Source organism: Paraburkholderia sp. BL21I4N1, from assembly GCF_002973525.1.
In the GTDB taxonomy this organism is placed as follows: domain Bacteria; phylum Pseudomonadota; class Gammaproteobacteria; order Burkholderiales; family Burkholderiaceae; genus Paraburkholderia.
On record NZ_PVEN01000018.1, the window covers coordinates 115,344 to 164,155 of the forward strand.

At 64.0% G+C, this 48,812-nt stretch carries 43 protein-coding genes (1 of these 43 only partly in view); 35 read left to right on the forward strand and 8 right to left on the reverse strand.

Annotated features, from left to right (window positions below; translation table 11 throughout):
- Both B0G83_RS31800 and B0G83_RS31805 read left to right on the forward strand, forming a co-directional pair.
- On the forward strand, positions 1-379 hold the 3' portion of the coding sequence (locus tag B0G83_RS31800; protein WP_105511301.1) for a hypothetical protein. It extends 125 nt beyond the left edge of the window; 379 of the gene's 504 nt are visible here — the last part of the coding sequence; the start codon falls outside the window, past its left edge; it ends in the stop codon at positions 377-379.
- 136 nt (positions 380-515) lie between these two features.
- The gene (locus tag B0G83_RS31805) at positions 516-1,313 is read left to right on the forward strand and encodes an endonuclease/exonuclease/phosphatase family protein (RefSeq protein WP_035553991.1); all 798 of its coding nucleotides are present in this window, start codon (positions 516-518) and stop codon (positions 1,311-1,313) included.
- Positions 1,314-1,320: 7 nt separating this feature from the next.
- Here the strand turns inward: B0G83_RS31805 and B0G83_RS31810 are convergent, their stop codons facing one another.
- Complete coding sequence (locus tag B0G83_RS31810; RefSeq protein WP_105511341.1) at positions 1,321-2,316, reverse strand: aldose 1-epimerase; 996 nt, start codon at positions 2,314-2,316, stop codon at positions 1,321-1,323.
- A gap of 338 nt (positions 2,317-2,654) precedes the next feature.
- Here B0G83_RS31810 and B0G83_RS31815 point away from each other — a divergent pair, with 338 nt between their 5' ends.
- The 17 genes from B0G83_RS31815 to B0G83_RS31900 all read left to right on the forward strand — a co-directional run bounded on the left by B0G83_RS31815 (position 2,655) and on the right by B0G83_RS31900 (position 23,555).
- A complete protein-coding gene (locus B0G83_RS31815; RefSeq protein WP_105511302.1) occupies positions 2,655-3,707 on the forward strand; it encodes a LacI family DNA-binding transcriptional regulator in 1,053 nt (350 codons plus the stop codon).
- Between the two features lie 117 nt (positions 3,708-3,824).
- Positions 3,825-4,844 carry an ABC transporter substrate-binding protein gene (locus tag B0G83_RS31820; protein ID WP_035553996.1) on the forward strand — a complete coding sequence of 340 codons (1,020 nt, stop codon included), beginning with the start codon at positions 3,825-3,827 and terminating at the stop codon, positions 4,842-4,844.
- A 363-nt stretch (positions 4,845-5,207) separates the two neighbouring features.
- Complete coding sequence (locus B0G83_RS31825; RefSeq protein WP_258168405.1) at positions 5,208-6,782, forward strand: sugar ABC transporter ATP-binding protein; 1,575 nt, start codon at positions 5,208-5,210, stop codon at positions 6,780-6,782.
- Positions 6,783-6,897: 115 nt separating this feature from the next.
- On the forward strand, positions 6,898-7,809 hold the full coding sequence (locus tag B0G83_RS31830) for an ABC transporter permease (protein WP_374954958.1): 912 nt from the start codon (positions 6,898-6,900) through the stop codon (positions 7,807-7,809).
- Between the two features lie 34 nt (positions 7,810-7,843).
- On the forward strand, positions 7,844-8,803 hold the full coding sequence (locus B0G83_RS31835) for an ABC transporter permease (RefSeq protein WP_105511343.1): 960 nt from the start codon (positions 7,844-7,846) through the stop codon (positions 8,801-8,803).
- Between the two features lie 573 nt (positions 8,804-9,376).
- Positions 9,377-10,147 carry a ferredoxin--NADP reductase gene (locus B0G83_RS31845; RefSeq protein WP_035554005.1) on the forward strand — a complete coding sequence of 257 codons (771 nt, stop codon included), beginning with the start codon at positions 9,377-9,379 and terminating at the stop codon, positions 10,145-10,147.
- Between the two features lie 456 nt (positions 10,148-10,603).
- Positions 10,604-11,494 (forward strand): sensor histidine kinase, encoded by an 891-nt coding sequence (locus tag B0G83_RS31850; RefSeq protein ID WP_105511304.1) that lies wholly within the window; start codon positions 10,604-10,606, stop codon positions 11,492-11,494.
- A gap of 10 nt (positions 11,495-11,504) precedes the next feature.
- On the forward strand, positions 11,505-12,161 hold the full coding sequence (gene rqpR, locus B0G83_RS31855; protein ID WP_105511305.1) for a response regulator transcription factor RqpR: 657 nt from the start codon (positions 11,505-11,507) through the stop codon (positions 12,159-12,161).
- A gap of 306 nt (positions 12,162-12,467) precedes the next feature.
- On the forward strand, positions 12,468-13,859 hold the full coding sequence (locus B0G83_RS31860) for an amino acid permease (RefSeq protein ID WP_105511306.1): 1,392 nt from the start codon (positions 12,468-12,470) through the stop codon (positions 13,857-13,859).
- 1,206 nt (positions 13,860-15,065) lie between these two features.
- Entirely contained in the window at positions 15,066-15,698 is a 633-nt protein-coding gene (locus B0G83_RS31865) for a hypothetical protein (protein ID WP_105511307.1), read from the forward strand.
- 281 nt (positions 15,699-15,979) lie between these two features.
- Positions 15,980-16,528 carry a (2Fe-2S)-binding protein gene (locus B0G83_RS31870; RefSeq protein WP_105511308.1) on the forward strand — a complete coding sequence of 183 codons (549 nt, stop codon included), beginning with the start codon at positions 15,980-15,982 and terminating at the stop codon, positions 16,526-16,528.
- A 10-nt stretch (positions 16,529-16,538) separates the two neighbouring features.
- Positions 16,539-18,920 (forward strand): xanthine dehydrogenase family protein molybdopterin-binding subunit, encoded by a 2,382-nt coding sequence (locus B0G83_RS31875; protein ID WP_105511309.1) that lies wholly within the window; start codon positions 16,539-16,541, stop codon positions 18,918-18,920.
- A gap of 33 nt (positions 18,921-18,953) precedes the next feature.
- Positions 18,954-19,751, forward strand: coding sequence for a xanthine dehydrogenase family protein subunit M (locus tag B0G83_RS31880; RefSeq protein ID WP_105511310.1), 798 nt, complete (start codon positions 18,954-18,956; stop codon positions 19,749-19,751).
- Positions 19,752-19,838: 87 nt separating this feature from the next.
- Complete coding sequence (locus tag B0G83_RS31885; protein WP_105511311.1) at positions 19,839-20,726, forward strand: MoxR family ATPase; 888 nt, start codon at positions 19,839-19,841, stop codon at positions 20,724-20,726.
- A 5-nt stretch (positions 20,727-20,731) separates the two neighbouring features.
- Positions 20,732-21,964 (forward strand): VWA domain-containing protein, encoded by a 1,233-nt coding sequence (locus tag B0G83_RS31890; protein WP_105511312.1) that lies wholly within the window; start codon positions 20,732-20,734, stop codon positions 21,962-21,964.
- Complete coding sequence (locus B0G83_RS31895; protein WP_105511313.1) at positions 21,955-22,560, forward strand: CoxG family protein; 606 nt, start codon at positions 21,955-21,957, stop codon at positions 22,558-22,560. The genes B0G83_RS31890 and B0G83_RS31895 overlap by 10 nt, the downstream gene beginning before the upstream one ends.
- Positions 22,533-23,555: an XdhC family protein gene (locus B0G83_RS31900; RefSeq protein ID WP_105511314.1), complete on the forward strand. Its 1,023-nt coding sequence runs from the start codon at positions 22,533-22,535 to the stop codon at positions 23,553-23,555. The genes B0G83_RS31895 and B0G83_RS31900 overlap by 28 nt, the downstream gene beginning before the upstream one ends.
- Positions 23,556-23,685: 130 nt before the next feature.
- Here the strand turns inward: B0G83_RS31900 and B0G83_RS31905 are convergent, their stop codons facing one another.
- Positions 23,686-24,426, reverse strand: a complete 741-nt coding sequence (locus B0G83_RS31905) for a PepSY-associated TM helix domain-containing protein (protein WP_105511315.1) — start codon at positions 24,424-24,426, stop codon at positions 23,686-23,688.
- A 332-nt stretch (positions 24,427-24,758) separates the two neighbouring features.
- Between B0G83_RS31905 and B0G83_RS31910 the strand changes: the two genes are divergently transcribed.
- Positions 24,759-26,666: a DUF3857 and transglutaminase domain-containing protein gene (locus B0G83_RS31910; RefSeq protein ID WP_105511316.1), complete on the forward strand. Its 1,908-nt coding sequence runs from the start codon at positions 24,759-24,761 to the stop codon at positions 26,664-26,666.
- A 39-nt stretch (positions 26,667-26,705) separates the two neighbouring features.
- Here B0G83_RS31910 and B0G83_RS31915 read toward each other — a convergent pair whose 3' ends face one another.
- Together B0G83_RS31915 and B0G83_RS31920 are read right to left on the reverse strand one after the other, a co-directional pair.
- Positions 26,706-27,734, reverse strand: a complete 1,029-nt coding sequence (locus tag B0G83_RS31915; RefSeq protein ID WP_105511317.1) for a serine/threonine protein kinase — start codon at positions 27,732-27,734, stop codon at positions 26,706-26,708.
- Between the two features lie 133 nt (positions 27,735-27,867).
- Complete coding sequence (locus B0G83_RS31920; RefSeq protein ID WP_074762717.1) at positions 27,868-28,080, reverse strand: hypothetical protein; 213 nt, start codon at positions 28,078-28,080, stop codon at positions 27,868-27,870.
- A gap of 290 nt (positions 28,081-28,370) precedes the next feature.
- Here B0G83_RS31920 and B0G83_RS38790 point away from each other — a divergent pair, with 290 nt between their 5' ends.
- The 6 genes from B0G83_RS38790 to B0G83_RS31945 all read left to right on the forward strand — a co-directional run bounded on the left by B0G83_RS38790 (position 28,371) and on the right by B0G83_RS31945 (position 36,463).
- A complete protein-coding gene (locus tag B0G83_RS38790; protein WP_181157146.1) occupies positions 28,371-28,508 on the forward strand; it encodes a hypothetical protein in 138 nt (45 codons plus the stop codon).
- A 2-nt stretch (positions 28,509-28,510) separates the two neighbouring features.
- Positions 28,511-31,693 (forward strand): efflux RND transporter permease subunit, encoded by a 3,183-nt coding sequence (locus B0G83_RS31925; RefSeq protein ID WP_105511318.1) that lies wholly within the window; start codon positions 28,511-28,513, stop codon positions 31,691-31,693.
- An 82-nt stretch (positions 31,694-31,775) separates the two neighbouring features.
- Positions 31,776-33,083, forward strand: coding sequence for an efflux RND transporter periplasmic adaptor subunit (locus tag B0G83_RS31930; RefSeq protein WP_105511319.1), 1,308 nt, complete (start codon positions 31,776-31,778; stop codon positions 33,081-33,083).
- Entirely contained in the window at positions 33,080-34,618 is a 1,539-nt protein-coding gene (locus B0G83_RS31935) for an efflux transporter outer membrane subunit (RefSeq protein ID WP_105511320.1), read from the forward strand. Before B0G83_RS31930 ends, B0G83_RS31935 begins: the two co-directional genes overlap by 4 nt.
- A gap of 83 nt (positions 34,619-34,701) precedes the next feature.
- Positions 34,702-35,997, forward strand: a complete 1,296-nt coding sequence (locus B0G83_RS31940; protein WP_105511321.1) for an MFS transporter — start codon at positions 34,702-34,704, stop codon at positions 35,995-35,997.
- Between the two features lie 280 nt (positions 35,998-36,277).
- Positions 36,278-36,463, forward strand: coding sequence for a hypothetical protein (locus B0G83_RS31945; RefSeq protein WP_105511344.1), 186 nt, complete (start codon positions 36,278-36,280; stop codon positions 36,461-36,463).
- 87 nt (positions 36,464-36,550) lie between these two features.
- Here the strand turns inward: B0G83_RS31945 and mgrA are convergent, their stop codons facing one another.
- Positions 36,551-37,594, reverse strand: coding sequence for an L-glyceraldehyde 3-phosphate reductase (gene mgrA, locus B0G83_RS31950; protein WP_105511322.1), 1,044 nt, complete (start codon positions 37,592-37,594; stop codon positions 36,551-36,553).
- A gap of 235 nt (positions 37,595-37,829) precedes the next feature.
- On the opposite strand from mgrA, the gene B0G83_RS31955 reads away from it, so the two are divergent.
- The gene (locus B0G83_RS31955) at positions 37,830-38,036 is read left to right on the forward strand and encodes a DUF3185 family protein (RefSeq protein ID WP_035554055.1); all 207 of its coding nucleotides are present in this window, start codon (positions 37,830-37,832) and stop codon (positions 38,034-38,036) included.
- Between the two features lie 2 nt (positions 38,037-38,038).
- Here B0G83_RS31955 and B0G83_RS31960 read toward each other — a convergent pair whose 3' ends face one another.
- Positions 38,039-38,800: a phytanoyl-CoA dioxygenase family protein gene (locus B0G83_RS31960; RefSeq protein WP_105511323.1), complete on the reverse strand. Its 762-nt coding sequence runs from the start codon at positions 38,798-38,800 to the stop codon at positions 38,039-38,041.
- 618 nt (positions 38,801-39,418) lie between these two features.
- Here B0G83_RS31960 and B0G83_RS31965 point away from each other — a divergent pair.
- The gene (locus tag B0G83_RS31965) at positions 39,419-39,787 is read left to right on the forward strand and encodes a hypothetical protein (protein ID WP_105511324.1); all 369 of its coding nucleotides are present in this window, start codon (positions 39,419-39,421) and stop codon (positions 39,785-39,787) included.
- A 100-nt stretch (positions 39,788-39,887) separates the two neighbouring features.
- Here B0G83_RS31965 and metK read toward each other — a convergent pair whose 3' ends face one another.
- Positions 39,888-41,078, reverse strand: a complete 1,191-nt coding sequence (gene metK / locus B0G83_RS31970) for a methionine adenosyltransferase (RefSeq protein WP_105511325.1) — start codon at positions 41,076-41,078, stop codon at positions 39,888-39,890.
- A gap of 277 nt (positions 41,079-41,355) precedes the next feature.
- Here metK and B0G83_RS31975 point away from each other — a divergent pair, with 277 nt between their 5' ends.
- The 6 genes from B0G83_RS31975 to B0G83_RS32000 all read left to right on the forward strand — a co-directional run bounded on the left by B0G83_RS31975 (position 41,356) and on the right by B0G83_RS32000 (position 47,562).
- Complete coding sequence (locus B0G83_RS31975) at positions 41,356-42,240, forward strand: lipid A biosynthesis lauroyl acyltransferase (RefSeq protein ID WP_105511326.1); 885 nt, start codon at positions 41,356-41,358, stop codon at positions 42,238-42,240.
- Positions 42,241-42,274: 34 nt separating this feature from the next.
- On the forward strand, positions 42,275-43,186 hold the full coding sequence (gene dapF / locus B0G83_RS31980) for a diaminopimelate epimerase (RefSeq protein WP_105511327.1): 912 nt from the start codon (positions 42,275-42,277) through the stop codon (positions 43,184-43,186).
- A 59-nt stretch (positions 43,187-43,245) separates the two neighbouring features.
- The gene (locus B0G83_RS31985) at positions 43,246-43,977 is read left to right on the forward strand and encodes a DUF484 family protein (RefSeq protein WP_105511328.1); all 732 of its coding nucleotides are present in this window, start codon (positions 43,246-43,248) and stop codon (positions 43,975-43,977) included.
- Positions 43,978-44,040: 63 nt separating this feature from the next.
- Complete coding sequence (gene xerC, locus B0G83_RS31990) at positions 44,041-44,964, forward strand: tyrosine recombinase XerC (RefSeq protein WP_105511329.1); 924 nt, start codon at positions 44,041-44,043, stop codon at positions 44,962-44,964.
- 91 nt (positions 44,965-45,055) lie between these two features.
- Positions 45,056-46,258: a class I SAM-dependent rRNA methyltransferase gene (locus B0G83_RS31995; RefSeq protein ID WP_105511330.1), complete on the forward strand. Its 1,203-nt coding sequence runs from the start codon at positions 45,056-45,058 to the stop codon at positions 46,256-46,258.
- Positions 46,259-46,461: 203 nt separating this feature from the next.
- Positions 46,462-47,562, forward strand: coding sequence for a GTP-binding protein (locus B0G83_RS32000; RefSeq protein ID WP_105511331.1), 1,101 nt, complete (start codon positions 46,462-46,464; stop codon positions 47,560-47,562).
- Between the two features lie 96 nt (positions 47,563-47,658).
- Here the strand turns inward: B0G83_RS32000 and B0G83_RS38325 are convergent, their stop codons facing one another.
- Positions 47,659-48,138: a hypothetical protein gene (locus tag B0G83_RS38325; RefSeq protein WP_146120325.1), complete on the reverse strand. Its 480-nt coding sequence runs from the start codon at positions 48,136-48,138 to the stop codon at positions 47,659-47,661.
- Between the two features lie 73 nt (positions 48,139-48,211).
- Between B0G83_RS38325 and dksA the strand changes: the two genes are divergently transcribed.
- Entirely contained in the window at positions 48,212-48,631 is a 420-nt protein-coding gene (dksA, locus tag B0G83_RS32005; protein WP_012431412.1) for an RNA polymerase-binding protein DksA, read from the forward strand.
- Positions 48,632-48,812: the final 181 nt, after the last annotated feature.

Here is a 48,812-nt window from a genome sequence, read left to right on the forward strand (position 1 = left end):
CTCGTTCGACGGCACCACCACGGTCGGCCAGGCGCGCACGGATACGCATCACAAGGTGGTGCAACATAACGTCGGCTGTAAAGATCAGCCCGGCGGCAGTCTCGATCTGACGCGCACGCTGACCGTCTCGCCGCTGCAGGCGGACGCGAACGAGGTCACGCTGTCGATCGAAGCGCAGGAAACCTTCGAGGAAGACGGCGCGCAACAAACCGACACCGGCTGCAAGCTACCGCCGCAACCGCGTCAGGTGAGCGCGAGCCACCCGGGACTGAAGGTGCCGGCGGGCCAGTGGGCGAGTTGGACGATCGTCGACAAGAATCCGAACCTGGTCTATCGCGTGAAGGCCGGTCTCGCGAATACGGCGACCAGTGCGAACTAGCCAGGTCTGCGCGAATGAGCGCCCAAATAACTACGCGACCACCCGAACCTATCGACACGAGCCACGCGCGAGCAAGCCGCTGGCGACACGGGCCTCGTCACTGAAGCCCTCAAACAGAACACGTGGATAACGCGGCATGCGAAACCCCGAAGAATTGATCCGCGAGAGCATTGCGCCGAAGGACTTCATTGCGGTGAGCTGGAACCTGCACAAGGGCCGCACACCGCTCGGCTTTCAGGCGTGGCAGGCCATGCAGCGCTGGGTGCAATCCACTCACGCGGACGCGTATTTTTTACAGGAAGCGATGGCGCGGCGCATGCCCTCGCCTGTGCTGGCGAGCAGTTTCGGCGCGCCGGTTGCCGATCCGTTGAACGATGTCTGGCATTGCCAGGCCACCGAAATCGCGCGCGCGCTGGAGCTGGAAATCGCGCTCGGACCGAACGTGTTCAAGCCGTCGTGGCGGCACGGCAATGCGATTCTCTCGCCGCATCCGCTCGACCTTGGCGGCCGCTGGGACATCTCCGCGCATCGCTTCGAAAAGCGCGGTTTGCTGGTGGCGCGGGCCACCTTCGGCGGTCATTCGGTCACGCTGTTGTGTGCGCATCTCGCGCTGACACGCTCGGCGCGTTTGCGGCAGATGAACTGGATCGCGCACTGGATCGCGAAGGAAGCGCCGGAAGGCCCGCTGGTGCTGGCGGGTGATTTCAACGATTGGCGTAACGATTCGGTGCCGCTGTTCGGCGAGCACGGTTTGCAGGAAGTGGCGACGTTGCTCGGCGAATCGGGGCGCACGTTCCCGGCGTTTTCACCGGCGCTCGCGCTCGACAAGATGTTCGTGCGCGGCATGAAGCCGATCGAATGGATCCAGCCGACGCAGGAAACGGCGTGGTTGTCGGACCATTTGCCGTATATGGCGCGCTTGCGGGTGGAGTGAGGCGCGGTTATCCGCGCTGCGGCGTCCACTTCACCGTTGCGGCCAACTCCTCGCCCGCCTGCAATACACAGCCCCCCACCTGCTCGCGCGAGCCGACCGCGTTGAAACAGTCCGTGGTATTCGTCACCGGTTCCACGCACAACTGCGGATCGTTGGCCGGTGCGTACACCACCATGTGGTCGAACGGCGCGTCGGCGGTCATGGTCAATTGACGGTGTTCGTCAGGCCACGCGACCGTCGCCGCACGCGACCAGTTCGCGAAGTTATTGTCGAGATCGAACGCATCCGGCGACAGGCCTTCACGCAAGGCATCCACTGCGGGATGCGGACCGAGATGCGTCGGCAGTACGTCGGCGTCGGCGTGCCACATGGCGCGCACGTCCGCATGCACGCGAGTCGCCGCGGTGCGCGGATAGTACGGATGATGCCCCATGCCGAACGGCATCGGCCGGTCGGCCAGATTCCGCGCGGACAACGTGATGACAAGCGCCCCGCCGCTCAGCGCAATGCGTTGCTGCGCGCGATAGCGAAACGGCCAGTCGCCGGGAATCCGCGCATCCGGTTCGTGTTCGAAGTGCAAGTCCACCGAGCTTGCGGTGCGCGCGCCGACTCGCCACTTACGCCGCCACGCGTTCCCGTGCAGCGCATGCGCGAACCGCGGGTCGTTGCCGGCGAGGTCGATCGTGACGCCGTCGAACTCGAAGCGCGCGTCGCGAATCCGGTTGCAATAGGGAAACAGCGGAAAGCTCGCCATCCGCAGCGGATCGCGTTCAGCGAACGCCGCCGACGTCGCCGGCCGCAGCCAATGCAATGGACCGTCGGACGTGACTTCGTAGAACGCGGCGAGCGCGCCGCCCACTGCGGGCGCGAGCACCGCGCGCAGTGCCCCGGCCTGCAACGTCACCAGCGTGGGCGCAATGGCCGGGTCGTCGAGCCACGCAAGCTCGTCAAGCGCCGCCGTCTTCGCGAGCGGCCGGTTCGGGTTCAGGGAAACGTCGCGCATGATCAAAAAAGGCGGGGCCTCGGACGAAGGCCGGCAGCAACGCGCATCGCGTGTCTCCTGTAGCGTGCCGCGCACTGCGCGCGGCCGGCGGACCATGAAAGCCCGCGCGACCGAGAATCGCACGCCAAAGCCCATCGGTCAATATTATTAGTAATAAATTAAGCAAAAACACCGACCTGCAGCAGGCTTCGCCATTCCCAAATGGCGGGTTAGCGCGCGTTGCCGTGCGCATATTATTAGTGGTACCGTCAGCACCACGATGCCTCGGCATGCTCCTGCTTTAGCGCCGCTCCAGCGCGGCCCGCACAATGAAAAAATCGACTCAACGCCGCCCCACCATGACCGACATCGCCAAGCTCACCGGCGTGTCGCAATCCACTGTCTCGCTGGTACTGAACAACGCCACCGGCGCGAAGTTTTCCGACGCCACCCGCACCAAGGTGCTGAAGGCCGCGCACGATCTCGGCTACCGCTTGTCGCTGCGCGAGGCGGTGCCGGCCTCGGCCGACGACCGCAATCTGATCGTCTACCTCGCCGACGAGATTTCCACCAGCCCGCACCCGGTCGTCAACGTCGACGGCGCGCGCGACGCGGCCTACGCGGCCGGCAAGATGCTGGCGGTCTATTCGACGCACGGCAACGCCGACATCGAAAAGCAGGTGCTCGACACGACGCTGTCGAACCCGCATGTGTTCGGTGTGATTTACGCAACCGTCTACACCCGCAAGGTGACGCTGCCGGCCACGCTGTCGCAGGTGCCGACCGTGCTGCTGAACTGTTACACGAGCGAAGGCGGCGTTTCTTCGGTGGTGCCGGCCGAAGTCGCCGGCGGCCATCTGGCAACCGACTATCTGCTGCAGGCCGGGCACCGGCGCATCGGCTATATCAACGGCGAACCGTGGCAGGACGCGTCGAAAGACCGGCTCAAAGGCTATCGCACCGCGCTCGCCACCGCCGACCTGCCGTACGCCCCGGAACTGGTGCGCGACGGCGACTGGAGCTCGGGCGTCGGCTTCGAACTGACGCTCTCGCTGATGCGCGAAGCCAATCCGCCCACCGCGATCTTCTGCGCCAACGACCTGACCGCGCTCGGCGCGATCGAAGCGTTGAAGCAACTCGGCCTACGCGTGCCCGAAGACGTCTCGGTGCTCGGCTACGACGATCAGGAAATCGCCCGCCACACGCATCCGCCGCTCTCCACCGTCGTGCTGCCGAACTACGAGTTAGGCCGCTGGGCGGTCGAAACCCTGCTGCAGGAAGAACAGAACCGTGCTGCCGGCGCGCCGGTGCGGCACCGCATGGTGAAGCTGGACGGACCGCTGGTCGAACGTGCGTCGGTCAGGGTAATTACCGAGGCAAAAAAGCCGGCAATTAATATTATTAGTGATTGACCGATAATAATTCTGAGTGGAATAATCGGCACGTCCGGTTGTGACGGAACAGCGTCGGCGGGCAGGAGAAACACAAAAAGCAAATACAACCTACCTCACCAGGTACTGGAGGAAGACATGGCGTCGCTCAACACGCAGTCGCGCGCTCACGTGCGCAAGCAACAGATTCGTCCGCTGGCGGGTTCGCTGCTGGCTCTGGCAATCGGTTTCGGCGTCGCCACCGCGCACGCCGACGACGCGTTGCCGAAGCTGCCCACCAAAACTCCGCTGAAAGTCGGCTTCGCGCAAACCGAAAGCAACAATCCGTGGCGTCTCGCGGAAACCAAGAGCTTCAAGGACATCGCGGCGAAGTGCGGCTGGCAGATGGTCATGACCGACGCCAACGGCTCCAACTCCAAACAGGTCTCCGACATTCAAAGCATGATCGCGCAGCACGTCGATCTGCTGGTGTTCCCGCCGCGCGAAGAGAAGCCGCTTGCACCGATCGTGCTGCAGGCTAAAAAGGCCGGCATTCCGGTGATCCTGGTCGACCGCGACGTCGATCAATCGGTCGCCAAGGCGGGCCGCGACTACATCACGTTCATCGGTTCCGACTTCATCGATCAGGGCCATCGCGCCGCTGACTGGCTCGTCAAGGCGACCGGCGGCAAGGCGAAGATCATCGAACTCGAAGGCACCACCGGCGCCTCCGCCGCGAACGATCGCAAGAAGGGCTTCGACGAAGTCATCGCGAAGAACCCGGGCATGACCATCATCGCCTCGCAAAGCGGCGACTTCGCGCGCGACAAGGGTCGCCAGGTGATGGAAACGCTGTTGCAGGCGCATCCGGACGTCACTGCGGTCTACGCACATAACGACGAAATGGCGCTCGGCGCGATCGCCGCGATCAAGGCGGCCGGCAAGCAGCCGGGCAAGGATATCCAGATCGTCACGATCGACGGCACCAAGGGCGGCATGGATGCGATCGCCGCCGGCGAACTCGGCGCGAGCGTGCAGTCGAGCCCGTTCTTCGGCCCGCTCGCCTGCGACGTCGCTCAGCGTTACGCGAAGGGTGAAAAAGTCCCGACGTGGGTGAAGGTGTCCGACCGTTTCTACGACAAGAGCAACGTGCAGCAGAACATGCAGTACGGCTATTGATTGAGGGTTGACCGCGAGGCCTCTTGTAGCGTGGGAGGCTTCGTTCGAACAAGCGTTGCAGTAAGACGTCATCCGCCTTTAAAACCGTCTCCTCGGCGGGCGGATGACGGGAAGGGTTCGAAGCGACGCGCCCGTGTCCGCACGGACCGTCGCTTCGCTTTTATGCGGCGTACCATGGTTTCGCGAGGTCGCTACAACGCGCTGCCGCTCGCGCCGCGCGTCGACGGCCGTGCCGTCCACGCGGATCGCCGCAGACCGTGCAGCAGACCAGGCACTCGCAGCACATGCATCAGGAGGACACCCGTGACGCCATCCGCCACGCAGACGCCAGACTCTCCCCTCACCGTTTCGCCGCTGCTCGAGATGCGGGACATCGGCATCAGCTTCGGTGGCGTGGCCGCGTTGCGCGGCGCTAATCTGAGCGTCGCCGCCGGTGAAGTGCACGCGCTGATCGGCCAGAACGGCGCCGGCAAATCGACCATGATCAAGATCCTGACCGGCGCCTATCGGCGCGGCTCGGGCAGCGTGCGCTTCGAAGGCCGCGAGGTCGATTTCCGCACGCCGAAACTGGCGCGCGAAGCCGGCATCAGCACGATCTATCAGGAAATCAATCTGGTGCCGTTCCGCTCGGTGGCGGAAAACATTTTTCTCGGCCGCGAGCCGCGCCGGTTTGGTCTGATCGATTGGCGCGCGGTGCAGCAACGCGCCGCCGCGCTGCTCGAATCGTTCGGCTTGCAGATCGACGTGAAGAAACCCGTAGCCAGCTATTCGACCGCGATCCAGCAGATGGTGGCGCTGGCGCGCGCGGTCTCGGCGGACGCCAGAATGGTCATCATGGACGAGTCCACGTCGTCGCTCGACGAACGCGAAGTGGAATTGCTGTTCACCGTGGTGCGCAAGCTGCGCGACGACGGCCGCGCGGTGATTTTCGTGTCGCACCGGCTCGACGAACTGTATGCGCTGTGCGACCGCGTCACCGTGATGCGCGACGGCCAGACGGTCGCGCAAAGCACCATGGCCGACATGGACAAACTGCAACTCGTCACGACGATGCTCGGCCGCACGCTCGCCGCCGTCGTGCAGGACGACACCTCGGCCCGCGAAGCGAATCTCGCGCGCCGCGGCAAGCAGGCGCTGGCCGCCCTCAATCTGAGCGCGCCGCCGAAAGTGAGCAACGTCTCGCTACAGGTGCATGCGGGCGAAGCGGTCGGCCTCGCGGGTCTGCTCGGCTCGGGCCGCACCGAAACCATGCGGCTGATGTTCGGCGCCGATCCGCTGGAACAAGGCTCGCTGTCGCTCGATGGCGAAACCGTCACGCTGAAATCGCCGCAAGACGCGATCGCGCGCGGGCTCGCGTACCTTACCGAAGATCGCAAGGCCGAAGGCATCGTCCCCGAACTGTCGGTGCGCGACAACCTCACGCTGGTCTGTCTGCGCACGCTGACCCGGAACGGCATTGTCGACGTGAAGAAGCAGCAGGCGATCGTCGACCGTTTCATCGCGTCGCTCGGCATCAAACTGCGCTCCGCCGATCAGCCGATCCGCGAACTGTCCGGCGGCAATCAGCAGAAGGTGCTGCTTGCGCGCTGGCTCGCCGCCGAGCCGTCGCTGCTGCTGCTCGACGAACCGACGCGCGGCATCGACGTCGGCGCCAAAGCCGACGTCGCCAAGATCGTGCGCGAGCTGCGCGACGCGGGACTCGGCGTGCTGCTGTCGGCCTCGGAATTGGAGGAACTGACCGCCGTCGCCGATCGCGCGGTGGTGATCCGCGACGGCCGCACCGTCGCCGAACTGAACGGCGCCGACATGAGCGAAACCGCGATCATGGACGCCATCGCCTACGGCAGCGAAGGCCATTCGCAACTGGCCGACGCCGCGCAAACGGCGAACGCCGCCCATATTGAAGACGCGTTGGAGGGCGACCGTCATGGCGCTTAAGTTGCACACTGAATCGCTGCAAACCGAACCGCGTCACGGCGAAAGCGCCGCGCAAATCAGCGCCGCGCCGCGCGTCAAACCGGCCAGCACCGTGCAGAAATGGCGCCGCCTCGCGATGCAGCGCGAAGTCATCGTGCTGCTCGCCATGGTGCTGTTCAATCTGATCTTCACGCCGCACTTCTGGTCGCTGCAAACCTTCAACGTCAACATGACCCAGGTCGTGACGATCGTGATTGTCGGTATCGGCATGACGCTGGTGGTGGCGACGGGCGGCATCGATCTGTCGGTGGGCGCGTCGATGGCGATTTCCGGCGCACTCGCGCCGATGCTGTTCCTGAACATCGCCGGACCCGTCGGCATTGCACTCGCGTTCGTGCTGCCGGTGCTGGCCGCCGCGCTGTGCGGCGTCTTCAACGGCTGGCTCGTGACGAGGCTCGCCGTGCAGCCGATTGTCGCGACGCTAGTGCTGTTCATCGCCGGACGCGGCATTGCGCAGGTCGTCACCGACGGCAGCCTGCAAGCGTTCAACACCCCCGCATTCCAGTGGATCGCGCTCGGCAAGGTGGCCGGCGTGCCGTTCCAGGTGCTGCTGATGCTGGCGCTGGTCGCCGTGTTCGTGTGGGTGGTGCGTAAGACGCTGTTCGGCCAGTATCTGCTGATCACCGGCGGCAACGAAAAGGCCGCCTATCTATGCGGCGTGCCGACCGCCACCGTCAAGCTGATCGCCTACACGCTGTGCGCGGCGCTCGCCGGCCTGGCGGGGCTGATCTCGATCTCGGTGAACTCTTCTTCCGACGCGAACGTGGTCGGGCTCGGCGTCGAACTCGATGCGATCGCGGCCGTGGCCGTGGGCGGCACGGCGCTGACGGGCGGCAAGGCGTATATCGGCGGCACGCTGATCGGCGCGCTCATCATCCAGTTGCTGCGCTACACGCTGCTCGCGCACGGCATTCCCGATGCGGCGGCGCTGGTGGTGAAGGCCGGCATCATCGTCGCGGCGGTGTATGTGCAGCGGCGTTCGCGCTGAACCGCAAGACAAGGACACTCCCGGACTCGATGCGATGAAAAAGAATCTCCCTATCCTGCTCGCGCTGGTCGGCCTAGTCGTCTTCGGCCTCGTGCGCTACGACCATTTCGGCTCGGCCTACAACATCACGTCTTTCTGGCGCTACAACTCGATGTTCGCGCTGATCTCGGTCGGCATGGCGTTCGTCATCATCACGGGCGGCATCGATCTGTCGGTCGGCACGGTGGCGGCGTTGGCAAGCGTGGTCGCCGCGCTGACCAGCGTGTACGGCAGTTGGGTCGCGGTGCTGGCGGGTTGCGCCGCCGGACTCGCCGTCGGCGTGCTGAACGGGCTAATCATCACGCGCCTGAAGATCCTGCCGTTTATCGTGACGCTCGCCACCAGCCTCGGCGCGCACGGCGTAGCGCTGCTGCTCGGCAAGAACGATGCGGTGTCGATCGCCGCCGATTCGAACTTCGGCAACTTCGGTCAAGGCGATCTGTTCGGGCTGCCGATTCCGGGACTCGTCGCGGTGGCCGCCGCGCTGGCCGGCTGGTTGGCGCTGCGCAGCACGCGCTTCGGACGGCATTCGCTCGCCGTGGGCGGCAGCGAGGAAGCGGCGCGGCTGATGGGTCTGAATGTCGACCGCACGCTGATCATGGCCTACGCGGTGAGCGGCTTGCTGGCCGGTATGGCCGGCGTGATCCTCGCGGCGCAGTTCGGTGCGGGACAACCGAACGAAGGCGTCGGCTGGGAGCTGTTCGCGATTTCGGCCGTGGTGCTCGGCGGCACCTTGCTGAGCGGCGGCGAGGGCTCGATCGCAATGACGATTGCCGGCGTGCTGCTGCTCGGTCTGGTGTTCAATCTGCTGAACTTCGAGAACGGGCTGGGCTTCATCAGCTTGTCGGCGTACTGGCAGTCGGTGATTCGCGGCGTGTTCCTGCTGCTGGTGATCGTGCTGCAGGCGCGGGTGCTGAAGCAGCGCGGGAAGAAGCGCGCGGTCGCGCCGGCGTGACCAACCGCCGGAACGCGGTCGACGTTGCCAGACTTGACTTCCGGAACGCCAATGCGGCTTTCAGGCTACGCCTGTGTACCAATAAAATCCGCTTCGGGTCTCATTAACGGAAGACCGCCGCGCTCGCGCCAAGCCGGTCGCGGCTCCCCATCTCGCCTCGCCGCGCCGGCGCTTTTGCCAGTTTTATCAGCAGGGTCAATGCTGCAGCGCCCGGCGGCTTTCGGTATCATCGCGAACAAGTTGCCCGCGCGGCGCGCCTATCCGGCGCATGCCGGACAGCCGATGGCAGCCGCCCTGCGCGGCATTCGCCCATCGCCGTTCCCTTGCTGAAGCGCGGCGGCAGCCACGCCAACGTACTTCGCAGCGCTTGGCTATATCAACGGCCGGCGCCGCCGCTTCCTGGTCCGGTACCCGCTTCACCACGCTCAACCGCCGCGTCGCCGCCCTCGGGCAGCCGGCGCGGTAAAATAGCGGATTGCGCGTGATTTCCCACTCCGGGTGAGCGCAGCATCGCCCTTGCCGTGCCGGCCGGCTCAAACGACTGGCCGCCTTTTTCGCACTATCCAAGAAGCCATGAGCAACCTGAACACACAGACCGTCCTGAGCGTCCATCACTGGACCGATACGCTTTTCAGCTTCACCTGCACGCGCGACCCGGCGTTCCGTTTCGAGAACGGCCAGTTCACGATGGTGGGTCTCGAAGTCGACGGCAAGCCGCTGATCCGCGCCTATAGCCTGGCGAGCGCGAACTACGAAGAACACCTCGAGTTCCTGAGCATCAAGGTGCAGGACGGCCCGCTCACGTCGCGTCTGCAGCATCTGAAGGTCGGCGACGAAGTCCTGATCGGCAAGAAGCCGGTCGGCACGCTGATGGCCGACAACCTGCTGCCGGGCAAGACGCTGTGGCTGCTGTCCACCGGCACGGGCCTCGCGCCGTTCATGTCCATCATCAAAGATCCGGACATTTACGACCGCTACGAGCGTGTCGTGCTGACGCACACCTGCCGCTTCGTCGACGAACTGGCGTACAAGGAATACATCACCGACCACCTGCCGGCGCATGAACACCTCGGCGAACTGGTGCAGGAAAAGTTGCTGTACTACCCCACGGTCACGCGCGAGGCCTTCCAGAACCGCGGCCGCATCACCGAACTGATCGAAACCGAAAAGCTGTTCGCCGACCTCGGCGTGCCGGGCTTCTCGCTCGAAAACGACCGTGTCATGCTGTGTGGCAGCCCGCACATGCTGCGCGACACGCGCAAGCTGCTCGACGACCTCGGCTTCGAGGAAGGCAGCAACAACGCGCCGGGTCACTACGTGGTCGAAAAGGCGTTCGTCGGTTAAACGACACGTCTCGTACGCCCGATCACGCGGCGCAGCGCCGCGGATCAAGCAAAAAAGGAGCCTTCGGGCTCCTTTTTTGTTGCCCGTTACAAAATGACGCCGTCAATTTGACATTTGGCGTCGGTATTATTCCTACAAAATTGATCGCTCTGTCATGGTGCAAGACATCAACCATTGCGTGAAATGTAGGCGCTAACCCTTGGTGTGACTGCATTTTTTCCACTTTTGAGATATCATCGCCGCGCATGATCGGACGAATAGATAGCGCCTTCCGAAATACGCAGTTCATGTTACTGAATGTAAATTTCGTTACGTCGCACCGTAGCAATTTACCCGTCGCGCGCTGCGCGTCACGGTTCACTCCTGGAGGCTAGAGACCCGCATGCGTTCTTTCGTCTTCGCGCCCTCGGTGCGCACCCGCTTCGCTGTCCACACCGCTTCCTGAGAAGGAAAGTCATGGATACGTCGACTGTCGTCCCTTTTTCCGCGCATCTTCCTTCGTCATCGGCTCGTGACGGCTTCGACACGTCCACCACGGCCGCCGTTGCCGCCGTCAAAGCTGCCAATGCCGTGCCGCTGTCCGCTGCCGAGCGCGAGCTTGCCCAGTTGCGTGCCCGCATCCGCGAACTGTCGGCGGAACTCGTGCAGGCGCAGGAGGCGGCTTGCCGGCATGTGGCGCGCGAGTTGCACGATGGCGTGGGCGCCGAGCTGACCGCAACGCGCTTCGCGCTCGCGGGTGTCGAAACCTGGCTGCCCGCCGACGCGCCGCCGCAATGCGCGGCCGCGCTGGCCGTCGCGAATCGTTCGCTCGACGCCGTGTGCGCCGCCAGCCGTCAGGCCGTTGCGGAACTGCATGCGCCGTCGCTGGAAAGCGGCATTGTCGGCGCGCTGGCACATTGGACCAGCGACTTCGCCGCACGCACGCAATTGCGCACGAGCTTCGTCTGTGCCGCCGACGTGCGCCTCACCCGCCTGCCGGCCGACGCCGCGCTGGCCGTGTTCCGCGTCGCGCAGGAAGCGCTGAACAACATTGCCAAGCACGCCCGCGCCGAATCGGCCGACGTGCGGATCGAAACCAGCCGGCGTCATCTCACGCTGATCGTCGCCGACAACGGCATCGGCCTGACGCGCAAAGCCCGCAGCCGCCGCGGCCATTTCGGCCTGAGCGGCATGCAGGCGCGCTGCGCCGCCTTCGACGGCACGCTGCGCGTGAGCGCCCGGCGTGTCGCCGCGAAGCGCGGCGACGGCGCAGATGCGGCGCGCGGCACGCTGCTACGCGCGCGCTTCGCGTGGGACGCGATGCTGGCCGACGCAGCGTGCGCCGAGCGGCGCGCGTTGCAATCGTGAGCGTGCTGACATGAGCCTGCGCATCCTGCTCGCCGACGACCACGCCGTGGTCCGCCAGGGCGTGCGTCAATTGCTGCTCGACCGGGGCGTCGCGCGCGAAGTCACCGAGGCGCAAACCGGTGCCGAAGCGCTCGACGCCGTCGTCCAGCACAGTTACGACGTGGTGCTGCTCGATATTTCGCTGCCCGACATGAACGGCGTCGAAGTGCTCAAGCGACTGAAACGCAAGGCGCCGCGCGTGGCCGTGCTGATGTTCTCGATGTACCGCGAGGACCAGTACGCCGTGCGGGCGCTGAAAGCCGGCGCGGCGGGCTATCTGTCGAAAACCGTCGACGCCGCGCAGATGATAGGCGCGATCCAGCAGGTCGCCGCGGGCCGCAAATACGTGAGTCCGGCAATGGCCGAAGCGCTGGCCGACTACGTTTCCTTCGACGGTGAACAACTGCCGCACGAAAAGCTCTCGGATCGCGAATACCAGACGCTGTGCATGCTCGCCTCGGGCAAACGGCTGACGGATATTGCCGCCGCGCTGTCGCTGTCGGTGAAGACGGTCAGCGTTTACCGCACGCGGCTGCTCGAGAAAATGAAGCTGCGCAACAACGCCGAACTCACCTTCTACGTGATGAGCAACCGGCTCGTCGACCTGAATCCGGCGATGGCCGGCTGAACCGTCGCCGTTTTTCCCGACCCGACCCTGCTCTGCGGGCGCTGAATAGCGCGCCATCCGGCGTGGCGAGCCGGTAAGAGAGCAATTCCCTCCCGCTTACCCGCACATCGCGCGAAACCTTTCCGCGATAGATCGCATGACGAATGAACGTGTTGGGCGAATTCCATGCGAAGGGAATTTTCGCCTGCTCGCCGTGCCCTAAAAACCACGTTCCAAAATGGTGCAGCGGCATGCATCCGTTAAAATCGAGGGTTTCCCCCGACATTCGGCGCGCAACAACGCGTGCACTACTGGAGACCCTCGCCAATGTCCTTGTTCCGCAAGAAGAGCGTCGAGCACATGATCGCCGCAAGCGCTCAGAACGCCGGCCTGAAGAAAGCGCTCGGCGCGCTCGATCTGACTTTCCTCGGTGTTGGCGCCATCATCGGCACCGGCATTTTCGTGCTGACCGGCACGGGTGCCGTTCAGGCCGGCCCGGCGCTGATGGTCTCGTTCCTGATCGCGGCGATCGCCTGCGGTTTCGCCGCGCTCGCCTATGCCGAGTTCGCGTCCACGATTCCGGTGGCGGGGTCCATCTACACCTATTCGTACGCAACGCTTGGCGAGTTGGCCGCGTGGATCATCGGCTGGGATTTGATGCTGGAGTATGGGCTGGCCACCTCGGCGGTGTCGGTGGGCTGGTCGGGGTACCTGCAATCGCTGCTGGCGGGATTCGGCGTGTCGTTGCCGGTGGCGCTGACGGCCGCGCCGGGTGCGCTGCCGGGGCATGACACGCTGTTCAATCTGCCCGCGTTTCTCGTGATGATGGCGATTACCGCGCTGTTGTCGGTTGGCATTCGTGAATCCGCGCGAATCAATAACGTCATGGTCGCGATCAAGGTGACCGTGGTGCTGCTGGTGATCGGTGTGGGCGTGTTTCATGTGACGCCGGCTAACTGGCATCCGTTCATGCCTAACGGCTGGAATGGCGTCTTTGGCGCGGCTGCCGTGATGTTCTTTGCGTTTATCGGGTTCGACTCGGTGTCTTCCGCAGCGGAAGAAGTGAAAAACCCGGCGCGAGATCTCCCAATTGGGATCATTGCTTCGCTCGGCGTTTGTGCGGTCTTGTACGTGGCGGTGGCGGCCGTCGTCACCGGCATCGTACCGTCGGCGCAATTCGCGAATATCTCGCACCCGGTGTCGTATGCATTGCAAGTTGCCGGGCAAAAGTGGGTCGCCGGATTTATCGACCTCGGTGCCGTCCTCGGCATGCTGACCGTCATTCTGGTCATGGCGTACGGACAAACGCGGGTTATCTTCGCCATGTCGCGAGACGGGCTGCTGCCCGCGCGCTTGTCGAAACTGCATCCTCGGTTTGCCACGCCGTTTTTTACTACGTGGCTTGTTGGGATTTTCTTTGGGTTGATCGGGGCGTTGGTGCCGCTCAATGTGCTCGCTGAACTGATTAATATCGGAACGTTGGCGGCTTTCTCGATGGTGTCGATTGCGGTTCTCGTTTTGCGGAAGACGCACCCTGAGTTGCCGCGGGCGTTTCGGTGCCCTGGTGTGCCGGTTGTGCCGGTGCTTGCTGTCGCTTCCTGCCTCTTCCTGATGGTTAATCTGCAGGCGGTCACCTGGGTCGCTTTCGTGATTTGGCTTCTCATTGGGATGGTCATCTACTTCGGCTACTCGCGGCGGAATTCGAGACTGGCGAAATAAATGTGTTGGACCTGCGTGGCGGCGGGTTCGATTTCCCCCGCCGCCATGTCCGCCTCTCCTTGCTTTCCTGGTGGTCGGCATCTACTTCTCCTTGCCTGCGGCAACGCAAAATAGGCAAAACAAAGTGAAGCGGATCGCTAATCACGTTCCTGACACGGCAGTCATGCTTCCGACGGCGCTTCGCGCGCCATCGCGGTCGCGCCAGAACCCATTGGTCTCTGCATGCGCTGGTGCCGCCAAGCATCACTTATATACGACCCGGTAAGGGCAGCGCGCTGTTGCAATGGACTCGCACCTCCCTCTCGGGATGTGTTCGGCGAAGCCGATTTCGACCCTTCATTCAGGTGGGAACGCGAAATGAAAGTCCAATCAGCCAACGGTCAAATAAACGAAACCAGTCACGCACACGCAACGCCGGGTAGTGGGTCCGGCGTCGGCACGGTTGCGGCGCCCGCAGTATTCGATACGTCAGGGTTTAAGCTATCTAACGTCGCGAACCAGGCAGGCGGTCAACCGCTCGCCAAGTCAGCGTTGCCGGGAGACCCTGCAGCGCCGGCGCCCCTTCGACTACGGGGCGGCGGAAAGGGCATTCCGTGGGGGCAGCCGTCTACCAGCGGCAACGCGCCTGGGTCAAGCAGCAGTGCATCCGGGACAAGCGCGAGCACGGCTCAACGCATCACGTCCCTGCAACAACGGATCTCGCAACTGGAAAGTCAGTTGCGACAACTGTCAGCGCAGGAAGCGGCGCACGATGCACAATTCCCGGTGGACTACGCTCGCCTCAAATCCGCGTTTGGCAGCCAGTCAGCCGAAGAGTCCGATAGGCAATGGGCGGCGATGACCTCGCGAGGCCGCGACATCAGGGACCGACAGGAAGCGGTAACGCGGGAATTACGGCAACTGCGTTCCGAATTGCAACAGATCCAGCACTGAGCGCAAAAAGCCTGCAGTTGCGTTTGCCGGAAACCCGCCTTGATCTCAGGCCGGCGGGTCGGCATTTCACCGAGCGCCCAGACGCCCCGGCATTTTTACGGGTGCGACTGGGCGCCACTGACTGCGCCGTGCGGTTCGCTTGATCGCGTGAATTCCCATCGATATAAATACGACCTGCCCTAGATGCCCGCCTGTTGCAATGGATCCGCACCTCCCGTTCGGGACGTGCTCGGCAAAGCCGATTTCGACCTTTCATCCAGATAGGAAAGCGAAATGAAAATCCAGTCAGCCAACGATCAATCGTACGAAATCAGTCAGGCTCAAGCAGCGCCCAGCGACGGTCCGGATACCGAGCTAATGACGAAGCCCGCCGTGTTCCACACAGCCGGACACGGGCCGTCAAACGTCGCCAACGGCGTAGCCTACGACGACAAAGGCCAGGGTTTTATCAAGCAGGACGCTCTGACCCTGCCCGTCAGGTACGACAAGGCCAATGGGACATGGCGCGTTTTCACCCCTGAGAATCCCACGAAGTATCAACCCCCTGTCAGCCAGGATAACAACGGTACGTGGCAGGTGCACGGCAATGTCGGGCTGCCGGGTGGGTTCAAGGGCGATCTGATGGCAGCTCAGGCCGCCGTTCTGCGTATCACTCAGTTGCAGCAGCGAATCCCGCAACTGGAAAATCGCTTGCAGCAAGTGATTGCTCTGCAAAATGCGCAGAATGTCCGAATAAGCGCCTGTTTTGATCGACTCCGCGCACAGCCCCCGTCACCAGCAGAAGCAGAACGGCAATGGCGTGAAGCGACCGCCGGGGCCTCTGCGCTCACGCAAGAGCGGGTGACGCTGCAGCAAGACCTGAACGGACTGCGAATGGAGTTGCAACTGCTCCAGAATCAGATGTAGAAGCGGTGGCAACGGCTTCGATCAGCATGCCGCACACGCGGAAGCAATCCGCTGGCTCGACCGCGTCCAGCCAGCGGAAACCACCACGCATCCCGCAAAAACGGCCCGCCAAAGACTCCCTCGCACCAAACCCCTGATAGCGCCCTCGAACAATTTGTGCTTTACTTTTCTGCATCCCAATAAAAATTGGCCGTACCAATCGGACCCCGCAAGAAAAAACAATCCACGGCAAAAACAGGCAGAAAACGGTCCGGTCTCTCACCCCATCAGGAGACAACTTCATGACGATCAGCATCAGTCTGACGGTGAATGGCGCCGCGATCAGCGCCTCAATCGACCCCGGCACCCTGCTTGTCCAGTTCCTGCGCGAACAACTCCGCCTGACCGGCACCCACGTCGGCTGCGACACCGCCCAATGCGGCGCCTGCACCGTCCACCTGAACGGCCGCGCGATCAAGTCCTGCAACATCCTCGCCGTGCAAGCCGAAGGCGCGAATATCACCACCATCGAAGGACTCGCCCAGAACGGCGCGCTTCACCCGATGCAAGCGGCCTTCAAACACTGCCACGGCCTGCAATGCGGCTTCTGTACGCCCGGTATGGTGATGAGCGCGGTGTCATTGGTCGAGCATCAACCCGATCTCACCGGCGACGACGTCCGCGCTCAACTCGACGGCAATCTGTGCCGCTGTACGGGCTATCACAACATCGTCAAAGCCGTGCTCGAAGGCGCCGCAGGCATGAAGTCCGCGGATTCGGGCAACGCGGGCGCCAGCAACGCCGGCAATGCCCCCGCCCACTCAGCGGCCACCGCGCCCGCCACCGCCTGAGGAGCCGACGATGAACGCACCCGACACCCATCTGATCGGCGCTTCCGTAGAACGTAAGGAAGACTACCGTTTCCTCACCGGCAACGGTCAGTACACCGACGACATCGTCCTGCCGCAGCAAACCTACGCCGTGTTCCTGCGCTCGCCGCACGCGCACGCGAAGCTCAACAGCATCGACACCACCGCGGCCCGGCAGTCGCCCGGCGTGATCGCGATCTTCACCGGCGCGGACATGGCGGCGGACAACGTCGGCGGCCTGCCTTGCGGCTGGCTGATCCACAGCACCGACGGCAAGCCGATGAACGAGCCGCCGCATCCGATCATCGCACATACGAAGGTGCGGCATGTCGGCGATCAGGTCGCGCTGGTGATCGCGGATTCGATCAAGGCCGCGAAAGACGCCGCCGAACTGATCGAGGTCGATTACGACGTGCTGCCTGCCGTGGTCGACACCGCGCACGCGTCCGATCCGGGCCAGCCTGCCGTGCACGACGAGGTGCCCGACAACGTCTGCTACAACTGGGGCCACGGCGACAAGGCCGCCACCGACGCCGCGTTCGCCAAAGCCACGCACGTCACCACGCTCGACATCGTCAACAACCGCCTGATCCCGAACGCGATCGAACCGCGCGCGGTCAACGCGAGCTACGCCGCGCAGGACGACAGCTACACGCTGTACGTCGCGAATCAGAACCCGCATGTGGAGCGTTTGCTGATGGCGGCGTTCGTGCTGTCGCTGCCGGAATCGAAACTGCGCGTGATTGCGCCGGACGTGGGCGGCGGCTTCGGCTCGAAGATTTTCCTGTACGCCGAGGACGTCGCGCTGACGTGGGCGTCGAAGAAAATCCGTCGTCCGGTGAAGTGGACCGCCGAGCGCTCGGAAGCCTTCGTCTCCGACGCGCACGGCCGCGATCACGTCACCCACGCCGAGCTCGCGATGGACGCCGACGGCAAGTTCCTCGCCATGCGCATCCACACGACCGCCAACATGGGCGCCTATCTGTCGACGTTCGCGTCGAGCGTGCCGACCATCCTGTATGCGACGCTGCTCGCCGGCCAGTACGCGACGCCCGCGATCTACGCGGAGGTCAAGGCGGTCTTCACCAACACGGTTCCCGTGGACGCCTATCGCGGCGCCGGCCGTCCCGAGGCGACCTACGTGGTGGAGCGCCTGGTCGAAACCGCCGCGCGCGACATGAAGCTCGATCCGGCGGAAATCCGCCGCCGCAACTTCATCCGTCAGTTTCCATATGCCACGCCGGTCGGCCTCACCTACGACACCGGCGACTACGACACCCTCCTCGCACGCTCGCTCGAACTCGCGGACGTCAAAGGCTTCGCCGCGCGCAAGCAGCAATCGGAACAGAACGGCAAGCTGCGCGGCCTCGGCTACTCGTGCTACATCGAAGCCTGCGGTCTCGCGCCGTCGAACATCGCGGGCGCGTTGGGCGCGCGGGCCGGCCTGTTCGAAGTCGGCCAGATTCGTGTGCATCCGACCGGTTCGGTCACCGTCTTCACCGGCTCGCATAGTCACGGCCAGGGGCATGAAACGACCTTCGCGCAAGTGGTCGCGGACCGGCTCGGCATTGCGCTGGAAAGCGTCGAGATCGTTCACGGCGATACCGGCCGGATTCCGTTCGGCATGGGCACGTATGGTTCGCGCTCGATCGCGGTGGGCGGCTCGGCGATCATGAAGGCGCTCGACAAGGTCGAAAGCAAGGCGAAGAAAATCGCCGCGCATCTGCTCGAAGCCGCGGTGGAAGACATCGAGTTCAAGGACGGCGTGTTCCGCGTCGCGGGCACCGATCGCACCAAGGCCTTCGCCGAGATTTCGCTGGCGGCGTACGTACCGCATAACTATCCCCTCGACGTGCTGGAACCGGGCCTCGAAGAAAGTGCGTTCTACGACCCGACCAACTTCACCTATCCAGCCGGCGCGTATATCTGCGAGATCGAGGTCGATCCGGACACGGGCGTGTGCCGGATCCAGCAGTTCACCGCCGTCGACGATTTCGGCAACGTAATCAACCCGATGATCGTGACCGGCCAGGTGCATGGCGGGCTCGCGCAGGGCATTGGTCAGGCGATGCTGGAGCGCTGCGTGTACGACAACGACAGCGGCCAGTTGCTGTCCGGTTCGTACATGGATTACGCCATGCCGCATGCGTCCGATCTGCCGGACTTCACCGTCGAAACCGCGAAGGGGACGCCATGCACGCACAATCCGCTGGGCGTTAAAGGGTGCGGTGAAGCGGGCGCGATCGGCTCGCCGCCGGCGGTGATCAACGCGATTCTCGACGCGCTCGCGCCGCTCGGCGTGACCGACCTGCAAATGCCGGCGACACCGCATCGCGTATGGTCCGCGATTCGTGCGGCCGGTTCACGCAGCTAAACGTCCATCGACATCCTGAGCGGAGCATTCGACATGTATTCATTCGAGTATCAACGCGCGACGGATCCCCAGGCGGCCGTCGCCGCCCTCGCCGCCGACAGCAACGCGAAGTTCCTGGCCGGCGGTCAGAGCCTGTTGCCAACCATGCGCCTGCGTCTCGCGCAGCCGTCGCAATTGATCGACGTGACGCGGATTCCCGCGCTGAAATCGATCAGCGTCGACGCGCACAAGGTGACGATCGGCGCAGCCGTCTGTCACGCCGACGTCGCGGATCACGCAGCGCTAAGGCGCGTATCGCCGGGGCTCGCGGAGCTGGCCGCACACATCGGCGATCGCCAGGTGCGCGCGCTCGGCACGATCGGCGGATCGCTCGCGAACAACGATCCCGCCGCGTGCTATCCGGCCGCCGCGATGGCATTGGACGCGACTATCGTGACCGAGCGGCGACGCATTGCCGCGAGCGATTTTTTCGTCGGCATGTATGAGACCGCGCTCGCACCCGACGAATTGATCGTCGCCGTCGAGTTTCCCGTGCCCGAGCGGGCCGCGTACGAGAAATTCCGCAATCCCGCGTCGCATTTCGCGCTGGTCGGCGTATTCGTCGCGAAGTTCGCGAGCGGCGTGCGGGTCGCGGTGACGGGCGCGGCGGCGTCGGTGTTTCGCGTGCCGGAGCTGGAAAGCGCGTTGTCGGCGAATTTCACGCCTGAGGCGGCTCGCGCGGTAACGGTATCCGCCGCCGATCTGAACACCGACATGCACGCGAGCGCCGACTACCGCGCGCATCTGATTCCGGTGCTGGCCGCGCGCGCGGTGACGAAGGCGATCGGTTAGCGAAGATCGCCGTGAGCGGCTGACGAAACAACGTGCTCCGGCACGCCAACGTCAGCCGCTCACCCGTTCGCTCAATTCAGGACCACCATGCAGCCCGCTTCGATCGACGACACCCTCGCGCAACTCGCGAACCAACGCTATTTCGCGAGCCGCGAACTCGCGACCGCGTTGTATCTCGCGCTGCGCATGGAGCGGCCGTTGTTCGTCGAAGGCGAGCCGGGCGTCGGCAAGACCGAACTCGCTAAAGCCGCCGCCGGCATGCTCGGGACGACGATGCTGCGGCTGCAATGCTATGAAGGGCTCGACACGGCAAGCGCGCTGTACGAGTGGGATTACCCGCGCCAGATCATGGCGCTGCGTCTCGCCGAGGCCGCCGGCGAGCGACCCGACAACGACACGCTGTATCGCGGCGAATTCCTGCTGAAGCGTCCGCTGCTGCAAGCGCTGATGCCCGACGAGCATCAGCCGGGCTCGCGGCGCGTGCTGTTGATCGACGAGATCGATCGCGCCGACGAACCATTCGAAGCGTTCCTGCTGGAACTGCTGTCGGATTTTCAGGTATCGATTCCCGAATACGGCACGGTCCGCGCGGCCCAGCCGCCGCTCGTGGTGATGACCTCGAATCGCACGCGCGAAGTGCACGACGCGCTGAAGCGCCGTTGCCTATATCAGTGGATCGGCTATCCGGAGCGCGATCGGGAGCTGGACATCGTCGCCGCGCGAGCACCGCAAACATCGGCGGAATTGCAGCGGCGCGCGGTCGATTTCGTACACAGGCTGCGCGGGATGGATCTGTTCAAGGCGCCCGGGATTGCCGAAACGATCGACTGGTGCCGCGCGTTGGAAGCGCTGTCGGTGACGGAGCTGGATCCGCAGTCCGTACAGAACACGCTGGGCGTGCTGCTGAAGTATCAGGACGATCTGGCGCGCGTCGATGCCGCGCAAATCGCGCAGTGTCTCGCCGCGCCGGGATAGGCAGTATGACGACGTCCGACGCCACGCCCACGCTCGCCCGCAACGTCGTCCATTTCGTGCGCGTCTTGCGCGGCGCGGGCTTGCCGATGTCGCCGGCGCACGCCGTCGACGCGCTCGCCGCGCTGCACTGGATCGATCTCGGCCGCCGCGACGACGTGCGCGCCGCGCTGGCCGCGTCGCTGGTCTCCGCGCCCGACGAACGCGACCTGTTCAACGCCGCCTTCGACCTCTTCTGGCGCGATCCCGACTGGGAAGGCAAACTGCGCGCGCTGCTGCTGCCGAAAGTGCGCGACGGCTTGCCGCCGCCCAAACGCAACAACCGTCTCGCCGACGCGCTCGCGGTCCGCGCGCCGCCCTCGCCGCATCGCCAGACTCCGCAGGAAACCGAGCAGCACGAACTGCGCGCACACGCCACCTTCAGCGCGGAAGAACGACTGCGCCACCGCGATTTCGACACCTTGACCGCCGATGAATGGCGCACCTTGCGTCACCTGATCCGCAGCCAGCGTCTGCCGCTCGCAACCGAGCCGACGCGTCGCCTGAAGGCCGCCTCGCACGGCACGCATGCGGACCTGCGCGCGAGCGCGCGACACGCCGTGCGCGCGGGCGGCGACTGGACCGTGTGGAAGTATCGCGCGGTGGTCGAGCGCAAACCGCCGCTCGTGTTACTGCTCGACATCTCCGGTTCGATGAGCAATTACTCGCGCGCGGTGCTGTATTTCTGTCACGCGCTGTTGCAATCGCGCGAACGGCTGCAAGTGTTTCTGTTCGGCACACGACTCACCAACGCGACGCGCGCGCTACGCGAGCGCGACCCCGACGTGGCGATCGCGGCGCTCACCGATCAGGTGGTCGACTGGTCGGGCGGCACACGGATCGGCGCGGCGCTCGCGGAATTCAACCGCCGCTGGGCGCGGCGCGTGCTCACCGGCCGGGCCACGGTGCTGCTCGTGACGGACGGGCTCGATCACGAAGCGATCGACGTGCTCGACACCGAGATGGCGCGCCTGCACCGTTTCGCGCATCGGATCGTCTGGCTCAACCCGCTGCTGCGTTTCAGCGGCTTCTCACCGAAGGCGCGCGGCGTGCAGGCGATCCTGCCGTATGTCGACGCACATCGTCCGGTTCATAATCTCGACAGTCTGACCGCGTTCGGCCACGACCTCGCGCAGCTCACGCGCGCGCCGCGTCCTGCCGTCGCTGTCAGGACCACTGCAGGAGCTAAGTCATGGAACTGACCGACACCCACACGCTGCCGGTTTCGCAGCAACGAACGTGGGACGCGTTGAACGACACCGATATGTTGCGTGCCTGCATTCCAGGCTGCGAAAGCATCGATCCTGACGGTGAGAATGCTTATCTGGTCGCGCTGAGCGCGTCGGTCGGCCCCGTCAAGGCGCGTTTCAAAGGGCGTATGCAACTGACCGACATCGACGCGCCGAACGGCTACAGCATCGTGTTCGAAGGCCAGGGCGGCGCTGCGGGTTTCGCCAAAGGCAATGCGCACGTCACGCTCGAAGCGGACGGCGACGCCGCGACCCGGTTGTCCTACGCAGCTAGCGCGCAGGTGGGCGGCAAGCTCGCCCAGATCGGTTCCAGGCTGGTGGACGGCGCGGCGCGTAAAATCGCGGGCGAATTCTTCAAGCGCTTCGGCGCGCTGGTGAGCGGCGAGGGCGTCGACGGCATCGCCGCGGCCGCCCCGGAAGACACCGAGCCTGCGGCCGATCCCACGGCGCGAGGCAATACGGCACAGAATGAGGCCGCGGACGGCGAGTCCGCCGGCGACGCAACGAAAAGGAAGAAATCATGGACAGCGTGGATCTCGAAGTCCTGAAGTCCAGCGCACGTTGGCTGGCGGAGGGACATCGCGCGCTACTGGTTACAGTGGTGAAGACGTGGGGCTCGTCGCCGCGTCCCGAGGGCGCGATGCTCGCGGTGCGCGACGACGGGTTGGTGGTCGGCTCGGTCTCGGGTGGCTGCATCGAAGACGATCTGATCGATCGGGTACGGCGAAAGGGTATCGAGCAGACGCACCCGGAAGCGGTGAAATACGGCATCACGGCGGAAGAAGCGCATCGTTTCGGCCTGCCCTGCGGCGGCACGATCCAGCTCGTGCTTGAACCGCTGGCGCCGCAAAGCGGCATCGCCGAACTGTGCGATGCGGTGGAAGACGGCCGGCTCGTCGCGCGCGAACTCGACATGGCGACCGGCGCGGTCCAGCTCGGCAATGCGCAAGCCACCGACGGCGTGCATTTCGACGGCGAACGTCTGCTGACGATTCACGGCCCGCGTTACCGGATGCTGGTGATCGGCGCGGGGCAATTGTCGCGCTATCTGTGTCAGATCGCGGTGGGGCTCGATTATCAGGTGACGGTGTGCGATCCCCGCGAAGAGTACACCGAGGAATGGGACATCCCCGGCACGAAGATCGTGCGCACCATGCCGGACGATACCGTGACCGACATGAAGCTCGACGAGCGCTGCGCGGTGATCGCGCTCACGCACGATCCGAAGCTCGACGATCTCGCGTTGATGGAAGCGTTGAAGACGCCGGCGTTTTACGTCGGCGCATTGGGCTCGCGGCGCAATAACCAGGCGCGGCGCGAACGGTTGAAGGAGTTCGATCTGAACGATACCGAACTGGCGCGCTTGCATGGGCCGGTGGGCATTTATATCGGCAGCCGCACGCCGCCTGAGATCGCGGTTTCGATTCTTGCCGAGGTGACAGCGGCCAAGAACGGCGTTTCTTTACCGACGCTGCTGAAGGTCGAGGGGGCGAAAGCCGCGCGGGAAATTGCGGCGTCCGGCGACGCGACATGCAGTGTGTAGTGTTTGATATCGCGCCGGCTTAAGCGCACCCGATTACCTCGTGTGGCGTGCGACGCGGTCTTGTCTTGGCGCAACCGTACCCGTAGCCGTAACGTCGCCTTCGCTGCGCGAAGCAGGCTGAAGCCCCGGATTAGATCAATCCGCAAACCACGGCGGCGATCACCGAACCACCCACCAGAATCACGCCCACCACGCGGCGTTTGTTCAACTCGGTCCACAACAAAACGCCGGTCAGCGACAGAAGAATCATTCCGCCGGCAATCGTATCGATCAACAGTACCCAGCCAACGCTCAAACCCACGCCGCGATGCAGGTTGTTCATCGTCGTGAGAAACGAGTTGTGGGTACGTTTCACCGCGACGAAACCATTGCCGACCCAGTACTCGGCCTGCACGTTCTGCGCCGTGCCGAAGATACCGACCTGCCAGTACTCCGGCTGCACCGTGCTGCGGTCGCCCCACGCCACCGGATGCGCCGGCTCGCGCTTCGCCTTGCCCGGCTTGCCGTCGATCTTCAATTCGGCCTGCAGCCACTTTGCCATGTCCATCGGCGAGCGCAGCGGTTTCTGCGGCACCGGAATCTGCATTTCCTCGACCTGCGGCTCGCCCGACGACACCTTCAACGGCCCGCCCCGATGATTCAGCAGGAAGCCGGTCGCGCCGAACATGAGGCCCAGCACCGCGCCCCACAGACCGACCCAGCCGTGCACCTTGCGCAGCCACTTGATGAAGTTCGCGCGCCGTGAACGCTGGCGGCGTGCCGCCTGCTCGGCATCGTCCATCAGATGATGACCTCGCTGCGGCGTGTGTGCGACGTAGTGCGAGCCACCGGCAGCAGCAGGTTTCATATCGATCGAATCAGGCGCGTTCACATCCAGGCTCCAGCTACGGCAAATTGATCGCCACCGGGCACGGCGGCATGGCGCGCTCAGGGCAGCGGTAAAGGGATTACGTATCGAGAGGAGGTGCCGGACGAACCGGCTTGCGGTCCAGGACGTCCGGCTGAAAAGCTGGCTGGCTGGCAGTCACAGAGGAGGAGAAATGTGACGGTAGGCTGGCGGCGCCTTTCAATTGAGAATGGCTATCATTACACAAATAGGACGTTTCCTCAATCGCAGCGCGTGGCTACCGCTTGACATCTACGCGGCGCAAACCGACTCTAGCTGGCGACCCCGTCAACATTGCCGCCGGAACCCTGCCTGCCATGCGCCCTTCTTCCGTGGTCTGTTTTGCTCTGGCGTTGTCCGGCTGCCTGGCCGGCGTTCATCCGGCGCGCGCGAGCGTTGCCGCCAAGCTGGACGATCCCTATACGAACGAAGGCGAGACGCAAACCTTCACCGTGAACGCCGACGGTTCATTCTCCAAACTCGACACGATGACGCTGCACGTGAACAACGAAGCCGGCGTCGCGCGCGTGGCGCAGCAATACGTCTGGTTCAACCGCAACATGGCGGACGTGCAGATCCTCGAGGCCTACACGACGACCGCCGACGGTGTGCGGCACGACGTGCAGCCCGAGCAGATTCGTGACGTGCAGGAAGCCCGTTCGTTCGACGCGCCGATGTTCCAGGACATTCAGGAGAAGGTGATCGTGTTCCCGGCGGTCGAGCCGGGCGCGCGCGTGCATCTCACCTACCGCAAGACGCAGAAGCAGCCCATCGTGCCGGGCCAGTTCAGCGACTTCACGCCGCCCGATCTCGCGCCGACGCACAATTTCCGCCTGATCTACGACCTGCCCGCCGACAAACCACTCTATACCGACGCGCGCGGCTTCACCGCCGCGCAGCCGGTCACGCGCGACGGTCGCACGCGTTACGAGTATCGCTACGACAAGGCGCACTTCAGCCGGCTGGAGCGCGGCTCGGTGGCGTACGTGTCGTATGGCGACCGGCTGATGGTCTCGACGTTCCCCGACTACGCCGCATTCGCCGCGACCTACCGCGAATCCGCCGTGGACCCGAGCGCGCACGACGCCGCCGTCACGCGTCTCGCGCAACAGCTCACCGCACGCGACCACACGCCGCGCGACAAAGCCAAAACGCTGTACGACTGGGTCCGGCGCAACGTGCGCTATGTGGCGATCAACGTGGGGCGCGGCGCGGTGGTGCCGCATAGCGCGAGCGAGATCCTCGCGAACCGCTACGGCGACTGCAAGGACCACGTTGCGCTATACGGCGCGTTGCTCGACGCGGCCGGCGTGCGCAACGAGCCGGCGCTGATCAGCAGCGGCTCGATCTATACGCTGCCGAGCGTGCCGGGCTACGGCGTCATCAATCACATCATCACGTGGCTGCCGGATTTGCAGCAGTACGCCGATTCGACCGCGTCGAACGTCGAGTTCGGTTTTCTGCCCTCGTCGGATATGAACCGGCCGACGGTGCTGGTGGGCCAAGGCGTACTGGCGAGCACACCCGCCACCGCGCTGATGACGCGTAGCAGCGACCTCTCGGTGAAGGTCGAACCGGACGGCTCGGCGAGCTTCACGTACCGGCTGGAAGCAGCCGGTGCATCCGCCGAACAGGCTCGCGCGATGTTGCGCACGCAAACACCCGCGCAACGCGAGGAATCGATTCAGGCCGAGCTGCGCAGCGTGAATCTGCGCGGCACGGCGACGCTCAGCACCAGCGACCTCAACGCCGCAGACGGTCCGCTGACGATCACGATGAAAGGCACGCTGGAGAGTCTGGTGGTGCCGGGCGCGGCGGCATCGATCCCCGCGCTGACGAGTCTGGCCGGTGGCTTCGAAGCGGACACGCGCTATTGGTTGGGCGAACGCCGGCGCACGCAACCGTTCGTCTGCCACAACCTCACGTTGCACGAACGCGCGCGTATCGAACTGCCCGCGAATTTCCGCGTGCTCGACATGCCGGAGGCGAAACGCACGCAAGACCGCTTCGTCGATTTCCAGTCGCAGTACACGTTCGATCCGCTCAGCAATGTCGTCACGATGACGCGCGACGGCGCCACGCATTTCGACAGCGACGTCTGCACGCCCGACGACTTCGCGCAGATGCGTCCCGCGATGGAAGCGATCGGCCGCGACGTGCGCGCCGAGGTGATTGTTAAATCGACGCTGGTGGAATCGTCGAGCGTGGCGTCGCAGGCACCGTGAAGCGCAAGCGCGTGCGCTGTCACCCGTCGACGCACGCGCTCAAACCGGCCAGAGCGGCCCTTCCTGCATCGCGCCGATCTGCTCGCGCAATTCGAGAATGCGGTCTTCCCAATAGCGCTGCGTGTTGAACCACGGAAACGCGGCCGGAAACGCCGGGTCGTCCCAGCGACGCGCGAGCCACGCCTGATAGTGAATCAGGCGCAACGTGCGCAGCGCTTCGACCAGGTAGAGTTCGCGCGGCTCGAAGTCGCAGAAGTCTTCGTAGCCGGCCAGCAGATCCGTCAGCGCGCGCGACGCCTCGCCGCGTTCGCCCGGCAGCAGCAGCCACAAATCCTGAATCGCCGGCCCCATGCGGCTATCGTCGAAGTCGACGAAATGCGGGCCCGCGTCGGTCCACAGCACGTTGCTAGGATGACAATCGCCATGCATGCGCAGCAGACGAATCTCGCCGGCGCGCTCGAACGCGCGCTCCACACCTTCGAGCGCGAGATTCACCACGGTTTCCCACGCGGTGCGCACGTCGTCCGGCACGAAGCGCTGAGCCAGCAGGAAATCGCGCGGCTCGTAGCCGAAGGTCTGGATATCGAGCGTGGGACGCTCGGTGTAGTTTTGCGTCTGCCCCACCGCGTGAATACGGCCGATGAAACGCCCCAGCCATTCGAGCGTATCGCGCCGGTCGAGATCGGGCGCGCGGCCGCCGCGGCGTTCGAAGATCGAGAAACGGAAGCCCTCGAAGCTGTGCAGCGTGCGGCCTTCGAACGCACGCGCGGGCACCGCCGGAATCTCGCGCGCGGCGAGATCGGCGACAAACGCGTGTTCTTCGAGAATGGCGGCGTCGCTCCAGCGCTCAGGACGATAGAACTTTGCGACGACCGGCGGGCCGTCTTCCACGCCCACCTGGTACACGCGGTTCTCATAACTGTTGAGCGGCAGCATGCGGCCGTCGGTGCGCACACCGGCGGTGGCGAGCACGCTGTCGAGCGCGTCGAGCACGATTTCCGGCTGGAGCCGGGCGAAGGGCGCAGCGCTATTCGCGCCGGCCTGGGAATCGGAAGTGTCGTCGTTCATGCCCGCATTGTGCGCCGCGCCGCCGTCAAAGACGAGGGCAACGGCTCACGATGTAGCCAAGGGCGCATGAACGCAGGGCGGCCGCGCGATGGGCGCGCGGCTTACAGACAGCAAACGGACCGACAAGCCCGCATCAATGAATCTGCGCACTCGACGGACGCACCTGCTCGCCCGTATCGATCAGGTCTTCCAGGAAAAAGGGTTCAGTATTCAGGTGCTGCGACGTGCCGGGTTCGCCGGCATACCACGCCACCATGGCCATGTCGCCGAGAATGCGCATGACGATTCCGCGCGCGCCCTGCGGCACGGCGATATGCACCGATCGGACAATAGAACCGATTTGCATGATGTTTCCCCGTTCTCCCATAGCCGGCTTTATGATTTCACGCCGGTCAAGGTAAATAAAAACGCCGCCACGCCGATAACGTTGCGTACGCACCCAATCTTCCGCGCGCTTGACGCGTGAGAGGTTCGAGTCATTGTTCCCGTTTTGCGGGGCCGTGGAAAGCGCGAACTCGAGGCACTTGACCCGTCGTTTCGCCCTATTCCCATTACGCCGCGCCGGGCCGATGATTCATGGCGTAACGCGTCGTAACGAGCCCATCATAAACCCAGCTGGGGGGAGATATCAAAAACGTGCATCGACACAATGATCCGGTGAATCGGCCCGGCGCGACGGCCGGCTCGCAGGGTGGCCGTCGCTGGGGTCCGGATCGCGTCCCTGGCGGCGGCGTGACAGGCAGCGCGTTCTTCGGCCTCGACCGGCGCGACTAGCCATGTGGATCGTTCGCCTCGCGCTGCGGCGCCCCTATACCTTTATCGTGCTGGCCCTGCTTCTGCTGATCGTCGGACCGCTGACGATCCTGCGCACGCCGACCGATATCTTCCCCAATATCGACATTCCGGTGCTCTCGGTGATCTGGTCGTATAACGGCCTGCCCGCGGACGAGATGGAAAAGCGCATCGTGCTCAACTACGAGCGCGGCTTGTCGGTGGCGGTCAACGATATCGAGCACACGGAATCGACTTCGCTGAACGGCATTGCCGTCATCAAGATCTTTTTCCAGCCGCACGCGAATATCGATGAAGCGCTCGCCGAAGTCACCGCGTTGTCACAGACGCAATTGCGCTCGCTACCACCCGGCATCACGCCGCCGAACATCCTGCGCTACAACGCTTCGACGGTGCCGATTCTGCGACTCGCGCTATCGTCGGCATCGCTCACCGAGCAGGAGCTGTACGACTTCGGCAACAACTTTCTGAAGACGCAGCTTGCCACGGTGCCAGGCGCATCGGCGCCGTTGCCGTACGGCGGCAAGCAACGGCAGATCATGGTCGACATCGACTCGCGCAAGCTGCAGGAGCGCAATCTGTCGCCCATGGACGTGGTCAACGCGGTCACCGCGCAGAACCTGATCCTGCCCTCGGGCACCGCGAAAATCGGCTCGACCGAGTACTCGGTGGAAATGAACGGCAGCCCCGATTCGCTCGCCGGGCTCAACAACATTCCGATCAGGTCCACGGCCAACGGCACCGTCTATATCCGCGACGTCGCGCACGTGCGCGACGGTTTCCAGCCGCAGACCAATATCGTGCGCGTGAACGGCCAGCGCGCCGCCTTGCTGACCATCAACAAAAGCGGCAACACGTCCACGCTCGAAATCGTCGACCGCATCAAGACGATGATGCCGACGCTGCGCAATCTGGTGCCCGCGTCGCTGAATATCGATCCCGTGGCCGACCAATCGCTGTTCGTGCGCGCCTCGGTGCAGGGCGTGCTGCGCGAGGCGCTGATCGCCGCCTGCCTCACGGGTCTGATGATTCTGCTGTTCCTCGGCAACTGGCGCGCGACGCTCATCATCGCCGTATCGATTCCGCTGTCGATGATCACGTCGATCATCGCGCTCTCCCTGCTCGGCGAAACCATCAACATCATGACGCTCGGTGGGCTCGCGCTCGCGGTCGGGATTCTGGTGGACGATGCAACGGTCGCGATCGAAAACATCAGCCATCAGCTGGAGCAAGGTAAGACGCTCGAGCAGGCCATTCTCGACGGCGCGCATCAGATCGCGATTCCGACGCTGGTGTCGACCTTGTCGATCTGCATTGTGTTCGTACCGATGTTTCTGCTGACGGGCGTCGCGCATTACCTGTTCATTCCGCTCGCCGAAGCGGTGGTGTTCGCGATGCTGGCCTCGTATTTCTTCTCACGAACACTCGTGCCGACGCTCGCGAAATATCTGCTGCGTCATCACCATAAGCCGGCGGACGCGCATCACGCACCGGCGCAAACGCGCAATCCGTTCATGCGCGTGCACTACGCTTTCGAAGGCGGCTTCGCGCGTTTGCGCGAACGTTATCGCGTGTTTCTCGAAGCGCGCGTCGCGCGGCCGGGTCTGTTCGTGACGCTGTTTCTGGTGTGCTGCGCCGTGTCGATGTTCCTGATGCCGTTCCTTGGCCGCGACTTCTTCCCCGCCGTCGACGCGGGCACCATCGCGCTGCATCTGCGCGCGAAAACGGGCATGCGGGTCGAGGAAACCGCCGTGGTCACCGACCGCGTGGATGCGCGCATCCGCCAGTTGATTCCGAAACAAGAGTTGCATTCCATTATCGACAACATCGGCCTGCCGGTGTCGGGTATCAATCTGTCATACAGCAACACCGGCACGATCGGCACCTCGGACGCCGACGTGCTGATCACGCTCAATCCCGATCACCACCCGAGCGCCGACTACGTACGCACGCTGCGCCGCACGCTCACCGACGAATTCCCCGGCGTGCAGTTCGCGTTTCTGCCGGCGGATATCGTCAGTCAAACGCTCAACTTCGGTATGCCGTCGCCGATCGACATCCAGATCGTGGGGCGCGATGTGGCAGGCAATCGCGTGTTCGCGGCCAACTTGCTGAACCGTCTGCGCAAGGTGCCGGGCCTCGCCGATGCCCGTATCCAGCAGCCCGCCGATTTGCCGCGTATTTTCATTGACGTGGATCGCACACGCGCGCAGCAAGCCGGTTTCTCGCAACGCGATATCGCGAGCAATCTGCTGATCACGCTGTCCGGCAGCCAGCAGACCACGCCGACGTTCTGGCTCAATCCGCGCAACGGCGTGAGCTACAACGTCATCACGGAAGCGCCCCAATACACGATCGATTCGCTGCAATCGCTCGCCAACATTCCGCTGAACGCCAACGGTCGCAGCAATATTCTCGGCTCGCTCGCCACGATGAAACGCGAGGCCGGCAACGCGACGTTGAACCACTACAACGCGCAGACCACCATCGACATTTACGGCACGGCCGACGGCCGCGATCTCGGCGGTGTGTCCGATGACATCCGCAAAATCATCGACGACGCCAAGGCCGAGTTGCCCAAAACGTCGAGCATCGAAGTGCGCGGCCAGGTGCAGACCATGAACGATTCGTTCTCGGGTCTGTTCGCCGGTCTCGTGTTCGCGATCCTGCTGGTGTATCTGCTGATCGTGGTGAATTTCCAGTCGTGGCTCGATCCGTTCATCATCATCACGGCGCTGCCGGGGGCGCTCGCGGGCATCGTCTGGATGCTGTTTCTCACGCACACCACGCTGTCCATTCCGGCGCTCACTGGCGCGATCATGTGTATCGGCATCGCCACCGCGAACTCGATTCTCGTGATCAGCTTCGCGCGCGAACGCCTGCTCGAACACGGCGACGCCACGCGCGCGGCGATCGAGGCGGGCTTCACGCGCTTCCGTCCGGTGCTGATGACGGCACTCGCGATGGTGATCGGCATGGTGCCGATGGCGATCGGTCTCGGCGAGGGCGGCGAGCAGAATGCGCCGCTCGGGCGCGCGGTAATCGGCGGTTTGACGATCGGCACGCTGGCCACGCTGATCTTCGTGCCGGTGGTGTTCTCGATGATCTACCGTCGACTCGCGGCGCGGCGTTTGCACGCGGCGGAGCATGTGGTGCGGAAGCCATGACGCGCATCGCGACGTTAATCGCAACGGCAAGCATCACAAGAGGCAGTGCTGACTGCCCATGCATCTTCATTGGGGAAGTTTGATGGAAGCACACCGTCCGGACGATTCCGGCACCTCGCACGAACCGGCGAAAAGCAAACGCCTGCGATTGATCAGCGTGGCCTTGGCCGTGGTGGTGATCGCCCTCGCCGCGCAAGGCATCTGGTCGCGCCACGACGCGCACGCCGCGCTCGAACGCGACGCCGAGCACGCCAGCCAGACGAGCGTGGAAGTCGTACGACCGCAGAAGTCGACGGCCGGGCTCGACCTCGTGCTGCCGGGCAATGTGCAGGCGTTTCTCGACACGCCGATCTACGCGCGCACCAACGGCTATCTGAAGAAGTGGTACGCAGACATCGGCGCGCAGGTGAAAAGCGGCCAACTGCTCGCCGAAATCGACACGCCGGAAGTGGACGATCAACTGCGCGCCGCGTGCGCCGATCTCGCGAATGCCGACGCCAACTACGCGCTCGCGAAAAGCACCGCCGACCGCTGGAGCGACATGCTGAAAAGCAAATCGGTGTCGAAGCAGGAAACCGACGAGAAAGTCGGCGACATGCTCGCGAAGAAAGGCACGCTGGATGCGGCGCGCTTCAACGTGGCGCGTCTGGAGAAGACGCAGTCGTTCCAGAAAGTCTATGCGCCGTTCGACGGCATCGTCACGGCACGCAACGTGGATGTCGGCGCGCTGATCGACGCGGGCAGTTCGGGCGGACCCGCGAAGGAACTGTTCCACGTGGCGCAGGCCGACCGTTTGCGGGTGTATGTGAATGTGCCGCAGGCTTACGCACAACAGGTGCGCGCACAACAAACGGCGTTTCTGACGCTGACCGAGACGCCGTCGAAACACTATCCGGGAACCGTGGCGCGCACCGCGGGCGCCGTCGATCCGCAACAGCGCACCATGCTGGTCGAAGTGGATGTGGACAATCGCAACGGCGATTTGCTGCCGGGTGCGTATGCGCAGGTGCATTTCGCGTTGGGCACGGGGGCGGCGCCATTCACGCTGCCCGGCAATGCGTTTCTGTTCCGGCCGGACGGCGTGAAGGTCGCGACCGTGGACGCGCAGCACAAGGTGAAGCTGATAACGGTGTCGCTGGGTACGGACTTCGGTACGCGTGTGGCGGTGGCGTCGGGTTTGCAGGGCAACGAGCAGGTCATTCTGAATCCGCAGGATTCGATCGTCGACGGAGCGCCGGTGCGGATCGTGCCGCGACAGGGTGCTGCAAATGCGGCGGGTGCTTCGGGCGCCGCGACGAACGGTGAAAGTCCGGCCGGCGCGTCCAGCACGGCGACGGACACGCCTGCTGCTCAACCTGTCGCGAGTCCATCCGCGAGCGCATCGTCATGACTGCGCCAACGCCACCCTCGCGCCGCGAGCGCGCGCCTCGACGCAAGCGCATCACCTTGCGTGCTTCGGCACTGGCGCTTGCTTCAGCTTCAGTCTGCCTGCTTGCCGCCTGCACCGTCGGCCCCGACTACGTCAAACCGCCGGCGGCGGCCGCCGCCACCTACAAGGAACTCGACGGCACCGGCTGGATGCCCGCGCAACCCGCCGACACGCTCACGCGCGGCGCCTGGTGGAACGTCTACGCCGATCCATCGCTCGACGCGCTCGAACGGCAAGTCGCCACCGCGAACCAGACCGTTCAAGCTGCCGAAGCGCGCTTTCGCGCCGCCCGCGCAACGGTCGCGCAATATCGCTCGACTTACTTCCCGGTGGTCAGCGCAAACGGCGACTATTCGCGCGCACGAGGGTCGAGCAACGTGCTGCACAAATCGACCGCCGGTCTCACGCTGAACGACTACCTCGTGCAAGCCGACGCATCGTGGGAGCCGGACTTGTGGGGCCGCGTGACGCGCAGCGTCGAAGGCGCGAAGGCCGAAGCGCAGGCGAGCGCCGCCGACGTCGACGCCGCGCTGCTGTCCATGCAAGCCGAACTCGCGACGGACTACTTCGAATTGCGCGGCCTCGATCAGGAGCGCCAGCTTCTCGACGACACGATCGAGGCCTATACGGAAGCGCTCGATCTGACGCAGCACCGCTACGCCGGCGGCATCGCCACCGACGCCGATGTCGCGCAAGCGCAAACGCAATTGAAGACGACCCAGACGCAAGCACTCGATATCGGCGTGCAGCGCGCGCAACTCGAACACGCGATTGCGATTCTGACCGGCCAGCCGCCTTCGACGTTTTCACTACCGGTGGCCCCGCTCGTCGCGGTGCCGGTCGTGGCCGCTGCGGGCGTGCCGTCGGCGTTGCTCGAACGGCGCCCCGACATCGCGGCGGCGGAACGCCATATCGCCGACATGAACGCGCAGATCGGCGTGGCGACGGCGGCGTTTTTCCCCAGCCTGATTCTGTCGGTGACAGGTGGGCTCGAAGCGACCAATTACAGTCAATGGCTGGTCGCGCCGAGCCGGCTGTGGTCGCTAGGACCCGCGCTCGCCGGCACGCTGCTCGACTTCGGCGGACGCGCCGCCGTGAAAGAGCAAGCTCGCGCGCACTACGACGAAAGCGTCGCGCAATACCGGCAGACCGTGCTGAGCGCATTCGGCGAGGTCGAGGACAACCTGGCCGCGTTGCGCGTGCTCGAACAGGAAGCCGCCGCGCAGGACGACGCCGTCGCCGCCGCGCAGCGTTCGTTGGCGGTCGTCTCGAATCGCTATAAGAACGGCGCGATCACTTATCTCGACGTCGTGGTCGCGCAGACTACCGCGCTGGCCAACGAGCGCAACGCGGTGTCGATCGCGCGCCGCCGGATGGCCGCGAGCGTCGCGTTGATCAAGGCGTTGGGCGGCGGCTGGGATGCGTCCGCGCTGCCCACCGACGAGCAGATCGTGCATCCGGCAACGGCGGCGAGCGAGGCGGCGGCGCACGGCTAGTGCCCGGTTCGGCGATCCCGGTCAGCTTTTCAGCGTATCCTTAACTATTTCGACTCATCCGCGCTCGCCAAGGAGATTGTTTCGTGACCACGTCGCCGGAATCCCACCGGACGGCTACTTCGGCTGTTCCCTCTTCGCCCGCTTCGTTGAGCGCGTCCACATCGGACGCGCCGGACATCGCCAGCCACGCTTATCTTGAACGCGGCACACGCGCCTACTGGCGCGCCAGCATCGCGCTGCTGTTCGCCGGCTACGCCACGTTCTCGCTGATGTACTGCGTGCAGCCTCTGCTGCCGTCATTTTCCGCGGCGTTCAACGTGACGCCCGCGCAAAGCAGCCTCTCGCTGTCGGTCACCACGGCGGCGCTTGCGCTTGCCATTTTCGTCGCCGGCTTCGTATCGGAAGGCTGGAGCCGTCACAAGCTGATGACGATGTCGCTCACGGTGTCGGCGCTGCTGACGATCGGCGTGTCGATCGCGCCGCAGTGGCATCAGTTGCTGGTACTGCGCGCGCTCGAAGGGCTTGCGCTCGGTGGCGTGCCGGCCGTCGCGATGGCCTATCTCGCCGAGGAAGTCCATCCCGACGGGCTCGGTCTCGCGATGGGACTTTACGTCGGCGGCACGGCGATCGGCGGCATGGCGGGACGCGTGATTACCGGCGTCGTCGCGGATCTGTTTTCGTGGCGTGTGGCGATCGGCACGATCGGCGTGCTCGGCATTCTGTCGATGCTCGCGTTTCGCGCGCTGCTGCCGCCGTCGCGCCATTTCGTGCCGCGTCGTGGACTCGGTTTCGGCCATCACCGCAATGCATTGCTGAAGCAGTTCACGCGGCCGGGTCTGCCCTTGCTGTTTCTGCTCGGCTTCGTGCTGATGGGCAGTTTCGTGACGCTGTACAACTACATCGGCTACCGGCTGCTCGCGCCGCCTTACCGGTTGAATCAGACGGAGATCGGCGCGATCTTCATCGTCTATCTGACGGGCGTGGTCGCGTCGCCGTGGTCGGGCCGCATGGCGGATACCTTCGGCCGCGCACGCGTGCTGACGGCGAGCCTGCTGTTGATGGCACTCGGTCTCGCCCTCACGCTATTGCACCCGCTCGCGGCGATCGCGCTCGGCATCGCCTGCGTGACGTTCGGTTTCTTCGCTGGACACTCGGTCGCAAGCGGCTGGGTCGGACGCCTTGCGAAAGAAGCCAAGGGCCAGGCCGCCGCGCTGTATCTGCTCGCGTATTACATCGGCTCGAGCGTGGTCGGCTCGTATGGCGGCCACATCTGGGCCGACTATGGGTGGAACGGTGTCGCGGGACTCGTCGGTGTGCTGCTGGTGATCGGCATGCTGGCGGCGCTACGCTTGCGCGAACTGGAACGCGCCCACGGTTGACGGTTGATCGTTGACGCTTCGATCCGTCCCGCATCGAATAACCGCAAAGAGAAAGCCACGTGTAAGCAAACGCTTCACTGTTTTCGTCCCATTTGCTGCGTCGCGCCAATCGTGGCAAGCCCCGACGCGCCGGGTTCAGCAGCTTGCGAATAGCCGCTGCGGCGCCGCCAAGCGTGGCGATGGCGGTCAAACCGTCTCCTATACTCAAATCGAACCAGGCAGTTGCATGACGCCAACATGGCGCCGCTGCCTGGGCCAGTATCAGGTTACGGAGACGACTATGACGACCTACTTCACGATCGGCGATTTCATCCTGGTGATTCCGATGGCGCTAGCCGGTGCCCTGTTTGTCGGCGCGCTACCCTGCAAGACGGAGTTTCGGCACAACGTGCTGCGGGTGATCGGCGCACTGATCGGCGTCATGTTCGCCGTCGTGCTGGTTGAAGGTCTGCCGGCGCTGGTCTAGCGACACCGGCGAAAAAAAGCCGCCTCTCGGGCGGCTTTTTCTGTTGCTACTGCGGCGGCAGGGACTTCGGCATGCAAGCGCCGGGAATCAGATCGACTGATCCGTCGACGGTTTTTCCCACAGGTTGATGCCGCCTTCGGTCGCGTAGCGGTCGATCTCAGCGAGTTCGTCCTTCGAGAACGCGAGGTTCTTCAATGCGCCGACGTTCTCACGCACCTGCTCCGCCCGGCTCGCACCGATCAGCACCGAGGTGACGCGCGGATCGCGCAATGCCCACGCAAGTGCCATTTGCGCGAGGCTCTGGCCGCGACGCTGCGCGATGTCGTTGAGCTTGCGTACGTGCTCGATGTTCTGCTCGCTCAAATGCTCCTGCTTCAACGAACCGCCGCCGGGCTTGTTGACGCGCGCGTCTTGCGGCACGCCGTTCAGATACTTGCCGGTCAGCAAACCTTGCGCGAGCGGCGTGAATGCGATCGACCCCGCACCGACCTGCTCCAGCGTGTCCAGCAACTCATGCTCGATCCAGCGGTTGAGCATGTTGTATGCGGGCTGATGGATCAGCAGCGGCACCTTGTATTCGGCGAGCAGCCTGGCCATTTCGAGCGTCTTGCTGGCCGAGTACGACGAAATCCCAATGTACAGCGCCTTGCCTTGCTGCACGGCAGTCGCCAACGCGCCGGCGGTTTCTTCGAGCGGCGTATCGGCGTCGAAACGATGCGAATAGAAAATGTCGACGTAGTCGAGACCCATGCGCTGCAGGCTCTGGTCGAGACTCGCGAGCACGTACTTGCGCGAACCGCCGCCCTGGCCGTACGGGCCGGGCCACATATCCCAGCCGGCCTTCGACGAAATCAGCAGCTCGTCGCGATACGGCTTGAAGTCGTCCTTGAACAGACGGCCGAAGTTGGTTTCGGCGCTGCCGTACGGCGGCCCGTAATTGTTCGCGAGGTCGAAGTGCGTGATGCCGAGGTCGAAGGCCGTGCGCAGAATGTCACGCTGCGTGGAGATTGGCGTGGTGTCGCCGAAGTTATGCCACAGGCCGATGGACAGCGCCGGCAGTTTGAGACCCGACTTGCCGCAGACGCGGTACTGCATGTCCGAATAGCGTTCTGAAGCTGCTTCGTAAGCCATTGCTTGTGTCCTTGAAGTTGAGGTTGCCCAACCAGTGCGGGCGTGAGGCAATCGCATGCTGCGGGAGGCGTACTGCGCGATGTGTTGCGGCTGTTGTTCAGTGCTTGTTGTTCTATGCGGCCAGTCCGCTATGTTAGCCAATCGACGCGAACCGTGCTGAGGCCCAGTATGCGGGATGGACGATTGCTTGCACGTCCCCTACACTTTGCGCGGACCGAACTGATGGGAGACGTAGATGGTGAAGGCGATTTCAATCGCGCTGATTGTCGGCGGGATCGTGCTGCTGTATTTCGGCGGACAGGCGTTCAACTCGGTGAGCAGCGAAGTCTCGCGTGTCTTCACGGGCTCGCCGACCAACAAGGCGATCATGCTGATCGTCGCCGGCGTGGCGGCCACGATCGCCGGGCTGACCGGCGTCGCGTTGTCGGGGCGTAAGCGGTAAGTTCAGAACGCAACCTCGGGCTTGGCCGCGGACCGGCTGCCCGGCAGCGGCACGTTGCTCGCGCCGTGATAGGTGTACACCAGCGAAAACTTCACCTGGTCGCTAAGGTTCTTGCCGGCCGAATGCAGCGTATTGCAGTGGAAGAACACCACGTCACCGGCCTTGAGTTCGGGCGATACGGCAGCGCGAATCCACGCCTCGTTGTCCGGCAGATCGGAGCGGAAAAACTTGGCCTCGTCGAAGCGTTCGGAGGTGAACGGCGCGTTGTGCGACTTCGGCACCAGCCACAGCGCGCCGTTGTCGACCGTTTCCGAGCCGAGCGCCACCCACACCGACACCAGATCGTCGCGCTCGAACGACCAGTAACGCACGTCGCGATGCCAGCCGGTCAAGCTGCCGTACGCCGGATGCTTGGTCATCACGCAGTTGTGATGTGCCCGCGACAGACGCGGTTCTTCGCCGAAATACAGCTCCATCCATCCGCGAATTTCCGGCGCGGTGGCCCATTGTGCAAAGGCCGGCGCGCGGCCGTACGCGTCCAGTAAGCGCCGCACCGTCTGGCCGCCCGCCGCATGCCTGGAACTCGGCGCGCCGGGATATTTCAGATCCGCTTCGAACTCGATCGGCGCCGCCGCTTCGTGCAACTGGCGCTGAGCAATCTGCTTCAACTCATCGCAGCGCTCGGGCGACACCAATCCGGGCACCACGACAAAACCCTGCTCCCGCAACGTCTGAATCTGCTCTTTCTTCGAATGAAGTGACATGGTGTTCCGTTACCGTCGACTAGCTGATGCCTCGATTGTAAAGCGGGCGCGATCGGAGGGTGCGCAGTTTCGCCGTGCGGAAGAACGTAGCGCAAATTGGTCGACGTGCGGGGTGAAGCGAAATGGAATTACTTCACAGCCGCAATGAATCATGATCGGGTATGCCAGAATCAATTCAACAATGCCTGAGGATTAATCATTCAATGCGAATGGATTAAGAATCAGTGATCTTTTATAACCAGTCCCAAGCCCACATCGTGTACCCGTGACGCGGCAAAATGCCCGCACGCCAAATGGGCAAACACGCACGATAATCGGTCGCAAAGGGCGCGACCCCGTCGACGCGCACCATGGCTTCACTCCGTAAAAACCCGGATTCGCAGGGTAAAAACCGACTTTCTGACGTCATGAATCACGTGTAGCCTGCATACATGTTTAACGCCATTCCCGCACTTGCGCGCCGCATACTGGCCGCTAAGGCCCATAACACCGGCCTCCGTGCCTTTTCCGATCGAATCCCGGGCATTCGCGTCGTTTCTTGCGATCTCGTCTTTGGCACATTTGCTGCTCTGACTGACGCACCTTCCGCCACGCGACGCGTTGCCCACTTGTGAAGCCATGCATACTCTTCTGAATACCCGCCTCACCCGCGCCGCGCTGAAAGCGGCACGTCCGGCGCGCCGCCATGTCGTGCGCGCGCTGCGCCACCATGCCACGCGCACCCGCGCAATGGGCGAGCAATGGCGCGATGCCAAAGCGGTCGACGGCATTCGCACCTGGTTCCACACGTTCTTCTCCGCGCTGCGTCTGCAAGGCAGTTCGCGACGTTTTTCGCTGCGCACGCTGCTGCGCAAACCGACGCCGCTGCGCCTCGCCGCTCCGCAACGCGCACCGGTCGCCGCGCCGCAAAGCATGAGTCGCCGTCCGCGCCGCATGTCGACGAACGGCAGCACCGGCTGGTTCGCGTTCGCGTTTGCGAGCCGTTAAGCGCTTAGCAAGACAGCCCGCCCCTACCAACGCGCACGCCATAAAAAAACCCCGCCAGACTCAAGCCCGGCGGGGTTTTTCTTAAGCAGACAGTTCGCGCTTATTCAGCCAGCGCGGCGACCGGTTCCGTACCGGCGGCTTCGGCGAGCGCCAAAGCCTTGTCCGTGGATTCCCACGTGAATTCCGGCTCTTCACGGCCGAAGTGACCGTAAGCCGCGCTCTTCTCGTAGATCGGGCGCAGCAGGTCGAGCATCTGGATGATGCCCTTCGGACGCAGGTCGAAATGCTCCTGCACGAGACGCGTAATCGTCGCATCCGACACGCGCCCCGTGCCGAACGTATTGACCATCACCGAAGTCGGCTGAGCGACGCCGATCGCGTACGACACCTGAATCAGGCAGCGCGACGCGAGGCCCGCCGCCACGATGTTCTTCGCGACATAACGGCCGGCGTAAGCCGCCGAACGGTCGACCTTCGACGGATCCTTGCCCGAGAACGCGCCGCCGCCGTGCGGTGCCGCGCCGCCGTACGTGTCGACGATGATCTTGCGGCCCGTCAGGCCGCAATCGCCTTGCGGACCGCCGATCACGAACCGGCCGGTCGGGTTGACCAGGAACTTGATGTCGCCCTTGATCAGCTCGGCCGGCAGCGTCGGCTTGATGACTTCTTCGATCACGGCTTCACGCAGCGTGGCCAGTTCGATATCCGGCGAATGCTGCGTGGACAGCACGACGGTGTCGATTGCGTGCGGCTTGCCGTCGACGTAGCGCACGGTGACCTGCGACTTCGCGTCCGGGCGCAGCCACGGCAGACGGCCGTCGCGGCGCAGATTCGCCTGACGTTCCACCAGACGGTGCGACAGGTGGATCGGCAGCGGCATCAGTTCCGGCGTTTCTTCACACGCGTAACCGAACATCAGGCCCTGGTCGCCGGCGCCTTGATCGAGGTTGTTGTCGTGCGCGCGGTCCACGCCTTGCGCGATGTCCGGCGATTGCTTGTCGTAGGCGACGAGCACCGCGCAGCCGCGGTAGTCGATGCCGTAGTCGGTGTTGTCGTAGCCGATGCGCTTGATCGTGTTACGCGCAACCTGGATGTAATCGACGTTCGCGGTGGTGGTGATTTCACCAGCCAGCACGACCAGACCCGTGTTGCACAGCGTTTCCGCCGCGACGCGCGAGTACTTGTCTTGCGTCAGGATGGCGTCGAGGATCGCGTCCGAGATCTGATCCGCGACTTTGTCGGGATGGCCTTCGGAGACGGATTCGGAAGTGAAGAGATAGTCGTTTGCCACGTTGCAGACTCCAGTTGTGTGGTTACGGTTGAGTTTCACGTAGCCAGCTTCGGGAGCCTTGAAGCGGCGACGCTTTAGCGGAATACCTTGCTGGCAGGCGCCTATCACGTAGATCGCACCCGCCAGCTTCGCCCCGCAAGTTGTCTATTAACTCGGCGAAGCCCTTATTATAGCGGCTTCCTTTGTTTGTCACAGAGTGTCCACCCGTGTTGCATTTCGACCCGATCCAGAATTTCTTGAGTCAACCGTCGCTCGACGTCCTCAACGGAGGGCCAACATGCTGAGTCGTCTTGGCGCCCATCTGGCGATCGGCCTGCTCAAATTTCTGGCACTGCTGCCTTACGGTCTCGTGGCAAGACTGGGTGACGGACTGGGCTGGCTGCTTTATCAGATTCCCAGCAATCGCAAGCGCGTCGTCCACATCAACCTGAGCCTGTGCTTCCCGGAGTGGAGCGCGGAGCATCGCGAAGAGATCGCGCAAAAGCACTTCCGCCACGCGATCCGCAGCTACATGGAGCGCAGCGTCCAGTGGTTCGGCTCGGCGGAGAAGTTGAAAAAGCTGATCCAGGTGGACAGCGAGGTCGATTTGCTGGATCCGGACATGCCGCCCACGCTGTTGCTCGGTGCGCATTTCGTCGGCATCGAGGCGGGCTCCGTGTTCATCAATTACTCGCTGCACCGGCAGTGCGGCGCGCTCTACCAGCCGATGTCCAACAAGGTGCTCGACGACGTGGCGAAGGCGGCTCGCGGCCGCTTCGGCGCCGACATGGCGAGCCGCGCCGACAGCGCGCGGATCGTGCTGCGCTGGCTGCGCGACCGCAAACCGGTCATGCTGGGTGCCGACATGGACTACGGCATGCGCAATTCGACCTTCGTGCCGTTTTTTGGCGTCCCCACCTGCACGCTCACCGCGGTGGGCCGCCTGGCGGAAGTCGGGCATGCGCAGGTCGTGCCGTTCATCGGCGAGGTGCTGCCGAACTACAAGGGTTATCGTCTGAAGGTATTCAAGCCGTGGGACAACTACCCGACCGGCGACGACGAGGCGGACGCCCGTCGCATGAACGCCTTCCTGGAAGAACAGATTCCGCTGATGCCCGAGCAGTACTACTGGGTTCACAAGCGCTTCAAGACCCGGCCGCCGGGCCAACCCAGCGTGTATTAAACGCAGCCACGGGCGCGTCACTTACAATAGCGTGATGAAACTGAAATTCACCAAAATGCACGGCGCGGGCAACGACTTCGTCGTGCTCGACGGCTACACCCAACCGGTCAACCTGACACCGGCGCAGGTGCGCGCGCTCGCGGACCGGCATTTCGGCGTCGGCGCCGACCAGTTGCTGCTGGTGGAAAAGCCCACTGTGGCGGGCGTCGATTTCAGATATCGCATCTTCAATTGCGACGGCGGTGAAGTCGAACATTGCGGCAACGGCGCGCGCTGTTTCGTGAAGTTCGTGCGCGACAAGGGTCTGACCGACCAGCGCGCGGTGCGCGTGCAGGTGCAGAACGGCACCCTCACGCTGACCCTGCAGGAAAACGGCGAGGTGCTGGTCGACATGGGCGCGCCGGTGTTCGAGCCAGACCGCGTGCCGTTCGCCACCAAGGGCCTCGAAGGCCGTCGCGAAGGCGCGGACACGCTGTGGCCGCTCGACGTGAACGGCACGACGCGCTGGATTTCGGTGGTCTCCATGGGCAATCCGCACGCGGTGCAAGTGGTCGACGACGTCGAGGCGTTTCCGGTGCTGGTCGAAGGCCCGGTGATCGAGCGTCACGCGCGCTTTCCGCAGCGCGTGAACGCGGGCTTCATGCAGATCGTCGGCCGTAGCGAGATCAAGCTGCGTGTGTTCGAGCGCGGCGCCGGCGAGACGCTGGCGTGCGGCACGGGCGCCTGCGCGGCGGTCGCGGCGGGCATCCGGCGCGGCTTGCTCGAAGCGCCGGTGCTCGTGCATACGCATGGCGGCAAGCTGACCATCACGTGGGACAGTGCGAAAGCCGGCGAGCCGTTGCTGATGGCCGGCCCCGCGGCAACCGTCTTCGAAGGCGAAATTGAATTGGCAGACTCGTTGGCGGATTCGCTGTCCGACTCGCCGGCCAATACTGCGCCCGCCTGAACACATATTGACCGATGCGCCGCCCCACCGCGGCGCCCCGTAGTCCTTTAGCCGAAACCATGAACGATCGCGAAGTCGCCGAATATCTGCTCGCCAACCCCGAATTCTTCGCCGACCACGCGGAGACACTCGCGACCATCCGGCTCGCGAACCCGCACGGCAAAGCCGCGGTGTCGCTGCAGGAACGGCAGATGGAAATGCTGCGCGACAAGAATAAGCATCTCGAACGCCGCCTCGCCGAGTTGCTGCGCTACGGCCACGAGAACGACAGCATCGCGTCGAAATTCAATCGCTGGACTATCCGCGTGATGGCCGAGCGCGATCCATACGCGTTGCCGCGTACGATCGCCACCGGTTTGCGCGATATCTTCGACGTGCCGCAAGCCGCGCTGCGGGTCTGGGACGTCGCCGAGCCTTATGCGCAGGCCGACTTCGCGCGCCACGTCGGCGAGGAAGTACGGATTTTCGCCAATAGCCTGACCACGCCGTATTGCGGCGCGAACACCGGTTTCGAAGCGGCGCAGTGGCTGGTGCCGTCCGCGAACTCGTCGACGGCCGCGCCTGAAGAAAACGCGTCCGGCACGGCGCCGTCCGAAGCCGCGCATGTCACCGAATCGATCGCACTGCTCGCGCTGCGTGACCCCGAGGGCAAGGAAGAAGCGCCGACCTTCGGCCTGCTGGTAATGGGTTCCGCCGACGCGCGCCGCTTCCACGACGGCATGGCAACCGATTTCCTGACGCAGATCGGCGCGCTGGCCAGTGCGGCGCTGAGCCGTTTGCTGCCGCGCTGAGCGCCGATCGTGCAACCGATCCGCTACCGCCGCCTCAGCCGCCTCAGCCACTAAACGCCCATCGTGACCGAAGCCGACCCGATCACCGCTTATCTGTCGAATCTCGAACATGAGCGGCGGCTGTCGGCGCATACGCTGCGCGGCTACACCCACGAACTCGACGAACTCCGGCTGCTGGCCAAGGGTCGGCCGCTCGAAAGCCTGACCGCGGTGGATATTCGCGGCGCCGTGTCCCGCGCGCGTGCGGGCGGCCTGATCGCGCGTTCGATCAGCCACCGCTTGTCGGCATGGCGCGCTTTTTATCGCTGGCTCGCCGGCCGCGTCGATCTGCCGGCCAACCCGGTCGCGACCGTGCGCGCGCCGAAGCAGCCGAAAACGCTGCCCAAGGCGCTGTCCGTCGACGACGCCACGCGCCTGATGGAAAGCCCGCCGCCTGAATCGCTCGAAGGCTTGCGCGACCATGCGATGCTCGAACTGTTCTACTCGTCGGGCCTGCGGCTGTCGGAACTGGTCGGCCTCGACGCCCGGTTCGCCGATGCCGACGGCTACCGCTCCGCCGGCTGGCTCAAACTGGAGGCCGCCGAAGTCGAAGTGCTCGGCAAGGGCAACCGGCGTCGCATCGTGCCGGTCGGCAGCAAAGCGCTGGCGGCATTGAATGCGTGGCTCGCGGTGCGCGACCAGATGGTGAAGCACGATCCGCATCCGCTGTTTCTGTCGGCGCGCGGCAACCGGCTGTCGCCGAACGTGACGCGCGAGCGCGTGAAACGCGCGGCGCTCGCCGCCGGCATACCCGCCAACGTGCATCCTCACGTGTTGCGGCATTCGTTCGCCACGCATGTGCTGCAGTCGAGCGGCGATCTGCGCGCGGTCCAGGAACTGCTCGGGCATGCCAGCATCACCGCCACGCAGGTCTATACCGCCCTCGATTTCCAGCATCTCGCGCAGGTCTACGATAAGGCGCATCCGCGCGCCAAAAAACGCGACTGATTCCGCTCGTCGAGGCGGTTCGCAGTCTCCGGTTTCGCTTCACTCTCCGCGTGCGTCTTGCCACGCGGCTTAATGCTCTGCTGACACCCTGATGAATATCGTTACGCTCAAACCGTCGAAAGAAAAGTCGCTGCTGCGCCGCCATCCGTGGGTCTATGCCAACGCGATCGATCGCGTCGACGGCAATCCCGCGCCCGGCGTCACCGTGCTGGTGCGCGCGCACGACGGCCGCTTCCTCGCGCGCGCCGCCTACAGCCCGCATTCGCAGATCCGCGCGCGGGTGTGGAGCTTCGACGAAAGCGAGCCGATCGATCACGCGTTCTTCAAGCGCCGCGTGCAACGCGCGCTCGCGCATCGGCAGACGATGGTGCACGACACCGGCGCGGTGCGGCTGATTTTCGGCGAAGCGGACGGCCTGCCCGGCCTGATCGTCGACCACTACGTCGCCGAGGACGCGGACCAGCGCAGCCAGTTGGTCTGCCAGTTCATGGCCGCGGGCGTCGAGGCCTGGAAGGACGCGATCGTCGCCGCGCTGGCGGAGGCGACCGGCTGCCCGAACGTCTACGAGCGCTCGGACGTGTCGATCCGACAGAAGGAAGGCCTCGAACAGATCACCGGCGTGCTGGCGGGCGAGGCGCCGTCGGAGGCGTTGATCGCGAGCGAAAACGGCGTGCGCTATCACGTCGACGTGCGCAACGGCCACAAAACCGGCTTCTATGTCGATCAACGCGACAACCGCCTGCTGGTGCAACAACTCGCACAGGATCGCGACGTGCTGAACTGCTTCTGCTACACCGGCGGCTTTTCGCTGGCGGCGTTGAAGGGCGGCGCCAGGCGGGTGGTGTCGATCGATTCGTCCGGCGACGCATTGGCGATCGCGCAGCAGAACGTCGCGGCCAACGGCTTCGACGCCGAACGCGCGACGTGGCTCGACGCCGACGCCTTCAAGACGCTGCGCCGTCTGTACGACGAGGGCGAGCGCTTCGACCTGGTCGTACTCGATCCGCCGAAATTCGCGCCGTCGAAAGAACACGTGGACCGCGCGTCGCGTGCTTACAAGGACATCAATCTGACTGGGCTAAAGCTGCTGCGCCCGGGCGGCCTGCTGTTCACCTACTCGTGCTCCGGCGCGATCGACTCGGAGCTGTTCCAGAAGATCGTCTCCAGCGCGGCCGCCGACGCGCGCGTCGATGCGAGGATTCTCAAGCGGCTCGGCGCGGGCGTGGATCATCCGCTGCTCACCGCATTCCCGGAAGGCGAATACCTGAAGGGCCTGCTGTTGCAAATTGCCTGATCGCCCATAAATTCAGGGTTATTTCGCACGCCGGCGCTGCGGCGGTTGGATCACAGGCCCGATACCGCCCGCCTGCACCGGCTTGACAGATATGTTTCAATAACCGGTCAGGCAGGGCTGCGCGCCACCGGCTGCCGCGCCCCGCTTCACGGTCCACGCTCAGATCAACAAGTTTCACGCACAACCCGATACAGGCGACCCTCATGATCCCAGTCACCATCCTCACCGGCTTTCTCGGCAGCGGCAAAACCACCCTGCTCAAGCGCATCCTGAACGAAAAGCACGGCATGAAGATCGCCGTGATCGAAAACGAGTTCGGCGAAGAAAACATCGACAACGAAATTCTCGTGCAGGACACGACCGAACAGATCATCCAGATGAGCAACGGCTGCATCTGCTGCACGATCCGCGGCGACCTCGCGCGCGTGCTGGGCGATCTGGCGGCCAAGAAGCAGGCGGGCGAAGTGGATTTCGACCGCATCGTGATCGAGACCACTGGTCTCGCGAATCCGGGGCCGGTCGCGCAGACCTTCTTCATGGATAACCAGATCGCGGACGAATTCCTGCTCGACGCCATCATCACGCTGGTCGACGCGAAGCACGCGAACCACCAGTTGGACGAACACGAAGTGGTGCAGCGCCAGGTCGGTTTCGCCGACCGCCTGTTCATCACCAAGGCCGACCTCGTCGACGAAAAGCATGTGGACGCACTGCGCCACCGTCTGTTGCACATGAATCCGAAAGCGGCGATCAAGGTCGTCAATTTCGGCGAAGCGGACATTAAGGAAATCTTCGACCTGCGCGGCTTCAACCTGAATTCGAAGCTCGAAATCGACCCGGACTTCCTCGCCGAAGACGAACACGCGCACAGCCACGCTCACGCGCACGACGAGCATGGCCATACGCACGCCCACGACGATCACGATCACGCCGATTGCGATCACGACCACGGCAAGTGTGATCACGAAGGCCACGATCACGCGCACCATCACCATGCGCACCACGACGACAAGATCAAGTCGTTCGTCTACCGCAACGACCGCCCGTTCGACCCGAACAAGTTGGAAGACTTCCTCGGCGGCATCCTGCAGATTTACGGCGAACGCCTGCTGCGCTACAAGGGCGTGCTCTATATGAAGGGCGTCGACCGCAAAGTCGTCTTCCAGGGCGTGCATCAGATGATGGGCAGCGATCTGGCCGCGAAATGGCAGCCGATCGAGAAAAAGACTAACAAGATGGTGTTTATCGGTATCGAACTGCCGCAAGACCTGATCACCGACGGTCTGGACGCCTGCCTCGCATAAATGCCCGGCCGAGGGCGTCGGGCAAACGCCCGCGCCCCGTCGGCGCCGCCGCCCGCGCGTTAGCGCGGTCGCGGCACGCGCCGTGCTATGGGGCTCTTAAATACGCGTGCTGCATGACGCGAGGCGCGGCATTCCTCTGCTGAATGCGAGCAGGCGGAGCCGAAAGCCCGCTGAAATGTCGCGCGTGTGAAAAGCGCGTGAAAACCCTGCTGTATTAAAGCGTGCACGACCATCGCTTTTTGGTCTGGCGCGCGTTATATTTTCGGGATATCGGCGCGCCGTACGGGGTTTTTCGCGAGATGCGGTGCCGGATTGTGATTCAGTTACAATACGTGCCCACTGGAGAATGACAACGAATTGCCCGGTCAGCGCGTATCCCGCGCCGGGCCTGAAACGGCGCCGGAAAATCTTGTCCGGAACTACGCCGACAATGCCGGCTGGCAGCGCCTGAACAGGCGCGCTGTCGGCAAGCAATGCCTCAGGAGCATTTGAGAATCGGTTTCCAGAGGAGTTCGGCCCCGCATAGGCGCTGCGACAGTCCATCGTCCGTGCCTGCCCTGCGCTCAGCGTCTTCAAGGCGCCTTTGCGGGCAATACGAAAGTGCGGGCACTATGTAAGAGTTTTGCCTCACATTGAAGAAGTAAGCCAGATGACGACGAAACGACTCTTGACCGAAGCCGAAATCCTGAAGATGAGCGACAAGGATTACATGAATGAGGATCAGCTCGCTTTCTTCAAGAACAAGCTCGAACAGCTGCAAGCGGACATTCTCCGCAATGCCGGCCAGACGACCGAGAACCTGCGCGAAACCGTAATCGTGCCGGACCCGGCCGACCGCGCCACGATCGAAGAAGAGCATGCGCTGGAACTGCGCACGCGCGACCGCGAACGCAAGCTGCTGAAGAAGGTGCAGCAATCGATCGCGCGCATCGATTCGGGCGACTACGGCTGGTGCGAAGAAACCGGCGAGCCGATCGGCATTCCGCGTCTGCTCGCGCGGCCCACGGCTACCCTGTCGCTCGAAGCGCAGGAGCGCCGCGAATTGCGCCAGAAGCTGTTCGGCGACTGAACGCCTGCGGCGCGGCTTCGGCCCCGCGCCCTCGAACGCTGCTTCGTCGAGAGGCGCACGGTGATCCGTGCGCCTTTTTTCTTTTGTGTGACCCGTCCTGAAATAAGTTGACACCTGATCCTGCGGGAAGAAGGAGAGTCAAATTGGAAACGGGTTCGAAGCGAACGCAGCGTGATTACAC

What these genes read in the sequence shown, in the direction of transcription:
- B0G83_RS31805 (WP_035553991.1), top strand. Translation starts at nt 516, where the DNA reads ATGCGAAACCCCGAAGAATTGATCCGCGAGAGCATTGCGCCGAAGGAC.
- B0G83_RS31810 (WP_105511341.1), bottom strand. Translation starts at nt 2,316, where the DNA reads ATGCGCGACGTTTCCCTGAACCCGAACCGGCCGCTCGCGAAGACGGCG.
- B0G83_RS31815 (WP_105511302.1), top strand. Translation starts at nt 2,655, where the DNA reads ATGACCGACATCGCCAAGCTCACCGGCGTGTCGCAATCCACTGTCTCG.
- B0G83_RS31820 (WP_035553996.1), top strand. Translation starts at nt 3,825, where the DNA reads ATGGCGTCGCTCAACACGCAGTCGCGCGCTCACGTGCGCAAGCAACAG.
- B0G83_RS31825 (WP_258168405.1), top strand. Translation starts at nt 5,208, where the DNA reads ATGCGGGACATCGGCATCAGCTTCGGTGGCGTGGCCGCGTTGCGCGGC.
- B0G83_RS31830 (WP_374954958.1), top strand. Translation starts at nt 6,898, where the DNA reads ATGCAGCGCGAAGTCATCGTGCTGCTCGCCATGGTGCTGTTCAATCTG.
- B0G83_RS31835 (WP_105511343.1), top strand. Translation starts at nt 7,844, where the DNA reads ATGAAAAAGAATCTCCCTATCCTGCTCGCGCTGGTCGGCCTAGTCGTC.
- B0G83_RS31845 (WP_035554005.1), top strand. Translation starts at nt 9,377, where the DNA reads ATGAGCAACCTGAACACACAGACCGTCCTGAGCGTCCATCACTGGACC.
- B0G83_RS31850 (WP_105511304.1), top strand. Translation starts at nt 10,604, where the DNA reads ATGGATACGTCGACTGTCGTCCCTTTTTCCGCGCATCTTCCTTCGTCA.
- rqpR (WP_105511305.1), top strand. Translation starts at nt 11,505, where the DNA reads ATGAGCCTGCGCATCCTGCTCGCCGACGACCACGCCGTGGTCCGCCAG.
- B0G83_RS31860 (WP_105511306.1), top strand. Translation starts at nt 12,468, where the DNA reads ATGTCCTTGTTCCGCAAGAAGAGCGTCGAGCACATGATCGCCGCAAGC.
- B0G83_RS31865 (WP_105511307.1), top strand. Translation starts at nt 15,066, where the DNA reads ATGAAAATCCAGTCAGCCAACGATCAATCGTACGAAATCAGTCAGGCT.
- B0G83_RS31870 (WP_105511308.1), top strand. Translation starts at nt 15,980, where the DNA reads ATGACGATCAGCATCAGTCTGACGGTGAATGGCGCCGCGATCAGCGCC.
- B0G83_RS31875 (WP_105511309.1), top strand. Translation starts at nt 16,539, where the DNA reads ATGAACGCACCCGACACCCATCTGATCGGCGCTTCCGTAGAACGTAAG.
- B0G83_RS31880 (WP_105511310.1), top strand. Translation starts at nt 18,954, where the DNA reads ATGTATTCATTCGAGTATCAACGCGCGACGGATCCCCAGGCGGCCGTC.
- B0G83_RS31885 (WP_105511311.1), top strand. Translation starts at nt 19,839, where the DNA reads ATGCAGCCCGCTTCGATCGACGACACCCTCGCGCAACTCGCGAACCAA.
- B0G83_RS31890 (WP_105511312.1), top strand. Translation starts at nt 20,732, where the DNA reads ATGACGACGTCCGACGCCACGCCCACGCTCGCCCGCAACGTCGTCCAT.
- B0G83_RS31895 (WP_105511313.1), top strand. Translation starts at nt 21,955, where the DNA reads ATGGAACTGACCGACACCCACACGCTGCCGGTTTCGCAGCAACGAACG.
- B0G83_RS31900 (WP_105511314.1), top strand. Translation starts at nt 22,533, where the DNA reads ATGGACAGCGTGGATCTCGAAGTCCTGAAGTCCAGCGCACGTTGGCTG.
- B0G83_RS31910 (WP_105511316.1), top strand. Translation starts at nt 24,759, where the DNA reads ATGCGCCCTTCTTCCGTGGTCTGTTTTGCTCTGGCGTTGTCCGGCTGC.
- B0G83_RS31915 (WP_105511317.1), bottom strand. Translation starts at nt 27,734, where the DNA reads ATGAACGACGACACTTCCGATTCCCAGGCCGGCGCGAATAGCGCTGCG.
- B0G83_RS31920 (WP_074762717.1), bottom strand. Translation starts at nt 28,080, where the DNA reads ATGCAAATCGGTTCTATTGTCCGATCGGTGCATATCGCCGTGCCGCAG.
- B0G83_RS31925 (WP_105511318.1), top strand. Translation starts at nt 28,511, where the DNA reads ATGTGGATCGTTCGCCTCGCGCTGCGGCGCCCCTATACCTTTATCGTG.
- B0G83_RS31930 (WP_105511319.1), top strand. Translation starts at nt 31,776, where the DNA reads ATGGAAGCACACCGTCCGGACGATTCCGGCACCTCGCACGAACCGGCG.
- B0G83_RS31935 (WP_105511320.1), top strand. Translation starts at nt 33,080, where the DNA reads ATGACTGCGCCAACGCCACCCTCGCGCCGCGAGCGCGCGCCTCGACGC.
- B0G83_RS31945 (WP_105511344.1), top strand. Translation starts at nt 36,278, where the DNA reads ATGACGACCTACTTCACGATCGGCGATTTCATCCTGGTGATTCCGATG.
- mgrA (WP_105511322.1), bottom strand. Translation starts at nt 37,594, where the DNA reads ATGGCTTACGAAGCAGCTTCAGAACGCTATTCGGACATGCAGTACCGC.
- B0G83_RS31955 (WP_035554055.1), top strand. Translation starts at nt 37,830, where the DNA reads ATGGTGAAGGCGATTTCAATCGCGCTGATTGTCGGCGGGATCGTGCTG.
- B0G83_RS31960 (WP_105511323.1), bottom strand. Translation starts at nt 38,800, where the DNA reads ATGTCACTTCATTCGAAGAAAGAGCAGATTCAGACGTTGCGGGAGCAG.
- B0G83_RS31965 (WP_105511324.1), top strand. Translation starts at nt 39,419, where the DNA reads ATGCATACTCTTCTGAATACCCGCCTCACCCGCGCCGCGCTGAAAGCG.
- B0G83_RS31975 (WP_105511326.1), top strand. Translation starts at nt 41,356, where the DNA reads ATGCTGAGTCGTCTTGGCGCCCATCTGGCGATCGGCCTGCTCAAATTT.
- dapF (WP_105511327.1), top strand. Translation starts at nt 42,275, where the DNA reads ATGAAACTGAAATTCACCAAAATGCACGGCGCGGGCAACGACTTCGTC.
- B0G83_RS31985 (WP_105511328.1), top strand. Translation starts at nt 43,246, where the DNA reads ATGAACGATCGCGAAGTCGCCGAATATCTGCTCGCCAACCCCGAATTC.
- B0G83_RS31995 (WP_105511330.1), top strand. Translation starts at nt 45,056, where the DNA reads ATGAATATCGTTACGCTCAAACCGTCGAAAGAAAAGTCGCTGCTGCGC.
- B0G83_RS32000 (WP_105511331.1), top strand. Translation starts at nt 46,462, where the DNA reads ATGATCCCAGTCACCATCCTCACCGGCTTTCTCGGCAGCGGCAAAACC.
- dksA (WP_012431412.1), top strand. Translation starts at nt 48,212, where the DNA reads ATGACGACGAAACGACTCTTGACCGAAGCCGAAATCCTGAAGATGAGC.